The sequence below is a fragment of the Streptomyces sp. NPDC048258 genome (genome assembly GCF_043201995.1).
GTDB lineage: Bacteria > Actinomycetota > Actinomycetes > Streptomycetales > Streptomycetaceae > Streptomyces.
On record NZ_JBICZH010000034.1, the window covers coordinates 1 to 40,889 of the forward strand.

The window sequence follows — 40,889 nt, forward strand, 5'->3', positions numbered from 1 at the left end:
ATCCGCCGCTACATCATCTGGCGGAACAAGCACGCCGCCGACGAACGCCTCCAAGAGGTGGTGAACAGGGCGAACGTTGCCTGACGCGGCACTAGTGATCATGGCCCCGGACTCCTAATCTCTGAACGCAGCCGCAAACTGACCGCCAGGGTAGGTCCGGAGCGCCGCAGGCGTAACCCCGCCACCGAAGGCGCCGCCGCGTGCCTCGCTGTCCGCCGACCTCACCACCGAAACCGACTACCCGCGAGGTCCCAACACCTGATGTCCATATGGCCTTCGATCGTTGCCGTACTCGGTACCCTCGCCGGTGCCCTGACCGCCGGACTCCTCCAGCACCGTTCGGCACGCACCGCACGCGCCGAGGAGCGCGCCGACAGCTACCGTCAGGACCAGCTCGGCGCCGTCACCGACTTTGCGGCCGCCCTGGACGCACACCGCTCGGCGATGTTCCACCGGGAGCGTCTGGCCCTGACCGAGGCAGGCACCGAGCACCAGCTGGAGGCCCAGACGAGGTCCCACGACACCCGGGCGGCAATCACTGCGCCCCACATCCGCCTTCAGGTCCTGGTCCCCGAGCTGGCCGGCCCTGCCCAGCAGGCCGCAGATGCCACGTACGCGCTGCGCAAGGCCATCGACCGGACCGCGCTGGACGCCCAGCGGCATGCGGCCAAGGAAGCATCCGTCGCCTTCATCGCCGCGGCCGCCACGCTGCTGAGCCCCAACAACCGCTGACTGAGGGCGACCACTGCCGGCGTCCTGGCCGTCCGGTCGTGCTGGTCCCGTACGCCCTCTCTCGGGGCCCTGCGCCGGCTCCACTCCGGCGAGTCGGTCATACCGCCGGTGGAGCCGATGCTGGCGCAGGCCGTGGAGTCGGTGCCGGGACCCGGCGTGCTGGGCGAGTCGGCTTTCGATCAGAAATTCGACGGCTACCGGGCGCCCCTGTTCACACCCACCGGGCCGGACGGAGATGCCTGCGGTTGCGAGGCTGGTAGCGACACGAGGGGGATGAGATGGCGGGTCCTGGTGATGGCCATGAGGAGAGGGGATCCATTTCGAAGGGGGTGCGGATGAGGCGGGCGATCTGTCCTGTTCGGATGCGGTCGTCCGTGCTTCCATTGCGCCCCAGCTGCGGGTGTGGTCCGGGATCTCGTGGCTTGACAGGTGAGCTGTGCGCCGACACGTTCGCTGCCTGCAGGAACGCCTGGCCGGTACACCGCTGCTCCCGGCGGTCAGAGCCCGATTTGAGTACTTCGGAGGCGGCACACTCGCGACAGGCGCGGGGCTGGTGCACCTCGCCGCAGCCGGCTCGGAGCACCACTGGAGCGGGCGGCGGTTCGCCGCGGCATGCGGCAGCCGCGACATCGCGGACGTGACTCTGGTCCGCCCCGAGCTGATCGCGGAGATCAGCGCCGACATCTCCGTCGACCGCGGCGGCGTCCTCCGCCATCCGCCGCGCTGCAAACGGCTGCGCCTGGACGTCACGGTCGGCGACGTGCCGCTGTTCGGGGCGGGTCCGGCCCCTGCTTCTGGCTACGCGTGTCAGAAAGGAACGGGGCGGCGCCTTCGCCTGGCTGCATGAAGCTGTCGCAACCCTTGCAGGAAGTGCGCAGTCATCGCTGCGCGCCCTGACCGCGTAATTGCCCAGCGCCGCGGCTTCCGCCCACGCCGCAAGAGTGCGCCCGGCAACACCTTCGGCCTGTCAAGCCGCGAGATTCCGTGGCGTGACCCGCACGGCCGCCCGGGGCGCAATGGAGTCACACAACGTTGGCGTTGCGCCATCACAGCGTCCGCCGCACCCCGGATCAGGAGCCACTCGCATGACCACCAGGACCCGACGCTTCGCCTACCGGTGCATCCTGGTGGGGGGTGGCCAAGGCGTAGGCCGGCCGTGGGGCACCGTGACGAGGCGTGTGCGGTGGCTGTGGGCGGGCGCGGTAGTCGGCCTGGGGCTGGCGGCGCTGATCCTCGCTGTTTGCACGTTCACCGCGGGGCCCGGCTCGGCACCCCCCATGCGTTCGGCAGCTGAGAGTCAGCCGCCGTCGGCGACGGTGGCGCCTGAGCGGCACAGTACGGCGGATCCGGAAAGCCCAGACGTGTTTTTGCAGCCGGCAGCGGAGCCGGGGCCGGATCCGTTTACGGCTTCTACGTCCGCGGATTCTCAGGCGTCTGATGCGGGGGCTGAGTGGGCGAGTGTGTCCGTAGCGGCCGTATCTGCCCTGGGCGGGATGATGAGCGGAGTTGCCGCAGTGGTCACTACCCGCCGTAGTAGGTCGTCGGCCCCGCTCCCGGCGGAGTCGGCCGGGTCGGCCGGGCTTCCGCACCAGTCATCGCCTGCCTCGCCGGGCACGCCCGCGGCTTCGGGCCTGCCCTCGCGTGCGTCGTGTCAGCGCGAGCCGTACTCGCCACGACCGCGTCAGCCCGGGCGGCGGCATCGGTCCTTCCACCAGCCTGAGCGCCTGCACTGACGCGCCCCGGTCCCCGCCGGGAAAGGCTGGCCTGTGGGGGCGGCGACGGTGCGGGAGGTCCTGGAGTGGTGCTGTGGCCTCCGGCGGTCAGCCGTACATCCTGCGCGTGGCCCTGGACTGACCCCGGTCCGGATCCGGCGCGGGTTGTCCGTGGTGGCTGAGAGGCTGGCATCAGCCAGCAGGCTCCGCGCTCTCGCGGCGGCCGCTCAGCAGCGTGACGGACGTCCGGCGATGGCCATGGTGAGCGTCAAGGTGAGATGCTCCTCGACGGCCAGGAGAAGACTTCGACCGTGCACTACCTCCGGCCCTCGGCCGAGCAGCGGCAGCGGTCACTCGTGCAGTCCGGAGCCACGGCTGTAGAGATCTTCGAGACCACCCACGGCCGGCAGACGACCCGTGCTGATCACACCCCTGCGGGGAGCGGTCCGCTTTCACGTGTCGATGGGCTTGGCCCCGGGGGACCGAAGGCTGAGGGGACCTGGGAAGCCGAGGCGTCTGCGGTGAAGCGGTTCCGCGGCTTCATCGGGACGCACGGCTCGGACGACGTGACCATCACCTTGTGGGCCGAGACCGACGGCATCCGGCGACGCTTGCGCACCTGGACAAAGGACCACGGAGAGGTGCTCCACGCCGGGCAGTGACCCGCCCGACGGACCTGCTGCGACCCAGCCCGCAGGTCAAGCCGTCCCGGACGCAACACCCTCACACCGGCGACCGCGACCGCAGCGTCGCTGGCTCGTGGGCTGTCCGCCGCCCGGCCGGCCTTCAGCAGGGCGGCCGGAGGCCGTCGCGCCGCGAGATCGGGCGTCCGGAGGTGACGATCGCCGCCTCGGGGCGCGGCAGCGGAGTGCCGTCGGGGTGGAGCGGTGTCGCCGGTTCCACGATCGTGCCCGTCCGCCCGGGCACCAGGCCGTCATTCCGTACGCTCACCCGGTTCACGGGCAGCGGGGTGAGCGTCTGCCGCTCCCGTACGAAGGCGACGAAGCTCTCGAAGTCCCGCTGGTGGCGGTACGGTTCCCGGAAGTCCGCCAGCGCGGGATAGCCGTCATGGCCGAGGAAGGTGTACGAGAGGGTGGCGAGCCGGTAGCTGCGGGCCGGGTCGAGCGGCACGCCGTCCACGGTGACGTCTGCCACGGACACCCGGTACCCCACCGGCCCCAGTGCGTCGAAGCTGTAACGGACGTTGTGCGAGACCGCCAGCGGCGCGAACCGCAGCGAGCCGTCCGGATCCCGCGTCCACTGCTGTTCGAGAACATCGTGCAGCTGCTGCCCGGTCACCCAGGCGCTGACGATCGGATCGCCGAATCCGACGGCCCGCCAGGCCCGGCCGAAGGTCACCGCCCCGGCCGCCGCCGTGTCCAGCGGCAGGTCCCCCGCGACGACCGCCTGCCCGACCCGGGGCGCCGTCGCCACCACGGCCAGCTGGGCGGGCACGTTGGTATGTACGTTGGCGTCGTTCTCGGGATCGGTGGCCCGGCTGCCCGCCCACAAAGCCCAGTCGGCCGCCAGGTCGCCCATGGTGCTCTCCCCGGCGGCGTTCCGCGTCCGGGTGAAGGACGCGGTCTGCCGCCCGACCCGCGTGCGGTCCCGCGCGGCCGCCTGCCCGGCCCAGTAGTCGGCGACCTCCTTCAGCGCCGGGTCGGGCGCCACGTCCCGGGTGTTGGGGTGGTTCGTGGACACGGTCAGCTCCCGCACCACCGCGCCGGTGACCGGGTCGAGGCGCAGGCTGATCTCGTTGATGACCTGCCCGTAGCAGCCCGCCTCGACGAAGGGGCGGGGGCGGCCCTCTGGGTCGGGCACCATCATGTTGAACCGGGTGTGCCAGTGCCCTGTGAGGATGGCGTCGATGGCGGGCGACACGCGCAGCGCCAGGTCGAGCGCGGGCCCGGAGGGATCCGTGCCGCTGTTGAAGTCGGCGCCCGCGACAGCCCCGTCGTGCATGGACAGCACGATGGCGTTCACTCCCTGGGCCCGCAACTCGGCGGCGCACGCGTCGGCCGTCTCCAGCTCGTCGAGGGTGGCCAGGCCCGGCTGGTAGGAGCCGGGGAAGAGTTCGGCGCCCAGGGCGGTGAGGTGGATGAAGCCGACGGGCAGACGTCGGCCGCCGGGTGCCGCCACCCACTCGATGTGGTAGGGCGGCAGCACGGGCCGCCGGTCGGTGGTCCGCACCAGATTGGCGCTGTAGTAGCGGAAGTCGGCCCCGTGGAAGGGGCTGCCGCTGGAGTCGGTGAAGGCGGTGTCGCGGCCCGCGACGGGGAAGGGTACGCCCTGTTCCATGTGGCGCTGGAGCATGGCGGGGGACTTGTCGAACTCGTGGTTCCCCGCGGTCGCGAAGTCGAGGCCCATCCGGTTCAGCGCCTCGATCGTCGGCTCGTCCGCGAAGGCGGCCGCGTCGAACTCCCAGCCGGCGAAAGCGTCGCCCTGGGTGAAGAACAAAGAATTGGCGCGCCCGGCCCGTAGCCGCGCCAGATGTGCCGCCATGTACGCGATGCCCCCGACGGTGTAGCTCAGCCCGCCGTTGCCTCTGATCACGGCGTTGGAGCCGGGCGCGCTCTGTAGGTAACCGTGCAGGTCGGTGATGCTCAGCAGTTGTACGTCGACGTACTCGTCGGCGCTCGCCGCGTCGCGGGCAGCGGCGTCGGCGTGGGCGGGCACCCCGGTGGCGAACATCGCGGCCCAGGCCCCTGCGGCGGTGAGGAACTCCCGCCTTCCGACCCCGGTCTCTCGCGGACTCCGGCTCTGCGGCACGGACATGGAGCGCCTGATCACAGCCGCCTATGCTCCCGGCTGGAGACCGCTGCTGTCACGCGGACGTGCCGCACCGCATGAAGTAGTCCCGTGTTGAGCGCAAGTTACCTGCTGACGGCGTCATCACCTGAGGGAGATTCTTGAAGTTCAGCGAGCGGCCGCGCCGGGGCTCCGTTGAGATCGACGGGGAGGATCGACCCACCGCCCCCACGGTTGCCGTTGCCGCAGCCGGTGCCGGTGATGGTCGTCGGGTCGCTCGCCGAGATCAGGACCTGGTCTGAGAGCACCGGGAGAGGTTGATCAACATGTCTGATGGTGTCGACGAAGCCCGGAGCTCTTGCTTCGGAGTCTTGGGCGTGCGGAGTGGAGTAATTGTCAATAGTTGTGGATCGTTGATGGTCCGCGTGTCAGGGCAGGTGTGACAGCAGTAGCTTGGTGAGACGTTCGGGTGTACGGAGCGGCAGGTAGTGGTCGGCGTCCGGGATCGTCTCGCCGCAGGCGCCGGGGATGTCGGTGACAAGTCGTTCGGCGATCACCGCAATCTCTGGGTGGTCGTGGTCGCCGTGGATGACCAGCGTCGGCGCGGCGATGTCTCCGAGGTGTGGTTCGGCATCACGGCTCGCGGAGACAACGCAGTGCTGTTCGCTCACAACTCGCCGCTCGGCGTTCGAGGCGACCATCGTCTCGATGAGCTCTCCTCCGGGAGCCGTACGGCCCATGGCTGCCCAGATCGTCAGTTCCAGCTCGGCCAGGGTGGCCGTCTCACGCTCGCGCCGGGCCGTGGCATAGGCCGACAACTCGGGACTTTGCGGCCAGAGGTGACCGCTGACCGAGGCACCGACCAGGGCCAGTGCGGCGACGCGCTCCGGGTGGGCGAGGGCGAAGTCCAGCGCGGTCTCCCCGCCCATGCTCAACCCGACCAGCGCGGCTTGACGAAGGCCGAAGTGGTCAAGGACGGCACGCAGATCCTCGACGTCGCTGAACGGCTTGCCAGGAGGTGTGGAGCGTCCCAGCCCGCGGGCGTCGTAGCGGATCACGTCGTGGTGGCGAGCCAGCTCGGGAACGATGGCGTCCCACAGGCGGGAGTCCATGCCAGCGCCGTGCAGCAGCACGACCGGGCTTCCGGTGCCGTTGCGCTCAGCCCAAAGTCGACCGCCGTCGGGAGTAGGAATGCGGACTTCGCGTGGAGGCATGTCAGATCGTTCCTGGGAGTTCGTTGTCACGCTGCGATCATTTCAGAGCGTTCAACCAGGAGGCCACGTTCGAAGCGGACGCCAGCCCGGACGAGAGGGGCCAGATGTGAGCCGTTGACGGCTCTCCAGCGGGCCTGGGCGGACTCGACGAGCTGCGTGCGGAGGTCGACGACGTACTGCGCGTAACCACCAGTGATCCCGAAGCACCGCCGGTCGCGGCCCTCACCGATGTCCACGCCCGGGTCCTGCTCGCACACCTGGCGGACGAACTCGCCCGCCGGCCGCGACTGCGCCACCCGGGCATCGAGGCGATGCTCGAACACGACCGCACCCACCACACCCACTACGCGTCGTCCGTGGCCGCCTGGCTGGACGCCGTCGGCAACATCAGCGATACCGGCTACGCCGCAGCCGCGAACTGTTCGGCCTCGACCCGGACGACCCGGACACCCGCCTCTCCAGCTGGCTCCAGCTCCGCATCGGAGCCGCCAACGCAGGCCGCTCCCAGTCCTAGCCCGCCCACCAGATGCCCAGCGTGTGAGTCTGAGGGTGGAAACCGATACGAAGCCCGCAAGCTGCGGCAGCTGCCCAGCCTGGATGCAGGCCGTCTTTCTGGCGTAACCATCACGGAAGCGTGGTCAGAGCCAAATTCAGGAGCCCAACAGCCCGTCCACGGCTGCCGCGGCCGCAACGCCGCCGGCCGGGACATCGCCATCCGATCCGGGCCGACGCGACTACGTCGCCGACGCCCCGGAGCAGGCCGGCCGCTTCTGGTCGTGCATCACGTACTCCGTCGGCCTGCTGGCATCGGCCAGGGCCGGTTCGGGTGCGTCTCCTGCCGGACGCTGCTCGCAGCGTGGGGGAAGCGTGTGTGTAGACACCATGGAGGATGCGTGGGCGAGACCGAGAGGGGGACGTGGGGGGAAGGTGTAGTGCCGTCTATTCAGTATTTCCCCAGGTAACCGCCCTTCTGAGGCAGGTGACTTGCCAGACTTTGGGTCTGGGGGTGGGGGAGAGGCTGTGGGGTGTTGGTCGGAGGTTCTGTTCTGGGGCTGGCTTGGTCGGGCTTGGGGTTGAGCTGGTCGGGTGTTGATGAGGGTTGCTGTGGGGGCTGAGAGTCGGGTTGGTCGGGAGGGGGGTGGAGCAAGGGGGCGGAGGCAAGAGGAGTGCGGCAAGGGGGGCGTCGTGTGAGCGCTGCCCCGAACCCGAGCCAGCGCGGGGTCATCGTGCGAGGCGACTGGCCGGTACCTCGGGCGCCTCGCCGAAGCCGGACGGCCCGACCCGCTCGACGTCCGGTGCCTTCACCCGCCGTGCCGCGCCGCCGCCGGAAAGCCGTGCCAGCAGGGCACCAAGCACCGTACCGACCGTGCCACCCCACCCCTCTGGCGGCACTGTAGGGGAAAGTACTCAGCCTTTCATGCCTGATCGGCGTCCGCTTCGGTCGCCTCGACGGCTACGGCGGAGCCCTGTGCCAGGGCGCCGGCGCGGGCGGCGGCGAGCGTGATCCGCACGGCCTGCTCGGCGGTGCCCTCCTCGACCGGATCGGCACTGATCAGCAACCGGAAGTAGATCGGGGCGGCCAGCGTTTTGATCAGCTCGACCGGATCGGTGTCGGCCGGGAGTTCGCCCCGCTCGATGGCGCGGGCGACCACGGGTTCGGCCCGCCGGAACCGGTCGGCGAAGATCCGCCGCTTCGCCTCGGCGACCTCCGGCAGCCGGCCGGCGTCGGAGAACATCGCGGTCTGCACCGCTCTGCCCACCGGGCCGGTCATGCTCTGCACGAGCGCCCGCGCGAGGGCTTGCAGGTCGGTCTCGACGGCGCCGGTGTCCGGAATGGGGATGTCGGTGGCGAAGTGCTCGGCCAGCGCGTCAACGACCAGACTCGCGCGGTCCTTCCAGCGCCGGTAGAGCGTCGTCTTGTGCACCCCGGCCCGCTGGGCCACGCCCTCGATGGTCAGCTCGGCATAGCCCCGATCCAGCAACTCGGCGAGGGTAGCGGCGCGCACCGCCGCCTGTGCCTTGCGGCCGCGTCCGACCGGACGGGCGGGTTCGGAGGGACTCAACTCCATTGCAACCCCTAGTTGCGTTAGTGGCTATTCGCATGTCAGGATCCAGCCTATCGCAACTTCAAGTTGCATTGAGTGGGATCCTGCCCAGCCGGGTGCCGCACGCCCTCAATCTAGGAAAAGGAAGGCCATGCCCAACGCTTCCCGTACGTGGACCCCCGACTCAATACCCGACCAGTCCGGCCGCCTGGTGGTGGTGACCGGAGCCAACAGCGGCATCGGCCAGGTCACAGCCCAGGCCCTCGCTCGCCGGGGCGCCCATGTCGTGCTGGCCTGCCGCAGTCCCCAACGGGGGCAGGCCGCCCTGGACCGGCTGCTCGCCCAGGCACCCGGCGTCCATGCCGAGGTGCGCCTCCTCGACCTGGCCGATCTTGCCTCCGTACGCGCCTTCGCCGACGGCTGGGACCATGGCCGGCTCGATCTGCTGGTCAACAACGCCGGCGTGGCGATTGTGCCGTTCGCCCGGACCGCCGATGGCTTCGAGTCGCAGTTCGGGATCAACCACCTGGGCACCTTCGCCCTGACCGGGCTGATGATGCCCCATCTGCTCGCCTCGCCCGATCCGCGGGTGGTCACCGTCAGCAGCGAAGGCCAGCGATTCGCCCGCTTCGACCTGGACAACCTCAGCGCCGAACGCCGCTATCACGCGATGTTCACCTACCTGCAGTCCAAGCGCGCCAACCTCTACTTCGCCACCGAACTGCAACGCCGCGCCGACGCCGCCGGCCTGAGGCTGCGCAGCACGGCCGTCGCCCCCGGCCTCACACGCACCAACGTTCTCACCGGCGGCGCCAACGGCAACCGTGGTCGACTCTATGGAGCGTTGACCCGGCTGCTGCTCCGCGTCGCCTTCCGCCCCACCCCCGAAGGCGCCAAGACCTCCCTGTACGCCGCGACCGTCCCGGACATACCGGGCGGAGCGTATGTCGTGCCCGGCGGTCCGTTGCAGCTACGCGGCGAGCCGGTCCTGCGCAACCGGGAGCGCGCCATCCGTGACACCGCCACCGCCCGCCGGCTGTGGGAGCTGTCCGAGGAACTCACCGGCGTTTCCTTCCGGCTGTCCGGCGATGCCGCATGCCCCACCCAAGAGTCCTACTAGCTGGCCCCCGTTCAACTCGGAAGACATTCGTGTCAGGCGAGACCTTGTGACCGTCGTCGGCAACCTGGTCGACGACCCCGAACTCACGTTCACCCCGGGAGACTCCGCAGTCGCCGCGTTCCGCATCGCATCCACCCCGCGCACGTTCGACCGGCAGACCAACGAATGGAAGGACGGCGAAAGCCTGTTCCTGACCTGCTCGGTACGGCGCCAGGCCGCCGAGAACGTCGCCGCCACCCTCGCCCGCGGAACGCACGTACGAGGACCGCGAAGGCGTACAACGCACCGTCGCCGAGCTCGGCGTCGAGGAAGTCGGCCCCACCCTCAAGAACGCCACCGCCGCCCGCCACCAAGGCCCGCCGGCACCAACAGCGCCCCGCAGGCACGCCAGCAGCCCCAGAACACCGGATACGGCCAGCCCGCGCGCGACCCATGGGGCCCCACAGAACAGCTCACAGGGTTCTAGCCCCTCGCCGCGGCCGCTCCGCGCGACCGGTCGCGGCCCCTCCCACGCGCGTGAGCAGTGCCTCGACCCCGGACAGGAGTCCCCGCCCCGTGACCTGCACACCCGACGTCGTCACCCTCGCTTCCCTCGACACTCACCGCCTGATCGTCACCGTTCCGAACCAGGGCCCCGCCGACGTCCGCTCGAACCTCCCGCGCGCCACCGCCGCTGCCATGCTGCGCCGCCTCTCCGACGAGCTCGACGCCGAGCAGCTCCTCGCCGCCCTGCCCGGGGAAGCGTTCGCCACCCTCACCCAGCAGCTCACCCGCCGCCACCGCCCCGTCGAGGCCGCGCGGCACGCCGCCGCCCTCGCGCACCACACCCGCGAGCTCGCCAACATGCTCGCCGCCGCCCTCGACCGAGGCATCCCCGCCGAAGCCCCGTCGGTCGGCCGGCACCTGGTCTCGATGCTGCGCAGCCACGCCGTCAGTATCGACAGCCCGCCCCGGACCGCCATCGACGATGTGCTCGACCTCGCCGCCGCCCGCCTTACCCGCCGGACGCAGCGATGAGCAGCGACACCACCCTCGTCGTGGCCGCCGCCGTCGCCGCGCCCGCCCCTGGTTGTGTGGGCCGCGCGTCTTGCCCCCGGCCGCCGCGCACGGGCCGCGCCGGCAGCGCCTGTTCCGCCTCGCCCGCATCCGCATGACGGTCGCGGGCGAGGGGCGGCCTGCTTCGGGAGACCGATCGCTTCGATGAACTTGACGTCGATCTGGACCCGGTTGCCGGGCAGCTGCTTCTCGTAGCGGATGTAGCGCTTGTCGTGCCGTTTGTAGCGCTGGGAGGCGGGCAGCCGGGTTCATCCCGAGTTTCTTCAGGATGCGGTAGACGGCTGGGTCGGCGATGTCGATGTCGTGGTGCCGCCTGAAGTACATCTTGATCTTCATCGGGCCGAAGTGGTAGTTCCGCCGCAGGTAGACGATCTTGTTGACGACGTCGGCCTCGGTGGCGTGAGAGCTGGCTACGTCAGTGACAACCGACTCCAGTGGTAGGTCAGTTCTGACTCCGCTGGGGGGTGTCCAGAGCGAGATCTGAATGCGAGAAGTGACTCCACAGCCAGCGACTGCGTGATGGACATTTGGGGCATCCCGGGGCTGCTGCCTTCCTGGCCGCACCGGGAGACCGGGAATCCGTCGAGTCGCAGGGAAACGGGGCCGTCGGCCATGTCACCAACTGAGTAGCCGCCAGTGGTCGATCGCTTGGAGGGTCGGTTCGTGCGGCTTGGCGTGCTTGCCGGAAGCAAGATTTGGCTCGCCGTCAGAGCAGGCTCAGCACTGTGAGGAAGACGCCGACCACCCCGAGGCCCACCAGGAACAGGAGGGTCAGCACCGTGCGCACGGTGCCCCGGCCCGCTTCGACGAGGACTGCTCGTTCCGGGCTCGACGGGAGATAGCGGAGTCGCATCTGCGCGCCCAGGGGCCGTCGCCGGTCGGTGTCGATGTCGAGCCGGTACTCGCGCCCGTCGGTCGCGCGGAAGCCCACGATGGCGTGCTGCAGGCCCGCCCGGCCCTGGTCTCCCGGTAGCACGTAGGCATCCAGCACTCTGCCCTCGGTGGGTAGCCCTTCGTTGAACGTCTTGCGGACGAGCAGCCACCGACTGCAGGTCCGCACCGCGAGCGCGACGGAGACCGATATGGCGAGGAGCCCGACAGAACCCAGCAGCAGCCGGTGGCCGCCCTCGCGCAAGAATTCCATGGCGCCCTCCCACGTCGACCTACCGCCGGGCCACCGTCCGTGGCGCTGCCGGACGAAATCTACCGGCCCGACGGCCACCTGACCGCCATCGACGACGCCCTCGCGGGGCTGCGCACGTTCACCCTGGACAGGGTCGCCTGCGCCACCTCTGTAGATGCGGCCAACTGGTCCGAGCGCTACGCCTACGACGATGCCGGCAACCAGACCTCTGCCACCTGGCCGACCCGCCACCCCGGCGCCGAAGCCTGCGGCGAACGCTACGACGTTGGACCGCAGCAGGAACGGCTCATCGGGAAGGCAGGACCGGCGGCCCAGGTAGGGGGCCCAGTTGGGTGCTGGAGGGCTTCGGCAAGCTGTTCGATGTGGTCTTGGCGGCCGCTGACGGCGGCCATGAAGACGGCGTCGGAAGACGCAACCACCCTCCTCGTGCAGGCCGCCTCCCCGCTCGACGGGCAGGGGCTGCCCGCCGGATACGGGCACATGGAGGTGAAAGACCTCAGCCCGATGTTTGCCGCATTCCGGCCAGGCCTGGCGCGCGGGTGGTGATGGAGACTCCGGGACCCAGGTGGAGGCAGGACAGCGCCCCGGTCGGGATGTAGACCAGGCCGGTGCGGTTCTCGTCCACTCGGATCTGCGCGCGTACCCCGGTGTCGTCCTTCACGACGAGGCAGGCCTGCCTCTCAACTGCCCGCCCCACGTCGTGGAGCAGACCTTCGCTCTGCTCCAACAGTTCAAACGACTCGCGGTCACAGGGCAGTGGCCACGAGGTACGACAAGCTCTCCGTCCGCTACGAGGCGACTGTGCTGGTCGCAGCCGTGAACGAGTGGCTGTGACCAGCACAGTCGCAACGGCCCTCAGACGACGTCGAATTCGTTGCCCTCGGGGTCCTGCATGGCGGCGGCGTAGAGCCCCATGTCCGGCTCATCCTTGATCCGCAGCACGGTGGCACCAGCTTTGACCAGCCGTTCCACCGTAGCCTTGACCCGCTGTGTGCGGACGTCCAGTGGGACGTCACGGCCCCCACCGACCTTCAGGTCGAAGTGCCACCGGTTCTTGGCGACCTTCGGCTCCGGAACCTGCTGGAACCACACCCTCGGTCCACGTCCCGCGGGATCGATGATCGACTCCGGAATATCCCCGGCACCGGCCGGCAACTCTGCCTCGGGTACCCCCACCGCCGCCCAGTAAGCACGCCACGTGGCGTGCCCGCCCGGCGGAGGCTCAGGCGCGTAGCCCAGGGCCTCGGCCCAGAAAGTCACCATTCTCTGCGGATCGGAGCAGTCGATCGTCAGCTGCACTGTCATCTCCATGCCCGGAGCATCCCAGGCAGGTCTGACAGACGATCCACTTTCGCAACAGGCCCTAGCTTGCTCTTTAACGTCTGACGTCGAACGGTGCGTCGAACTCGATCACTCGGTTCGGTAACCGCCGTACACGGAAGCGGCCTTCGTCTGGATCATGTGCTCCGACCAGGGAACACACACGTCCAGCGCGAAGGCCGCTGGAAGCAGCCTGGCAGGCAGGGGTCCTCACCGCGGAGAACAGCGCCGACACCGGACGCACCTACCGCTTCACCCACGACCTGGTACGCGAGGAGGTAATCGGCCGAACCACCCCGGCCACGTCCCGCGCTCTGCACCGAGCCGCTGCGCGGGCACCGGAGCAGGCCGGAAACCCTGTCGAGGCGGCCCGTATCGCGGCACACTGGCGGCACTCCGGCACGGAGCCCGCGCACCGCGCCGCCGCCGCACACTGGTCGCGGACCGCCGCGGATCTGGCCCGCGAGCGGCACTCCTACGCGGACGCCGCCCGGCACTTGGCAGACGCCGCCGCCGTCCTCGATGCGGCGGACCCGCAGCGTGCGTCGGCGCTCATCGACCTAGCCCGCGCCGAGTACCTGATCGGGCGCTACGACGTCGGCCTGCGCCACTGCGACGAAGCCTCCGACGCGGCGAATGCGAACGGCCGACCCGCACTGCTCGCCGAGGCTGCCCTGGTAGTGCAGGGCGTCACGTACCCCCATGCCTCACAGTCCATCACCCGAATGTGCAAGGCGGCCCTGGCCGTCGAGGACCTGCAGGACGCGATACGCGCCCGGGTGCTCGCTCAGCTCGCCACCGTCTCGGCCGATCTGGGTTCGCTCGAAGAAGCCGCCGAGCACGCCCACGCCGCCCTCGAACTGGCCGAGGCCACCGGTGATGCCCGGGCCGAACTCGACGCCGCCCGGGCGGTGCAGATGATCCTGGCCCATCCCGACGACACCGCCGAACGCCTGAGGCTGGGCGAGCTGGCCGTCTCCCGCACCGAGCGGCTCGGTGACCCGCTGGCCGCCGTCCTGGGCCACCAGTGGCGCGTCCAGGCCGGTTGCCTGCTCGGCCAGCTCGACTTGGTGGACGACGCGATCCGCGGCATCGAGGCGATCGCGGACCGCTCGTCGCTGCCGCTGCCCCGCTGGCACCATCTGCGTGTCAGCGCGGCCCGGGCCGTGCAGGAAGGACGGTTCGCCGACGCCCGCCGCTGCAACGAGGACGCCGCCGAACTCGCCCGGGCTGGCGGAGACCAGTACGCGATCGCCCTGAGCTACGTACTGCAGCAGCAGCTGACCCTGGTACGCGGCGACGCCGCGGAAATGTGCAAGGAGATGTGGCGTGACCTCGACCGCGCCCCCCAGAACCCGCTGATCCAGTCCATGCGGGCACGGGTGCTGTTCGTCGTCGGGCGGCCGGACGAGGCACGGGACGCCTATGACCAGCTACGCCCGCTGCTTCCGATACCGACAGCGAACCCGACGTGGCCCGCGGTGTTGCTGAACCTGGTCGACCTGATCGACCTGATCGAGCTGGCCGATGACGTCGCCCCCGCACGGCTGGTGTATGACCAACTCGCGTTGTTCAGGCCGTACCCGGGTGCGCTCGGCACACCCACGGCGTACTTCTCCGGCACGGTCAGCCGCGAACTCGGCCGCCTCGCCCTCACCGCCGGCCGACCGGCACAGGCCGAGGAACTGCTTCGTGAGGCGTGGATCCGCAACCGGGCCCTCGGTGCGAGGCCATACGTGGCACTGACCTGTTTGAACCTCGCCACCCTCGAGCGTGACAAAGGCGCGCTCGCGGATGCGGCCGCCCTCGCCAGGGAAGCCCGGGCGATCGCCGACCGGCTCGACCTGCCCGGTCCCTCCGCCGCCGCAGCACGCCTCATCGGCGAGATCGCCGCCGGCGAGACGACACTGACCCGCTCACCCCGCGCAAACGACAGATCGCCGCACCCGTCGTCCGGGCGCGCACGAACCGTCAGATCGCCGACGACCTGATCATCTCCGAACGAACGGTGGAAAGCCACGTCCGCAGCATCCTCAGCAAACTCGGATACGCCAACCGAACCGAAATGACCGCGCGATGGGCTGGCCACTGCCCCCCATCAGGCTCCTCCCGCACCTTCGGTCGGCGCGGCCCGATGGCCTTCTGCGAGTCGTCGGGCACGCTCGGGGGGCCTTTACCGACTGGGCATCGCGGCCGTCATCCGCCAGACCGGCCTACCCGACCTGCTCAGGGGATCCACCAACGACCCACCGTCACCCTGACGAGCCGAAGTCAGTAAAGGGCTGGTCAGCCGACCGCCGCGGCCAGGAGCACGTCCACGAGCCTCTCCGCGGCGTCCGGCCGCCCATACGCACGAGCCCGGTCCGCCATCGACGCCCGCCGGGCGGGTTCGTCAGGAGCGGGCCCACCGCGTTCTTCAAGGTCTCGGGGGTGACTTCGCCGAGCAGGGCGAACGCCGCCCCGGCGTCGGCCAGGTGCTGGGCGTTGTGCGCCTGCTCATTCCCGGCCGAGGTGGCGAGCGGCACGAACACGGCGGGCTTGCCCAGCGCGGTCAGCTCGGCCAGCGTGCCTCCTCCGCTCCGGGACACCACGACATCGGCCAGCGCCAGGACGTCGGGCAGTTCCGCCCCGACGAACCCGTCCAGGTGGTACCTGCCGGTGAGGACCGGGTCCAGGCCTGAGGCGGCCGCCCGAAGCTCGTCCACGTTCGCCGGCCCGCACTGGTGGATCACGTTCGCGTGGCCCAAAAGCCACGGGAGCACATCCCTGACGACGCCGTTGATCTGCTGGGCGCCCTGCGCTCCGCCGGTGACGTAGACCGTCGGCAGCCGCCGGTCGAAGCCGTGCAGAGCCAGAGCCTCGACCGCCTTATCCGGGTGACCGGTCAGCACCTCCGGCCGCACCGGGTTCCCGGTGACGACCGCACGCTCTCGTACCTCGGCGGGCAGCAGGGGCAGCGAGGACTCCGAGGACACCGCGATCCGCGTGGCCGAGCTCGCGAGCTTCCGGTTGGCCAGGCCGAGCCGGACCGTCTGCTCGTGCAGGACCAGAGGGCGCCTGCACAGCCGCGCTGCCAATCCGGCTGGAACCGCGACGTACCCGCCGGTTGCGAGAACGACGTCCGGATGGAAGTCGGACACGATCGACCGTGCCTGGGCGACGCCGAGCGGCACCCCGGGTAACCCTACTGTTCGAGGGCGCACCAGGGCCTGTCCGACGGGTGGTGAGGCAGCAGCGCCGATCTCCGCCCGTGGTCTCTGCGACCGCTGCGGGCTGCGCGAGCCGCAGGGCATGGCGGCGTGACACCGCCATACTCGGAGCGGCCAGAGAGGGTGATACCAGATGAGCAGCACGGTAGTTCCGTTGTTGATCGCGTTCCTGGGGATCGTCGGCACGCTCGCATCGGGGCTCATGACGCAGCGACTCGCTGAGAAGGTCAAGTCCAAGGAATCGGACCGTGCCGAGCGGCAGCGCGCCGAGGAGCGGCAGTACGAGACGAAGCGTGCGACGGAAGAGGCCGTTCGAGCCTGTTACGTCATGCTGAATACCGCCTCATTGGACTATCACTCTGAGCTGAACAACTTCTGGTACGCGCTCAGGGCCGGTCGCGTCACGGATGACCTGAGGTCGCGTCTGGACGACGCGCGGCGTGAGCACCGTGCTCGGTTTTCCGAGGCGCAGATGCGGGTCCCGGATGAAGTGCTTGCCACCGCTGACGACGTCCATCGCAGGCTCAGCCGGATATATGGGGTCCTCAAGCGTCTCGACGGCGGGTTCCCGCCGCGCCGGGAGGGCGAGTCCCTGGAGGAGGCGCACAGTCAGATCGTGGAGCTTTGGGACGAGCTCAGCGAGATGCGCCGCATCATGCGCCAAAGCATTGGCGTTCCCCCGCACACGGCCTAGTGCCGGGACGGCATAGGTCCGCCGGCTTGATGGTCGAGGCACCGGTTGGTGGGTTTCGTGGCTGAAGGCTGTGGCAGGATGCCGCGATGATCTCTAGTTCACGCATACCGGCGGTCGTTCCAGCGGGCCAGATGGCCGAGATGGAGCAGCCGGTGCTCGGTCTTCCAAGCGGCCTGGAGCTGCGTCCCTGGCGTCTCTCGGACGCCGACGTCTTGGTAGCCGCCAGCCAGGATCCCGGAATTCGCCAGTGGAACCGGCTGCTGGTGGAGACACCCGAAGACGCGCGCCAGAGGATAGAACGCATGCACGAGCGTTGGCGGACCGAGATGAGCGCGATCTGGGCCATTGCGCGACCGGGTGACGCGGCGGTGGGCCTGATCGGATGGGGCGACATCGACCTCACCGGCGGCAGCGCCGAAATCGTCTACTGGATCCTTCCCGCGGCGCGCGGTGGTGGTGTGGTGGTCGAGGCCACGAAGCGCCTCAGCGAGTGGGCCCTGGATGACCTTGGCCTGCATCGCCTGCGCCTGTGCCACTCGGTGGCCAACCCAGCCTCCTGCCGTGTGGCCGACAAGGCCGGATACTCCCTCGAAGGCACCATGCGCAGCGCGCTGCTGCACGCGGACGGATGGCACGACGAGCACCTGCACGCTCTCGTCCAAGGCGACATCTGATCCTGCGGCAGACGATCAGGCCGCTGCAGGCTGCGCGTCGCACTCGACGCGGACTCGCGCCCGGCCCCGGTGGCGCGCGCCCACACCCTCGGCATCCTCGACACCAGGGTCTGGCCGCCGCGCGCGGCCGTCGCGCCCTATCAGGGCTGACCGGCGGCCAGACGTACCCCGTCCCGACGCAGCCGCCCCAGGACGACGCCCACGACGAGCAGCAGCAGACAGGTGCCCGCCGCCGCGTGCACGAGGAGCGCGTCGAGGCGGTCCGCCGCCAGGTAGGCACCGACGGCCAGCGCCACCAGCGCGCACACGCCGCGGTCGATGATGGACTCCACCGAAAGCAGGGTCGCCCGGTAGGGGGTCGGCGGGATGGCCGCGTTGATCAGGTTGCGTTGCACCGGGTACGCAAGGCCCGCCGCGGCGGCGAACACGCACAGCCACAGGATCGTGCCCAGGCCCCCCGACAGCGTGGTGGCCGCGAGCGTGAGTGCCATGACCACGCTGAGGACGGTCACCACGGTGGTGTCGGACAGTCTGCTGCGCAACCAGCCGGTTCTGGCCGAACCAACGGCCTCGGCGACCGTCATCGCCGACAGCACCGCACCGTGGTCGGCGACGGGGAGGTCCTTTTCGAGGAGCAGCGGTTGGAAGAGGTTGACCTGGCAGATGCGGGCGAGCGTGAACACGGCCACGCCCTGCACCATCAAAGGCCCGAGGGACCGAGACGTTCCGAGCACCTTCGCGGCCTGGCGGGCCGAATCGAGGAGCCCGACGCGCTCCGCGGGCGGGTGACCGCCCCCGCGGGGCGCCGCGATCGCCGGGAGGGCCGCGGCGCAGGCCAGCGAACCGAGCGAAGAGAGCGCGGTCAGCACGTAAGGGGCCTCGTGCCGGACGTGCATCAGGACGCCCACCAGCGGCCAGCAGGCGATCTTCGCCCAGAGGCCGAGCGCCCGGGCGGTGCCCTCGGCCTGTACGTAGTGCTCGTCCGCGTCGTGCTCGCGCAGGTACTCGTACAGGTAGGCGCTGGAGGCCCCGGACACCAGCGAGCGGGCAGCGGCGATGGCCAGGAAGTGCGCCATGAAGCCCGCGAAGGACGGCGAGGCGACCGGGAGGAGGTTCGCCGCGGTCATCGCGGCCGCCCCGAGCTGCATGCAGCGGCGCTGTCCGATGCGGTCGGCGATGAAGCCGGTGGGTATCTCCAGCAGGCAGAACGCCACGTAGTAGATGCTCTGGATGCCGAAGATCTGGCTGTCCGACAGGCCCGCCTGCTTCTGGTACTGGTAGAAGACCGGCATCCACCACAGCAAGTTGAACAACAGCTGGAACCCGTTGTTCAGTCGGATCACGCGGAGCACCGCGGCGGGCGGACGGACGCGGCGTTTCACTCGCGTACGCAGGGAGATGGGCATGGGCGACCTTCGGGTGGGACGGTACGCGGGGAAGTACGGACGGGTCAGGCGCTGTACGGGCGCAGCTGGAGGATGTGGAGCGCGCCTCCCGGCCCGAGCAGCCATTCGATGTCGAGCGGCCCCGCGAAGGTGTAGTCCGTGGCGAAATGGGACTGGAGCAGGCGGCCCGCCAGCGCCAGCCGACCCAGGTGGGCCCGTGTGTCCTGCGCCAGGTCCTCGGTGGCCGCGCCCAGCGAGATCGTGCGGCCGCCGCCCTCGACCGTGTTGTACAGGTACTGCAGGGGCATCGTCCGACCGTCGACGACATCGGCCGTGGACCCGTGCGCGCAGTTGAGGTACACATTGCGGAAGTCGGCCCGGTTGGTCGGATTGCAGGTGACCATGACGCCTCCGAGCGGGGACGGCTCGTAGCGCTGGACGATCACCCCCATGTAGGTGTCGTCCAGGGAGATGCCGGCCTGATGGCGCAGCCGCACGCTGCGCGGGGAGAGCAACGAGGCCCATACCTGGCGGATGGCGTCCAGCAGCCCCGGCAGATCGGTGACCTTGGTGTGGGACTCGTAGATCCCGGCCGCGGAGAAGCCCGGCAGGTCCTCGGCGTTCGAGGAGGACCGCACGGCGAAGCGGCCGGTGCCCGCCAGGTGCTCGACCAGCTGCGTGTCCAGGGCGCGCACCAGGTCCTCGGGCACAGGGAGGGTGCGCACCAAGTGCTGCAATTGGAGGCAGACCGTGTCCACGGCGTCCATGGAGTTCAGCTCCAGGGCCATCTTCAGCTTGCCGATGCTCTGTTGCACGGCCGGCGAGGAGTCCAGGAAGCGCTGTTGGACGGAGAAGGGGACGGCGATGCCGGCCGGCGCCTGGACGTGCCGGGTCAGGAACTCGCTCGCGTGCTGGGCGAGATCGCCGTCCTCGGGCATCCCCAGCCGGGCGGCCAGGTGACCGAGCAGGTCGGCCCGGGGCGGGCGGGGCACGGAGTAGTAGCCGGTCAGCCGGCCCGATCCGTGGCGCAGTACGTGGTGCAGTTCCCCGAGGTTGGCCGCTTTGGTGCCGTAGCGGTTCCGGTCGCCGGCGCGTAACGCGGACAGCGGCACGAGCGGTACGTTTGTCACGTGCGGCGCGTCGAGGCGGACCCGCTGCGTGTGCCACGTCGGTTCGGCGAGGTCCGACGGCTCCTCGGCGCGCTCGATGACGAACCCGTCGGCGGTGACCTCGTAACGGACCCAGGCACCGTCCAGCTTCTCGTCGGCGATCGTGTCGAGGACTCCGCGGACGATGGCGTTGGGGATGCCCCACCCGGCCGCCAGCATGTTGGTGTGCGACAGCGGAGTGGTGGGCTGGGCGTTGATCAAACCGGCGAGCCGCGGGATGTCGTCGGGGACAACCGGCATGGCGATGATTTCGTACCAGGTCAGGTCCGCGCGGGCGGCCAGGTATTCCTCGCCCGAGGCGAAGGCGCGGAGCCGCCCGGTGGCCGAGGCGAGCGTCAACGGCACAAAGGGCGCGGTCGCCAGGAGCGCGTGACCCCGTGCACGGGGCACCACGGTCTCCGGCACCGCCGCGAGGGCGTTCTCCTGCCCGTGGTTGGCCGGCTTCACCAGCAGCTCCAGCGCGGGATCGAGGTGAGTCCGTACGAAGGCGTGGAACTCGATCAACAGGTCCGCGCCCATGGTGTCGGCCTCGGTGGTCTCCAGGACCATGAACGGCTCGTCCCGCTCCGGGCCGCCCCGGGAGCGCAGCGACAGGACGCCGAGCAGGAAGCGCCGCGCGGGGTCCTGGTAGACGTCATGGTTGAAGCGGTCGAGTTCGGCGTCGAGCTGCTCGAGGGTCAGCCCCTGGATCTCGGTGGCTATGTAGTTGACGTGGTAGGAGTGCACGGCGCTGTCGAGGACGTGCCAGAGGCCCTGGTCGCGGTCCACGACGACCTTCACGTACGGGTGCCCGCCCAGCACCCCGGCCAGCTGCTCGAACAGGGGGAGTGTGAGCAGGGTGTCCACGGCGGCGCCCCGGGGGGACGGCGCGGCAGTGATGGTTCCGGCGTTCGTCATGCGGTGCTCCCGGGTGTCGAGCGGTCGGCGGACAGGGCGGAGGGCTCGGTGGGGGCGGCGGTGGGGGCGGCGTTGAGGGCGACGGACGGGGCGGTGAGGGCGTTCGGCATGGCCGCGAGGATGCGGCCGCAGTCGGCCAGCAGCTCCGGCCCGGACTCGGCGGTGAGGAAGCACAGCGCGGCCATGGAATTGGCCCCTCCCGCCTCCTCGTACGGCGGGACCGGGCTGCCCGGCGCGAGACTGCGTTCGCGCACCAGCTCCACGCGGGATCCTGGCGCGACCAGGGCGGGCCAGTCGACCGCCTCGAAGTCCCAGGCCGGGAGTTCGGTCCAGGGCCGGCCCTCGGGGTCGACGGCGAGGACGACGAGAGATCCGGCGGCGCCCTCGCCCTCGGTCAGCATCCGCTCCGGGTAGGCGACCTCCCGGCCGAGCAACTGGCGCACCAGCATCCCGATCATGTCGAGCCCGAAGACGGTCTCCACCTGCCGGGTGGTCATCACCCCACCGAAGCGGGCGGCGGTCTCGATCAGCCACATGGCCCCGTCCGCGCCGAGTTTGATCTCGGTGTGGGTGGCGCAGGTGTCGAGTCCGAGCGCGTCGACGGCGGCGCGCGACACCTCCTCGATCCGGTGCTGCAACGCGTTCGGGAGGGCGGCCGGAGCCAGGCTCGCCCGCTCGGTGAAGGGCGCGATGGTCGGCATCCGCCCGGTGATGCACAGCGGGTGGTAGCGGCCGTCGGCGACGATCCCCTCCACGCTGACGTAGTCGCCCCACCCGTCCCCGTCGAACCAGTCGGAGGCCTCTCCGGTCACGATCTCCTCCAGCAGGAAATCGCTGACACCCTCGTCCGCGGCGTGCAGTTCCGCGTAACCCTGCGCGGAGGAGGCTTCCATGACGGAACGTCCGGTCTTCCAGGCCGCCTCGGCCTGCTGCTCGTTCCACACGGTGAGGTGGGCCGTGGAACCCGCGCTCCAGGCGGCCTTCAGGAGGAGCGGCGGCCTCAGGGTTTCGAAGGCGGCCGTGATGTCCTCCGGAGCGTGGACCTCCGCGAACCCCGGTACGGGCATCCCGGCGTCACGCCAGATCCGGCGCATCAGACGCTTGTCCCGCGCCCCCGCGACCCGCTCGCCAGCACCGCGCAGACCGAGCCGCAGGCTCGCGTGGGCGACGGCCACCACCGCGTACTCCGACAGGGTCAGCACCGCCTCGGCGCCGACGCGGCGGGCGTGGGAACAGATCAGATCGACCAGTTCCACCCCCTCGCCCGGCGGGGCCGTGGTGACCGACGCGCACCCGGGCAGCCACACCGACTCGGTGGTTCGGGGCAACGGCGCGAGCGCCAGGACGTGCACCTCGGCGTGGGCGGCGATGCGCGGGACCGCGTACTCCAGAGGAGGGCCGCCCTTGGCATAGACGAAGAGGATCGGGGTCATGGTGCTCCTGGGGTCGAGGGGGACGCCGCGTGGCGCGACGGCGTCGTCGGCGGACGATCCGTACGCGGTGTCACCACGTACGGACCAGGGGTAACTGGACCACGACGGAAAACGGCGAACGCACAGATGTACGCCTACTCAGTTAGGCGTTCGCCAAACAACCGCGCTCGCCAAGTGGGGCCGGCATGACGGTGTTTCAGCCATCCGCGCGGGGCCCGTGGGGATTACGCGTCCGCGGGGCGATCCGGGAGGTCGTCACCAGCCGATCAAGAACCCGAGCGGCCACCTCGACGGCTGGCGGCCCCCTCCCGGCACTCGGCGACGACTCACGGCCACAGCATGCGCCGGTCAGGGACCCCCCAGGCCCGGGCCTATGGCTGATGCGGCCGGACGTGTCGTACGCCTGGTGGACGCGGGCCTTGAGGAATGGGGGGCGTCGTTGGTGCCCCTAGGTGTGCTGTCCGGACAGGTTGGCCTGGCCGCCGTCCTTGACCAGCGCAAGCTCCAGGCCGGGCGGATCGAGGAACTCCTGGAGGACCACCCTCTTTCGAAGGTCCTGACGTCCATGCCGGGAGTGGGCGTCAGGACCGGAGCCAGGATCCTGATCGAGGTCGGCGACAGCAGCACCTTCCCGACCGCCGGCCACCTCGCCGCCTACGCCGGCTTCGCCGCGGCCACCCGCAGTTCAGGGTCGTCGATCCGCGGCGAACAGCCGTCCCGAAGAGGAAACAAGCAGCTCAAACGGGCTTTCTTCCTCTCAGCGTTCACCGCCCCTGGGCGACCCGGCATCGCGGGCCTACTACGACAAGAAGATCGCACAGGGCAAGCATCACACCCAGGCCCTGCTCTGCCTCGCCAGACGGCGGGCAGATGTCCTCTTCGCGATGCTCCGGGACGGCACCTTCTACAAGAGCCGCAGCCTGTTAGGGCGGTCGCTCCGCAGACCTAGACCATGGTCAGGAGGTGATCCGTGGGGCCGTAGTCGATCTTCCAGTCGGCATAGACCCCCACTGCGCCGCCCTTCTGGCACCGCAGCCCAACCGTCACCCAGCGGACCGCCCCGTCGCCGGCGAGCGAGAACGCGACTGCCGTCTCGAACTCCTCGCTCCCGCACGGGCAGCCGGCCTCGCCAGGATCCGCGTCCTCCCAGAGCTCCTTGCTATCCGCGATGAACGCGCGGCCGCCGCAACCAGTGCACACCCGCTCGGCTCCGCCCTCGACACCGTCAACGAGCACGAAGAACACGCTGCCGCCACACCCGCCGCAGACGGAAGGAACATCTTCACCGGACGGCCGTCGGCAGCGTTCCGGAGAAACGCCGCGAGGTCCGCAGAGACACCCTCACCAATCTGATCATCGGCATGCACAGGCGCATCGTTCCAGACGTCCGAACCAGCACCCATCCACCTTGACCAAAGACATAGACACCTCACGTGTCTCACGCGTCAAGCTGTTGGGGCGGGCTCTTCGAACGCGGCGCGGTCGTAGAGCCGGTGGTGCCACTCGTTGGCGTCTGGGCCCGGCTTGGTCTTGAGGACCGGGTTGGGGCCGGTCTCGATGAGGTGGAGGAGTGTCCAGGCGACTCCGTAGCAGTCGTCGGGGCCGAAGCACGTGACGAGCAAGGCCGCTTCCTCTCCCGTCACCGGCTTGCTGATGGCTTCGAGCTGGGTGACGCGCCGGTCGATCTCTTCCTCCTCCGCATCCCAGTCGGGCAGCGGGCCGTCGGCGACGAAGGTCTGGACTTCTGGTCTCATGTCCGAATGATCGGCGCTCCTGCCTGGCCCGGACAAGTCTTCCTGGCAGGTCAGGCCACGTTCTCCTGGAGGATGGGCCCGGAAGGGAAGGCCTCTCGCTCGTCGAACAGTTTGTGGTGCTGGAGGCAGTGGTGTAGCTGGCCGATCATGCGGTTGAAGAGGTTGCGAAGGGCGGGGGCATGCCAGTCTCCGTGGTCGTCACGGCGCCTGCGGTAGTGCGCTTTGGCGCCGGGCGAGGAAGTGAGGGCGGCGAACGCCCACAGGTATCCGGCGTGGTTGAGGCGGTCGTTCTTGACCCATCGGCGGGTGATGGCGGACTTCTTTCCGGAGGCCCTGGTGATGGGTGAGGAACCAGCGTAGGCCTTCAGCCCGCGGGCGTCGGCGAACCGACTCCTGTTTCAGGGCGTGGGAGAGAGCGCGCACTACCGGCCGCACCCCGGTGTGGTCACGGACGACGCGGTTGGTCCACTCGATGAGTTGCTCCTCGCCGAACTGTTCCCCGCCGGCTTCGTGCTCCTCGATCAGGCCGGCGGTGAAACACAGCAACCGGTCTCCGGGTTGCAGCAGCTCGCTGACTTCCGGCTGCTCACCGCCGAAGCCGACCGGCAATGTGGTCGGGCTCTCCAGCCGGTTCGTAGAAACCCACGCTTGGTCGACAAGCACCACCCCCGAGCCTCAGGCTCTCGGCGCATGTGCCGGCGGCCCCGAGGGCAGGTGGCGTGCTTGGCCGACGGCTACGCGGGCCACCCGGCTCCTGGGACTCATAGCATGCCTTTCGAGACAGCGGGGAAGAAGCCTTCGCCGGGCACGGGCGCTCCGCGACCCCTGTGGCTCCTGCCCCGCCAACGAGCTTCACCCGCTGGCGTCACGGCCGGCAGTGTGCTGCCTGAGGCCGCGCTGCGCAAGGCAGCACACCGCCGGTGCAGCGCGCCCACACCAGTAAGGCGGCTGAGCGGCGCCAGAATGGAGCTCCAGAAGGGTCAAATGACCGTGGATAATCGGACGCATGAGACTTGTGTGCTGACTTCGGTGAGCTGGCGGAACGTCCAGCAGGGGACACCTGAGGAAAGCGTGACGGCTGCCAAGCTCTACCCAGACGGGCGGGTTCGAGCACCTGCGCGATCTGACCCGGAGTAATCGTCAAGACGTGTGGACCTGGTTTTTCAGGATTGTTGTCGGAGTGTTCTGTCGCGAGACTTGCGGGTCCTATAGTGATCGTCATGTCCGATGCTGACCTCGAACGGAACAAGGCCACGGCCACGGCGTTCTACGACCTGATGTTCAATCAGTGCCGTCCTGCGGATGCCGTGGAGATGTACGTGGGCGACACGTATATCCAGCACAACCCGGAGGTAGCCGACGGCAGGCAGGCTTTCATTGACTACTTCGAGCGGATGGCCGCCGGGTATCCGGGCAAGCGGGTGGAGTTCAAGCGCGCCTTCGCCGAGGGCGACCACGTCGTCCTGCACTGCCATCAGGTGTGGCCGGAGGAGGAATACGCCGGAGTCGACATCTTCCGCTTCGACACCGATGGAAAGATCGTCGAGCACTGGGATGTTCTTCAGGTCATTCCCCCCGACTCCAAGAACGACAACACGATGTTCTGACGGCCGGTAGTCCGGGGTGGTCCTGGGCGACTGCCGGCCGGCCGTTGGAGCGTTCGACGAGATGACCGTTTCTGAAGCGGGCGCCGCCTCGGACGAGGGCGACGAGGTGGATGACGACGGACCCGGCGAAGGCGGGGGAGTGGCTGGAGTCCTGGACCGACGTGTCCGGCGTCGAGGGCATCGTGGTCAAGGGCATGAACCAGACCTACCGCCCCTCGGCGAGAGGCTGGTACAAGATCCGCCGCCGGGACACCATCGAGGCGGTCATCGGCGCCGTCACCGGCACCCTCGCCCGACCGCAGCTCCTCGTCCTGGGCCGCCGGGATCAGGTCGGCCGCCTGCACGTGGTCGGCCGCGCGGTACCACTACGCCCGGAAGCGGCCCGCTCGGTCGGTGAGCACCTGATCCCCGCCGGTGACGGTCATCCGTGGGCGGGTGTGCGGTTCGCCTAGACGTGGGGGAGTCGTGACGTCCTGGACGTGCTCCTGGTCCGCCCGGAGCTGGTGGCGGAGGTCAGCGCCGATACCGCCGTGGACCGGGACGGGGTGTTCCGGCACCCAATGCCTTTCCAGCGGCTGCGCCTGGACGTCACGGCGGAGGATGTTCCCGGATTCGGGGCCGGACGGGCTGCGGCCGCCGGGTGAGCGCGGCGGGGCAGACCCTGTGTGGTGCGCTGCCTGGCCGCGCGGCCCTCGGCTGCGGTGAAGGCGCAGGCGTGGGCGGCCGTGGTGGAGTCCGACGCGCTGGTTGAGGCCGCCATCGCCGGGTTCGCGCAGCCGGCACAGCGCGAACAGCCGGCGCCGTACGCCTCGAAGTAACCGGCCCCAACTTCGCTACCAGGTCAGTGATCACGGATGCCGAAAGACCCGTGGTGCGACGCTGCGACACGATCGACCCACGAGCTCCACCCCCCACCACGAACAGCCCAACGATGCTCTCCGGCCGCCGTCACGCTAACCATGCACGAGGTCGTAAGGCTGACACCTACACCGTCGTCCAATGGGGCACTTCATCCGTACCTCACTGAGGACTGTCATGAGTACGCCTACACTGCCTGGCATTACGACTCCTCGAACGGGTGAGGCTGCCGGTTTTCGACACGATCCATGGCGTTTGCACTCGACACTTGGCCTGTCGGGCGGCTTGGTACGCACATGGGTGGAGAGTGTCATGGCAAACGGTAGTGTCCTGCTGGCCTTGCGCGAGGACCCTTTGGGCCGGGGCGTCGGCGGTGACCAGCTGCGGCGGATCGGCAAGGAGTTGGAGAACCGCGGGCTGGAGGTGCGGTGGGCGCGGACGGTCGAGGGGGCCTGTGCCGCCCTGCGTACTGAGGCAGGCTTGGCGGCCGCGGTCGTCGCCTGGGACCTGCCGTCCGAGACCGGCGAAGACGCCGACGGCGGGGGAGGGGCAGTCCTGCGGCAGATCATCCGCCGGTTCACGGCTCTGCCCGTCTTCGTCGTCATGAGCGAGGAGTCGGACCACGGCCTGGACCGTCTGCCCCTGTGGGTGGCCGAGACCGCCGTCGGTTACATCTGGCCCCTGGAGGACACGCCGTCCTTCATCGCCGGCCGTGTCTTCAATGCGGCACGCGCCTATGGCGACTCCATCCTGCCGCCGTTCTTCAAAGCGCTGCGACGGTTCGACGACGCCCACGAATACTCATGGCACACCCCGGCGCACTCCGGCGGGGTGGCGTTCTTGAAGTCGCCCGTCGGCCGAGCGTTCTTCGACTACTACGGTGAGCGGCTCTTCCGCACCGACCTGTCGATCTCAGTGGAGGAGCTGGGTTCCCTCTTCGAGCACAGCGGTCCCATCGGGGAAGCCGAGCGCAACGCCGCACGCGTCTTCGGCGCGGACCGGACGTACTTCGTGCTGCATGGTGACTCCACGGCCGACCGCATGGTTGGTCACTACTGCGTCACCGCCGACGAGATCGCCCTGGTGGACCGCAACTGCCACAAGTCGGTGCTGCACGGCCTGGTGATCTCCGGTGCCCGACCGGTCTACCTCGTCCCGACCCGCAACGGATACGGCCTGGCGGGCCCCCTCCCCGCCAGTGAAACCCTGCCCGCGGCGGTGGCCGCCAGGATCGCCGCCCACCCGCTGACGCCAGGGGCGGTCTCCCCCCAGGCTGAGTACGCGGTGATCACCAACTCGACCTATGACGGTCTGTGCTACGACACCGTGCAGACCGCGCGTGCCCTGGCCCCCAGTACTCCCCGCCTGCACTTCGACGAAGCCTGGTTCGCCTACGCCCGCTTCCACCCCCTCTACGCCGGCCGCTACGGCATGGCCGTGGGCCCGGACACCTTCGCGAGCGAGGAACGTCCCACCGTTTTCGCTACCCAGTCCACGCACAAGCTGCTGGCCGCCTTGTCGCAGAGCGCCATGGTGCACGTGAAGTCCTCACCCCGGGCGCCGGTCGAACACCACCGCTTCAACGAGGCGTTCATGATGCACGGCACTACCTCGGCCCTGTATCCGGTGATCGCCTCGCTGGATGTGGCCGCGGCGATGATGGACGGGCCACAGGGCGAGTGGCTGGTCAACGAGGCGGTCACCGAAGCGATCCGGTTCCGGCAGGCCGTCGTGCGAACAGGACGCCGGATCGCGGACGCCGGCGACCGGCTGCCGTGGTTCTTCGGCGTTTGGCAGCCCGACACCATCACCGACCCGGCCGACGGGACCGCTGTCCCCTTCGCAGACGCCTCCCCGGCGCTGCTGGCCGCCGACCCCCGCTGCTGGGAGCTCGACCCCGACGCGGACTGGCACGGCTTCCCGGGACTGAGCCGCGGACAGTGCCTGCTGGACCCCATCAAAGTGACGCTGACCTGCCCCGGCGTCAACGCGCGCGGCGAGACGGACACCTGGGGCATCCCCGCCCGCATCCTCACCGCCTACCTCGCAGGCCGTGGCATCGTCGTGGAGAAGACCGACACCTACACCACACTCATCTTGTTCTCCATGGGCATCACCAAGGGCAAATGGGGCACCCTGATGGACGCTCTCATGGACTTCAAAGCCCTCCACGACGCCGACACCCCACTGCGGCAGGTACTGCCCCACCTGGTCGAGCGCCACCCGCAGCGCTACAGCCGCACGACCCTGCGCGGCCTGTGCCAGGAGATGCACGAACACCTCACCCGAGCCGAACTGATCGACGCCCTGGACACCGCCTTCCAGCAACTGCCCGAACCCGTCGTCCCGCCCCAGACCTGCTACCAGCAGCTGATCCGGGGCGGCACCGAACGCCTCCCCCTCGCCCAAGCCTCGGGCAGGGTGGCCGCAGCCATGGTCACCGTAACTCCGCCCGGGATCCCCGTCCTGATGCCTGGAGAAGCACTCGGCCCCCCCGACGGCCCGGTCCTGCGCTACCTCGGAGCACTGGAGGCATTCGACCGCGCCTTCCCCGGCTTCCACAGCGAAGCACACGGCGTCACCATCGACCCCGACACCGGCGACTACCTCATCGAATGCGTACGCCAGGACACCCAAGCCCCGTAAGCCTCCGCGCCCCGGCGTACGGGAGACCGTGCAGGGCCTCCTCGACATGGCCCGCGGAGAAGTCCGCGGGCCAGGGTGTCCGTGCCGCTGGCAGAACTCGCCCGCGCCTACACCCTGGTCATGGGCAGCAGCTCCGTCGCTAGGACTTGTCCGGACGATCTTTCGGATGGCGTTGTCACTACTGTCTCCTCCGCGCGTGGATGACGCCGATGAGCACCTGGCAGGCGAGGACGAGCTGCTGGTGCGGTGGCTCAGTGGGGGGCGGCCAGGCACCCGAGAAGGCACCGAGGTGTATTTCCGCCACTGCATCGAGCAGTGGGCCTCCCGTGGACCGTTGCGTGCGTTCGGGATCCGTGTGGCTGCCGAGTCAACGCTGGCGGGTTATATAGACCTGCGATTCGAGATGGCGGGCTTGGTGCCTGGACAAGTCAACATCTCCTACGGTCTCTACCGCGCCTGGCGGGGGCAGGGACTGGTGACCCGCGCTGTCCGCCTGATCTGCCAGTACGCCGCAGCTGAAGGGGCGACCCAAGGAGTGATCCGGGTGGACCCGGAGAACTCCCGGTCGGCAGCGGTCGCGAGACGGTCAGGTTTCAGCTACGACAAGCGGGTTCCGGAAGCGGATGGCAACCAATGCGACTGGTACGTCCGCAGCCTGGCTTATGGAGTTGATTTGGCGATCATGTGAATACTCCGTGCCCGGGTCGTTGATGTGGGCATGGGGCGGGGTGATCTGACTGATGCCGAGTGGGATCGGCTGCGGCCGTTCCTTCCGGTCTGCGATGGGCGTTGTGGTCGGTGGCGGGATCACCGGCAGGTGATCGACGGGATTCTCCACCGGGTTTGGACCGGCGTGCAGTGGCGTGACCTGCCCGAACGATTCGGGCCGTGAAAGACCGTCTACGAACGCCACTGACTGTGGTCGGGTGACGGGACCTGGGAGCGTCTGCTCCAGCAAGTCCAGGCCGCTGCCGATGCGGCGGGTGAGATCGACTGGGACATCTCGGTCGACTCCACCACCGTGCGGGTGCATCAGCACGCGGCCGGCGCCCGTACCGACCCGCCTCCAGCACCAAAGGGGGCCGAAACGTCAGAACACCAGGGCGAAACGCCGTGGCAGATTCTCGTCGTCCGGCTGGTGGAGGTGGTGCTGGAGGTGAGGGCCCGGGCGGCTCGCGCGGCGGGTTTACCACCAAGCCCCACCTGAGCACGGACGGCCGCTGCCGCCCGCTGTCCCTGATCGTCACACCAGGTGGAAAAGGACCGTGTCGAGATGTTCAGGGCTATCCGGCAGCCTATGGGCAATCTGACGGGCGAGGTCCCGCTCCCCCTCGTACCGGAGGGCCGGGCGACGGGTGACACCGAAGCCGTGAGAATCAGGCGGCGGCCCTGCACCGGCCCGTAGCCGCCAAGAGCCCGTTCACTCGCAGGGTTGCTGCTGGATATGGGTCTGTCAGACGAACGGACCTCCCAGCGCTGGGAGAAGTCCCTGCGGATCGTCGTGAACTCGGTCGTTCCGCTCCTCCGGCCAAAACCTCACCACAACCGGCACCTACACCGAGATGGCGTCCCGTCTGACCGAACCCGCGCTGCTGGCCCTTGCGGTGCTTGCCGTTCGCGGACGAGTCAAGCGGTAGCAAGTGTTGGCGGAGGGGCATTCAAAGGCGGAAGAAGGGATGGCTGCCACCGGTGATGCGGATCTCGAATTTTGGCTCTGACCGGAGTTCAGGGGTTCGCAGTCGAGGGCCGCGTGCAGATAGACCTCGTAGTAGGTCCCTTGGACCGGCTGTATCGCGACCCAGTGGATCCCCAGCCTCTCGGCCGGCTTCCAGACGATCCGAGGAACTGTTCGAGGTCTCCCGGCGCGCCGCGCTGAGCGAAGACGAGCGCCTCGACGCCCTCGGCCGACTGCCGACCGACACGGAGATGCCGATGCGTCTGCGTGTCGCGGGAGTCATCGTGCTCCTGGCGGCACAGCCCGTGAGCCGCATCGTCCGGCTCACCGTCGACGACGTGATCCGCGACGGCACCACGGTGCTGCTACGGCTCGGGGAACCAGCCTCACCTGTTCCCGCACTGGTCGCCGCCCTGCTTCTGGAGCACATCGCGAACCGCGACAACATGAACACTGCTACCAACCCCGCCTCCCGCTGGCTCTTCCCCGGCCGCCGGGCAGGACAGCCAGCCGGCCCTGGCCACTTGCCCGCGCTCCTCAACGAAATCGGGGTCCCGTCCGCAGCCGCCCGCGCCGCCGCCATCCGGCAGCAACTCCTCGAACTGCCCGCGCCCGTCGTCGCGGACGCTCTTGGCTATCACGGCAAGACCACCACCCGGCTCCGCAACGAGGCTGGCGGGGCATGGAGCCGATACGCCCCTGGGGATCACGCAAGATCGCCAGGGGGCTGGGTCCCTCGGGGAACCGGAGACCGTTGAACACACAAAGGCCCACCAGCAAAAGCGTGCTGGTGGGTGGACAGAGTGGCTCTCAGTGGGCCTGCGGATAACCGATTTCGGAGATGTCTTGGGCCAGGTCCGCCAGGGTGACCTCTACGTTCAACGACGACACGAGTTCCTGGTCCAGCGGCCGCAAGGCATACAGGTCACTCACCGCTTCCAGATCCACAGAGACCTCGTAGTAGTCCTCGGCGAAGCGCTGGAACGCTTCGGGCGAGCGGTCGACCAGCAGTTGGAACAGACCCGTTGCCCCATCAGGGTCGGCATGGTTCGAAGGGAAGTCGATCGTGCCGTGGCGCCACTGATCATCCGTCCCCTCCCGCCACAAGCAGGCCGTCACAACGGGCACGCCGTCCTCGTCGGTGAACGCCGGCTCCTCGACGAAGGGCTTGAAGACCTCGGGAACGTCGTCGATCACTCCCGGCCAGGGCTCGTCATCGTGGCCATATGGGCTCATCCGCGATGCGTGGTCGAAGCCACGGACATAGACCCCAGCCGCCGAGAACACGATGGAGTACTCGTCTCCTGACCCGTTGCGCATCGAGGCCATCTCCTCGCCTGCGGCCCACGTGGCGTTGAAGGAGTAGTACCGGCTCTCCCAGTCTGGGCTCAGGATCGCGTCGAGCATTGCAAGCGAGCGGCACAGGTCCCGCAGGTCAGCGATGGTGGGAAGTTGGCGGGCCACGTCATAGACAGTCACGGGCTCATCCAACCGGATCCCTCTGACATCCATCCCGCCCCTGCCGGCCGTCACGGTCAGTATCAATTCCAGAGCGGGACGTGCCAACACGCGACAGTTGAATACGCGAGCCCACCAGTATCACGGCCGGGATCCAGAACGGCGCCGGCCCCCTGCCCCGCGCTGTGGCGGGACGGGGGGCCGGTGTCACGCGAGAGCCGTGGCTCAGCGTGCCTGGACGAACGTACGGCTGGTACGGGACCCGTCGGAGCAGGAACGCTTCTCCGCCGCGGTCATCTTGCGGCTCTTGACCACCACCGCATTGGTCTTGCCGTCGGTGCCGTTCTTGGCCGGACCCGTGATGGTGTCCTGGAAGAACCAGTAGTAGTGCCCCCACCTGGGGCTGTCGTAGTGGGTCTGCCAGGTGCCGGAGACCCTCTGCATCACCTGGGCGCGCGAGATCCAACCCACCTCGCCGGGCTTCACCGTCATGTTGAGCGAGCTGCTCTCCGAATGGGTGCTCGACCAACTGTGGCTGTAACTCGCCGTTATGCTCAGGTCGACGATGCCCGCGATCTTGCCGCCCGCAGTGACGGAGACGCCCAACGAGTCGGTGGAACCCACCGTGTCGTCCCAGGTCATCGTCTGGGTGGAGTCGGACGAACTGCAGTTGTACAGCGAATCCGACACCTGCCGGAGCTCACCGAGGTACGCCTCTTCGAGCTTGGGCGAGTTGAACGTGCACTTGCCTTCGCCCGAACCGCAGTCCGCCATGAGCTGCTGTCGTGTCGGCTGGTCGGCGGCGGACGCCGGAAGGGCCGTCGCCGCAGCGACGGCGCAGGCCGCCGCCGTCATGGTCAGCGCGCGGGCTACGGAGCGCCTGACGCGGGTTGTTGTCATCGTGGTACCTCTCACCGTGCTGGGGGGTCGGGGAACGGCCGTACGACGGAGGCGATTTCGAGCGCCACCAGCAGCACGAACGATCACCGCCTGTTGCTACTGAGATCTTCTCGGCCGGTCCGAGGGGTACGGCGCGAATGAGTCAACCCGCGGCATGAGTTCAGTGCTGTCCGACGCGGCTCGGAGTCGGGCGGAGCACCGCGACCTCCGGGCCGAAGGCCACCACGAGCCGCCCACCGGGCGCCGTGTCCATCGCCACGGCGGATGCGGATCCGGTGTGCCCCGTGTGCGGGCCGCCGCTCGTACGGGCGTCGGTGAGGTCCCAGGTCCGGAGCGTGTGGTCGGCGCCTGCGGTGACGGCCAACGGCCGGCCGTCGACGACCGTGGTGGCCACGTCCCACACCCTGCCCGTGTGACCGGTCAGCGGAGGGCCCCACGGCAGCCCGGTGGCCGGGTCTCGTGCCACCACCGTGCCGTCCTCCTCCACGGTGAGGACAGCCGGGGCGCCGTCCGCCCCGGCCCGGACCGTGCTGCCGCTGCCGCTGCCGCTGCCGCTGCCGCTGCCGCCGCTGCCGGAACGTTCGTTCGTTCGGCCGGAGACCCGGTGCCACAGGTCTGCGCCCTTCGCCGCGCCGGGGGAGGGGGCGGGCACCTGTCCGTTCGGGCCGATGCTCCGGATCACGCGCATGCCGTCCACGTGCAGATGATCGGCCGTCAGGTCCCAGGCCGGTGGCCTGGACGACCGTGTCGCCGGCTTCTGGCAGCGTGTCGGTTCTTGACGTCAGACGGGCCAGGTTCCGAGGGCGCGGGCGAGCCGTTCGTTCTGCTCCTGGGTGATGCCTTGGGCGAGCCTCACGTCGAATCGCGGGCTGCGGGGGTCATCACTGCGGAGGATGCCGCCGAAGCGCTGGTCGTCGGGCAACCACCAGCCGATCGGGTCCCACATGGGATGGTCCACGAGGAGCTCCGCCACGCGCGGAGCCCTGCTGGCCGGAGCACCGACCTGGACCAGTGCCTCGGCGATCACGTCAGCCCCGTCCTCCAGCGCCTCCTCGTCACTCATCGCCGGCAGCAGGAGCAGTAGGCGGGCGTGCGGGTCGTGGATGCCCGGGGCCTCAAGGTCCGGAGTGCGGGCGATGTGGGTCAGTTCCCGCCAGGAGAGGCCGGGGCCTTCGTATGCGCCGATCCTGGCGAGATAGCCGTGCCGTCCCCAGTCAGGGTGGGTGACGAGGTACTGCGTCCCCCCTCTTCTTTCGTGGGGTCGGTTTATCACCACTGCGGCGTGCCCGTCGCCAAATGGGATTCGGATCACGGGGCAGTTGTCCTCGTCCACCAGCGCTTTGGACACAACATCGGCGTCGGCCGCGTCCGCTCCGAACCACTCCGGGGTCGGTGGACCCTCGTACTCCTCCGGGTCGCACATCCACATCAGATGGGCGGCCCAGAACCCCGGGTGGCAGACCAGTTCCTCCCCGGCCACCAGCGGGGCATCGTCAAATCCATTGATCAGCACCTGGCAAGACTGCCAGTACCCACTGACACACCGCACACCCCTGAGCGGGGACACCAGCCTCCCGCCGGACCGCTGCCATCTCTCAGCGACACATCGCAGTGGCTGCGTAGGTGACCGTGGAGAACGTTTGTCGTCGGCTGCGGAGAACAGTTGCCTGGTCGGCCCGGCCTGACGGCCGGACAGCCGTGGCAGGGAAGCGGCGGCGTGGGGGAGCCGTGACGTCCTGGACGCGGTGCTGGTCCGCCCGGATGTGGTGGCGGAGGTCAGTGCTGACCGGGCGGTGGAACCGGGGCGGGGTTTGTTCAAGAGAACGGGTCCGTCGGAGTGCTGTGCCTCAGCTTCCGTTGGGCCGCAGTCGGCCGTGTCTGACCAGGTCCACGGCTTCTTCGACGTCGGGGGTCATCCAGCGGTCCTGGCCCAGGGCCGGGATGTGGCCTCGGAATCGCTGGTGCAGTTCGGTGGTCCGCTTTGCCAGCGTCATCTCGCCCATTTTGGGCTTGGCCAGGTCGACGCCCTGGGCTGCAAGGAGGAACTGGACGGCCAGGACGGTCTCGGCCCGGTCGAGATTGTCGTCCAGGTTGCGGACCGAGGCCATGGCCATGGTGTTGTGGTCTTCCTGGCCGAACTTCTCCGGCCGCGACAGCACCCCGGCCGGCATCGCTCGCGCCTGCATCTCCGGGATCAGAGCCGCACCGACCGTCTGGACCTGCACCATGCCCGAGTTCAGCCCTACCGGCTCGGCGGCCAGGTTGTCGGGCAGCCCGTAGCTCCACTTCGAGGAGATCAACCGTCCCGACAACTCGTGGCTGAGCACCGCCACATCCGTGATCTGCGCGTTCAGAGTGTCCAGGGCATGACCGATCTGCGCGCCGTCCCAGTTCCCACCCATCACGAACTCATACGATGAACCGGTCTTGAACAGCAGCGGGTTGGACGTCGAGGCGTTCGCCTCCCGGCCGATGATCGTCCTGGCCTCTTCCAAAGTCTGGCGGACCGTGCCGACGATGTGCGGGGCCGCGCGCACCGAAACCGCGTCCTGCACCCGAGGTGACTTTTCCCCAAAGCGCCGGCGTCCCTTCTCCGTCATCCACTCGCTGTCCTCGGTCAGCTCCCGCAGGGAAGCTGCCTCCTCTTCTTCGGCCGGCACACCGCGCTCGGCATGCGTACGCGCGTCGAGCGAACTGGCCTCGGCTCGGGTTGCCTCGAGGAACAGGCCGAACGCACCGTCGAACTGGTCCAGGAACCTCTCCGCCCGGGCCACCGAAGCCGCGTAGCGTGCTGTCAGCACTCCGCTCCCACTGATCAGCGGCAGCGCCTCACCCGCCTCCAGGGCGAACGTGCTTGGCAGGCCTGCCTGCTCCAGCACCTGCCCGGCCGGGCGCGCGGGACCCCCGCGCAGCCGGGCCATCGCGCCATCCCCGGTCAGGACCATCCCGGCGGCCGCCATGGGCTGCAGATCACCGGTTCCCAGCGATCCGACCGAGGGCATCACCGGGGTCACCCCGGCGTTCACCAGGGCCAGCATCCGCCGCACCATCGCCGGCCGCACACCCATGTGACCGCGAGCCATGGCGTTCGCCCGCAACACCAAAGCCAACCGGGCTACCCCGGCTGAAGCCTCCTCACCCACCCCTGCCGCGTGCGAGCGCAGAATCCTGCGCTGGAAATCCCGCTGCTGCGCCGTTGTCAGCGGATGGTCTTTCAGCGGGCCCAGGGCCTGATTCCACCCATACACGCGCTGCCCGCTCTTCAGTGCGGCCAGCGCCCCGGCACGTGCCTGGTCCATCCTTGCGGCAGCCGACGAAGCGAGCCGCAGGGGCCCAGCCGAACCGGCCAGCACCGCGTTCATCTGACCCGGCGTCAGGTGCCCGCCATCGAGAACAACACCGGCTCCCTTGCCGGGTGCGGTGATCCCGGCCGGCGCCTGGGCCCGGGCGGGCACCGGCCCGGCCGAACCCGTCAGCACCACGGCCGCAGCAGTGACAACAGAGCCGCACAGCACCCCCCAACGCCACCTGGAGCGCTTGCCTGCTGCGGGAACCCCACCGGGTCCGGACTGCTCAGCGACAACTTCGGGTCTGCGGCCGCGGCCAGGGAGAAAGAAGGTCACAGCCCTACCCATCGGCACAACACCCGTGCCCCTCCAGAAAGTCTTACCGGCAGCCGACCGCGCACGGCTCAGCACCAGTCGACCGAGCGGGTGAGTTGGCATTCCGTGCCATGTCCAGGGTGGGGTTGGGCGCGCTACACCCGCCCACGACGCGGACGCGATCAGAACCGAACACTCCGTGTCCACGGTGTGTGGGGCCGCCGCCACCACTGAACCGCGGTCGGCGGCCGGCCCCTTGAGCCGGTAGCCGTTCCGTCTCGTGGAAACCGTGTGCCGGGCAGCCCCTCAGGATGCCCGGCACACCTTTCATGTCCGCCCCTCTGTTCCCGGGGCGGGCGGTAGCTCTTGGGTATGACGTGGCGGGATGGCTCTGTGGAGTGATGACGGCTACTTACATGGGGTGGGAGGTTGGGGATGTCAGCCCAACGAGGATGAGGAGTCTGCTGATGTCCGTGATCCGCCGCACCGCCGGTACCACCTGCCGCGCCTTTCTGGCCTTGCCGGTCGGGCTGGCAGCGGTCGTGCTGACCCTGTCAGGGCAGTCGCGGAGGGCTGCCCGGTGGCAGAGCCGGATCGCCGGTGGCCAGGGGTGGACGGGCGGGCGGGTGCTGGGCCGGGCGGTGCTCGGGCTGCCGCTGGACGTGGCGGCCTTCGCTCTGGTCGGGTACGCGCTGTTCAACTCGGTCCGGAACTTCGGCTACCCGCTCTGGTACTTCGGCGCTGACTACCACCAGGCCTGGGGTGGCCCCACCATGGCGGGTGTCTGGGCTGTCCATGCTGGCGGCTGGTTCGTTTGCCTCGCGGTGCTGCTGCACTGGCCGGTGCGGTGGCTGGCGAGGGGGCAGCGGGGGGTCGGCCGTCGGGTGACGGGCATGCGGCCGGCGGCTGAAGGGTAGCCGCGGTCAGACTCGTCGATCGCGGCTGGCTGCGGAAACTGCCCGACGGCCGGTTCACCACCCGCCTGTGACCTCGGCCGCCACTCGAAGCGGCTCGGCACGGACGTAACCAGGGTGCCCCCGGCGGCCGTTGGAATTGTGTGACGAATACCAGAGAGCATGCCGAGGACACCTGCCCGCTTGTCTACCAGTGCCGTCTGCCGCTGGCCACGCGCACCGTCAACCACCTCGCCGACTGCTCAGGCGCCATCTGAAGGCGATTCGGTCCCGATGGCGCATCCTGCCGCCGGGGAAGATCGCGGTAATCGTCCTGGCCGTACTGCGCCACGACCAACGCCTGGCCGACATGGCCGGCGGCAACAACGTGTCCGAGTCCACCGTCCGCCGGTGGCGGGACGAGCTGACCGGACTGCTCGCCGCCCAGGCGCCGCGCCTGGACCCGTGCCCTGAGGAAGGTCTCCAAGCAAGGCGGAGAGGTGGTCCTGATCGACGGCACCCTCATCCGCACCAGGCGCCGCACCGGGAGAGCCTACCGGCGGAACTATTCCGGCAAGCACCGCAGCCATGGCCTGCACTTCCTCGCCCTGACCGACGAGAAGGGCCGCCTGATCTGGATATCCGCCGCCCGGCCCGGCCGCACTCACGACAATACTGCCGCCCGCCATGACCACATCCTGGCCCACCTGCGCGCCGCCGGCCTCGGGGCGCTGGCCGACCTGGGCTTCCGCGGCTTGGACAGCGATATCCGCGACCCCGTGATCTTCACCGGCTACACCGCCAGCCGCACCCACAAGCTCACCCCGGGCCAGAAGGAAGCCAACCGAGTCCTCGACGTCGGACGTGCACCGGTCGAGCACGGCTTCGCCCACCTCAAGAACTGGCGGACCCTCACCAAGCTCCGCGCTGATCCCGCCCGCGCCACCAGCTCCTGCGCGCTCTGCTCGTCCTGACGAACCTCGAAGTCAACCGCTGACGGATGATCTTCTCCGCGGTCTCCCGCCCACGACCTGCGTGAGCACTCCGAGAACCGGTCACACCAGCCCTTTGACCTGCGACTTCAAGTTGGCGGAAGCTCATTGACGCTTCGAGGGGTCCCAATGCGTACGTCCTGGAAGGCCGAGCGGCCGCGCCGGGAACAGCCGTCCGGTCGGCGCGGTTGCATCGACCGAGGGATCGGAGCCACGGGCGGGGAGCACGGAGACCACAAGGTCGTCCGCCCCACCAGGATCCGGGCTCCCGGATCGCGGTACGCCCGCCGCGCATTCGGACGAAGACGTATTTCTGCAGGAGGATTGTTTCATGACTGACCGGCCCTTGACGCTCATGGCAGTGCACGCCCACCCCGACGACGAGGCCACCGGAACCGGAGGGGTCCTCGCGCGGTACGCGGCGGAAGGCATCCGCACGGTTCTCGTGACGTGTACCGACGGCCGCTGCGGTGACGGACCGGGGGGTGTCAAGCCGGGCGATCCCGGGCACGATCCGGCGACCGTCGCCTTGATGCGCCGTGAAGAACTCGAGGCGAGCTGTGACGTCCTGAAGGTCAGCGATCTGGAGATGCTGGACTATGCCGACTCCGGGATGATGGGCTGGCCGAGCAACGACGCCCCCGGATCCTTCTGGCAGACCCCCGTGGAGGAAGGCGCCGCCCGACTTGCGGAACTCATGCGGCACTACCGACCCGATGTGGTCGTCACCTACGACGAGAACGGCTTCTACGGCCACCCCGACCACATCCAGGCCCACCGCATCACGATGGCGGCGCTGGAGATGACCGCGCTGACACCGAAGGTGTACTGGACGACGATGCCCCGCTCGATGATGCAGCGGTTCGGGGAGACCATGCGCGAGTTTCATGAGGACATGCCGGAGCAGGATCCCGCCGAGGCCGCCGCGATGGCCGAGATCGGCCTCCCCGACGATGAGATCACCACGTGGGTGGACACCACCCCGTTCAGCGGTCAGAAGTTCGACGCGCTGGCCGCGCACGCCAGTCAGGGCGAGAACATCTTCTTCCTCAAGATGGGCAAGGAGAGGTTCGGCGAGTTGATGGGCATGGAGACCTTCGTACGTGTCCAGGACGCCACCGGCGCGGCCGTACCCGAGAACGATCTCTTCGCCGGACTGCGCTGATCCGCCCGGCCGGCCGGGGTCCGGGAAAGCTCATGGGCGGCACGGCGCGATCGAGCGAGCCTGGGAGCTCCCGGCCGCCGGCGGCTCCCTGCGGGAGCGGTGGGCGGCTATCGCTCCCGACCTCGCCGGGCACGTGGCAGCCGTCGGCTTCGCCCCGGAGCCCGGCCGACCGAGTGCCCCGACTCGTCGGCTTGGGCGACGATGGCACGCCTGGAGCAGGCCCGCGTCTCGCAGTGCGCCCGCGTCGCTGCCGCGTACATCAACCCAGGCCAGGCCCGCCCCGTCACCGCGTTCGGCACTCCCGCCGACGACCGGGCCGCTGGGGGGCGGCTCGCCTCGGCGTCTGCCTGGCGGCACCAATGGATCCGAACTGGCTTCGGGGCGATCGCCATCCAGCGGGCGGAGTCCCGGGCCTCCACCCGCGTGGCCCGGTTCCACTCCACTCCCCAGCCGTCCAGGAACCGCCACCAGCGCAGCAGGTCCATCCCGTACGAGCGGATCGTCGAAGCGGGACGCGAACACGCCTGAAGCTCGGCGAAGAACGCCGCCACCGGCTTCACCTCCGCGCCCGCGGCATCCAGCAGCACATATGGCTGGGCCGGGTTGGCGACCTCGACCAACGCACCCGTCCCGGGCAGCACGAGGCCCACAAGATCCCGAGTGGGATTACCCGTCTCAAGCATGACCGGAAGCTAGTGCCGCGTCAGGCAACGTTCGCCCTGTTCACCACCTCTTGGAGGCGTTCGTCGGCGGCGTGCTTGTTCCGCCAGATGATGTAGCGGCGGAT

General features: G+C 69.3%; 37 protein-coding genes and 8 pseudogenes. 25 read left to right on the forward strand and 20 right to left on the reverse strand.

Translation table 11 applies throughout. From position 1 onward, the window contains the following. From ACGFYQ_RS38875 to ACGFYQ_RS38890, 4 genes and pseudogenes are all read left to right on the forward strand, one after another. A pseudogene (locus ACGFYQ_RS38875) lies at positions 1-84 on the forward strand (transposase); the annotation flags it as partial. A 177-nt stretch (positions 85-261) separates the two neighbouring features. Next, on the forward strand, positions 262-732 hold the full coding sequence (locus ACGFYQ_RS38880; protein WP_393751595.1) for a hypothetical protein: 471 nt from the start codon (positions 262-264) through the stop codon (positions 730-732). A 553-nt stretch (positions 733-1,285) separates the two neighbouring features. After that, positions 1,286-1,579 (forward strand): hypothetical protein, encoded by a 294-nt coding sequence (locus ACGFYQ_RS38885; protein WP_393751597.1) that lies wholly within the window; start codon positions 1,286-1,288, stop codon positions 1,577-1,579. Between the two features lie 1,143 nt (positions 1,580-2,722). Next, on the forward strand, positions 2,723-3,106 hold the full coding sequence (locus ACGFYQ_RS38890; protein WP_393751599.1) for a hypothetical protein: 384 nt from the start codon (positions 2,723-2,725) through the stop codon (positions 3,104-3,106). A 124-nt stretch (positions 3,107-3,230) separates the two neighbouring features. Here ACGFYQ_RS38890 and ACGFYQ_RS38895 read toward each other — a convergent pair whose 3' ends face one another. The 3 genes from ACGFYQ_RS38895 to ACGFYQ_RS38905 all read right to left on the reverse strand — a co-directional run bounded on the left by ACGFYQ_RS38895 (position 3,231) and on the right by ACGFYQ_RS38905 (position 6,729). Continuing rightward, positions 3,231-5,219 (reverse strand): bifunctional metallophosphatase/5'-nucleotidase, encoded by a 1,989-nt coding sequence (locus ACGFYQ_RS38895; RefSeq protein ID WP_393751601.1) that lies wholly within the window; start codon positions 5,217-5,219, stop codon positions 3,231-3,233. Positions 5,220-5,620: 401 nt separating this feature from the next. Next, positions 5,621-6,406: an alpha/beta fold hydrolase gene (locus ACGFYQ_RS38900; protein ID WP_393751604.1), complete on the reverse strand. Its 786-nt coding sequence runs from the start codon at positions 6,404-6,406 to the stop codon at positions 5,621-5,623. 26 nt (positions 6,407-6,432) lie between these two features. After that, positions 6,433-6,729, reverse strand: coding sequence for a hypothetical protein (locus tag ACGFYQ_RS38905; protein ID WP_393751606.1), 297 nt, complete (start codon positions 6,727-6,729; stop codon positions 6,433-6,435). A gap of 41 nt (positions 6,730-6,770) precedes the next feature. Between ACGFYQ_RS38905 and ACGFYQ_RS38910 the strand changes: the two genes are divergently transcribed. After that, positions 6,771-6,920: a helix-turn-helix domain-containing protein gene (locus tag ACGFYQ_RS38910; RefSeq protein ID WP_393751665.1), complete on the forward strand. Its 150-nt coding sequence runs from the start codon at positions 6,771-6,773 to the stop codon at positions 6,918-6,920. 901 nt (positions 6,921-7,821) lie between these two features. Here the strand turns inward: ACGFYQ_RS38910 and ACGFYQ_RS38915 are convergent. Beyond that, complete coding sequence (locus ACGFYQ_RS38915) at positions 7,822-8,475, reverse strand: TetR/AcrR family transcriptional regulator (protein WP_393751608.1); 654 nt, start codon at positions 8,473-8,475, stop codon at positions 7,822-7,824. Positions 8,476-8,602: 127 nt separating this feature from the next. Between ACGFYQ_RS38915 and ACGFYQ_RS38920 the strand changes: the two genes are divergently transcribed. From ACGFYQ_RS38920 to ACGFYQ_RS38930, 3 genes and pseudogenes are all read left to right on the forward strand, one after another. Then, positions 8,603-9,571: an oxidoreductase gene (locus ACGFYQ_RS38920; protein ID WP_393751610.1), complete on the forward strand. Its 969-nt coding sequence runs from the start codon at positions 8,603-8,605 to the stop codon at positions 9,569-9,571. 25 nt (positions 9,572-9,596) lie between these two features. Continuing rightward, positions 9,597-9,912: pseudogene (locus ACGFYQ_RS38925) on the forward strand (single-stranded DNA-binding protein); the annotation flags it as partial. Positions 9,913-10,126: 214 nt separating this feature from the next. Next, positions 10,127-10,588, forward strand: coding sequence for a hypothetical protein (locus tag ACGFYQ_RS38930; protein WP_393751612.1), 462 nt, complete (start codon positions 10,127-10,129; stop codon positions 10,586-10,588). A 745-nt stretch (positions 10,589-11,333) separates the two neighbouring features. On the opposite strand, the gene ACGFYQ_RS38935 is transcribed toward ACGFYQ_RS38930, so the two are convergent. Then, positions 11,334-11,771, reverse strand: coding sequence for a DUF3592 domain-containing protein (locus ACGFYQ_RS38935; RefSeq protein WP_393751614.1), 438 nt, complete (start codon positions 11,769-11,771; stop codon positions 11,334-11,336). A gap of 39 nt (positions 11,772-11,810) precedes the next feature. On the opposite strand from ACGFYQ_RS38935, the gene ACGFYQ_RS38940 reads away from it, so the two are divergent. Beyond that, the gene (locus tag ACGFYQ_RS38940; protein WP_393751616.1) at positions 11,811-12,317 is read left to right on the forward strand and encodes a hypothetical protein; all 507 of its coding nucleotides are present in this window, start codon (positions 11,811-11,813) and stop codon (positions 12,315-12,317) included. A gap of 309 nt (positions 12,318-12,626) precedes the next feature. On the opposite strand, the gene ACGFYQ_RS38945 is transcribed toward ACGFYQ_RS38940, so the two are convergent. Continuing rightward, positions 12,627-13,082, reverse strand: a complete 456-nt coding sequence (locus ACGFYQ_RS38945; RefSeq protein ID WP_393751618.1) for a VOC family protein — start codon at positions 13,080-13,082, stop codon at positions 12,627-12,629. Positions 13,083-13,588: 506 nt separating this feature from the next. Between ACGFYQ_RS38945 and ACGFYQ_RS38950 the strand changes: the two genes are divergently transcribed. Both ACGFYQ_RS38950 and ACGFYQ_RS38955 read left to right on the forward strand, forming a co-directional pair. Continuing rightward, entirely contained in the window at positions 13,589-15,082 is a 1,494-nt protein-coding gene (locus ACGFYQ_RS38950; RefSeq protein WP_393751620.1) for a hypothetical protein, read from the forward strand. Continuing rightward, entirely contained in the window at positions 15,028-15,369 is a 342-nt protein-coding gene (locus tag ACGFYQ_RS38955; protein WP_393751667.1) for a response regulator transcription factor, read from the forward strand. The genes ACGFYQ_RS38950 and ACGFYQ_RS38955 overlap by 55 nt, the downstream gene beginning before the upstream one ends. Positions 15,370-15,377: 8 nt before the next feature. Here the strand turns inward: ACGFYQ_RS38955 and ACGFYQ_RS38960 are convergent. Continuing rightward, positions 15,378-16,264 (reverse strand): annotated as a pseudogene (locus tag ACGFYQ_RS38960) (glycosyltransferase); the annotation flags it as partial. A gap of 169 nt (positions 16,265-16,433) precedes the next feature. Between ACGFYQ_RS38960 and ACGFYQ_RS38965 the strand changes: the two are divergent. Both ACGFYQ_RS38965 and ACGFYQ_RS38970 read left to right on the forward strand, forming a co-directional pair. Beyond that, positions 16,434-16,994 (forward strand): hypothetical protein, encoded by a 561-nt coding sequence (locus tag ACGFYQ_RS38965; protein ID WP_393751622.1) that lies wholly within the window; start codon positions 16,434-16,436, stop codon positions 16,992-16,994. Positions 16,995-17,080: 86 nt separating this feature from the next. Further along, positions 17,081-17,668 carry a GNAT family N-acetyltransferase gene (locus tag ACGFYQ_RS38970; RefSeq protein ID WP_393751624.1) on the forward strand — a complete coding sequence of 196 codons (588 nt, stop codon included), beginning with the start codon at positions 17,081-17,083 and terminating at the stop codon, positions 17,666-17,668. A 140-nt stretch (positions 17,669-17,808) separates the two neighbouring features. On the opposite strand, the gene ACGFYQ_RS38975 is transcribed toward ACGFYQ_RS38970, so the two are convergent. The 3 genes from ACGFYQ_RS38975 to ACGFYQ_RS38985 all read right to left on the reverse strand — a co-directional run bounded on the left by ACGFYQ_RS38975 (position 17,809) and on the right by ACGFYQ_RS38985 (position 22,552). Next, positions 17,809-19,011, reverse strand: a complete 1,203-nt coding sequence (locus tag ACGFYQ_RS38975; RefSeq protein WP_393751626.1) for an MFS transporter — start codon at positions 19,009-19,011, stop codon at positions 17,809-17,811. A gap of 107 nt (positions 19,012-19,118) precedes the next feature. After that, a complete protein-coding gene (locus ACGFYQ_RS38980; RefSeq protein WP_393751628.1) occupies positions 19,119-21,119 on the reverse strand; it encodes a PEP/pyruvate-binding domain-containing protein in 2,001 nt (666 codons plus the stop codon). Next, on the reverse strand, positions 21,116-22,552 hold the full coding sequence (locus tag ACGFYQ_RS38985; RefSeq protein WP_393751630.1) for an acetyl-CoA carboxylase biotin carboxylase subunit family protein: 1,437 nt from the start codon (positions 22,550-22,552) through the stop codon (positions 21,116-21,118). The genes ACGFYQ_RS38980 and ACGFYQ_RS38985 overlap by 4 nt, the downstream gene beginning before the upstream one ends. Before the next feature lie 475 nt (positions 22,553-23,027). Between ACGFYQ_RS38985 and ACGFYQ_RS38990 the strand changes: the two are divergent. Next, positions 23,028-23,472, forward strand: a pseudogene (locus ACGFYQ_RS38990) (transposase); the annotation flags it as partial. Between the two features lie 25 nt (positions 23,473-23,497). On the opposite strand, the gene ACGFYQ_RS38995 reads toward ACGFYQ_RS38990, so the two are convergent. The 4 genes and pseudogenes from ACGFYQ_RS38995 to ACGFYQ_RS39010 form a co-directional block, all read right to left on the reverse strand. Further along, positions 23,498-23,788 (reverse strand): hypothetical protein, encoded by a 291-nt coding sequence (locus tag ACGFYQ_RS38995; RefSeq protein WP_393751669.1) that lies wholly within the window; start codon positions 23,786-23,788, stop codon positions 23,498-23,500. 209 nt (positions 23,789-23,997) lie between these two features. Continuing rightward, complete coding sequence (locus ACGFYQ_RS39000; RefSeq protein WP_393751632.1) at positions 23,998-24,306, reverse strand: hypothetical protein; 309 nt, start codon at positions 24,304-24,306, stop codon at positions 23,998-24,000. A gap of 50 nt (positions 24,307-24,356) precedes the next feature. Further along, a pseudogene (locus tag ACGFYQ_RS39005) lies at positions 24,357-24,704 on the reverse strand (transposase); the annotation flags it as partial. Next, positions 24,700-24,936: pseudogene (locus ACGFYQ_RS39010) on the reverse strand (SpoIIE family protein phosphatase); the annotation flags it as partial. The pseudogenes ACGFYQ_RS39010 and ACGFYQ_RS39005, both read right to left, overlap by 5 nt. A gap of 590 nt (positions 24,937-25,526) precedes the next feature. Between ACGFYQ_RS39010 and ACGFYQ_RS39015 the strand changes: the two are divergent. From ACGFYQ_RS39015 to ACGFYQ_RS39045, 7 genes and pseudogenes are all read left to right on the forward strand, one after another. Further along, positions 25,527-25,913 (forward strand): nuclear transport factor 2 family protein, encoded by a 387-nt coding sequence (locus tag ACGFYQ_RS39015; RefSeq protein ID WP_393751633.1) that lies wholly within the window; start codon positions 25,527-25,529, stop codon positions 25,911-25,913. A 110-nt stretch (positions 25,914-26,023) separates the two neighbouring features. After that, a complete protein-coding gene (locus ACGFYQ_RS39020; RefSeq protein ID WP_393751635.1) occupies positions 26,024-26,365 on the forward strand; it encodes a hypothetical protein in 342 nt (113 codons plus the stop codon). A gap of 27 nt (positions 26,366-26,392) precedes the next feature. Further along, positions 26,393-26,557, forward strand: a complete 165-nt coding sequence (locus ACGFYQ_RS39025; RefSeq protein WP_393751638.1) for a hypothetical protein — start codon at positions 26,393-26,395, stop codon at positions 26,555-26,557. A gap of 526 nt (positions 26,558-27,083) precedes the next feature. Continuing rightward, positions 27,084-29,417 carry an Orn/Lys/Arg decarboxylase N-terminal domain-containing protein gene (locus tag ACGFYQ_RS39030; RefSeq protein WP_393751640.1) on the forward strand — a complete coding sequence of 778 codons (2,334 nt, stop codon included), beginning with the start codon at positions 27,084-27,086 and terminating at the stop codon, positions 29,415-29,417. A 196-nt stretch (positions 29,418-29,613) separates the two neighbouring features. After that, on the forward strand, positions 29,614-30,105 hold the full coding sequence (locus tag ACGFYQ_RS39035; RefSeq protein WP_393751642.1) for a GNAT family N-acetyltransferase: 492 nt from the start codon (positions 29,614-29,616) through the stop codon (positions 30,103-30,105). Positions 30,106-30,135: 30 nt separating this feature from the next. Beyond that, positions 30,136-30,477, forward strand: a pseudogene (locus ACGFYQ_RS39040) (IS5 family transposase); the annotation flags it as partial. Between the two features lie 872 nt (positions 30,478-31,349). Next, complete coding sequence (locus ACGFYQ_RS39045) at positions 31,350-31,850, forward strand: hypothetical protein (protein WP_393751645.1); 501 nt, start codon at positions 31,350-31,352, stop codon at positions 31,848-31,850. 52 nt (positions 31,851-31,902) lie between these two features. Here the strand turns inward: ACGFYQ_RS39045 and ACGFYQ_RS39050 are convergent, their stop codons facing one another. The 5 genes from ACGFYQ_RS39050 to hutH form a co-directional block, all read right to left on the reverse strand. Then, a complete protein-coding gene (locus tag ACGFYQ_RS39050) occupies positions 31,903-32,571 on the reverse strand; it encodes a hypothetical protein (RefSeq protein WP_393751647.1) in 669 nt (222 codons plus the stop codon). Between the two features lie 204 nt (positions 32,572-32,775). Next, entirely contained in the window at positions 32,776-33,450 is a 675-nt protein-coding gene (locus ACGFYQ_RS39055; RefSeq protein ID WP_393751649.1) for a hypothetical protein, read from the reverse strand. A gap of 160 nt (positions 33,451-33,610) precedes the next feature. Then, positions 33,611-34,147, reverse strand: coding sequence for a hypothetical protein (locus tag ACGFYQ_RS39060; protein WP_393751651.1), 537 nt, complete (start codon positions 34,145-34,147; stop codon positions 33,611-33,613). An 84-nt stretch (positions 34,148-34,231) separates the two neighbouring features. Next, positions 34,232-34,963 carry a hypothetical protein gene (locus ACGFYQ_RS39065; protein ID WP_393751653.1) on the reverse strand — a complete coding sequence of 244 codons (732 nt, stop codon included), beginning with the start codon at positions 34,961-34,963 and terminating at the stop codon, positions 34,232-34,234. A 334-nt stretch (positions 34,964-35,297) separates the two neighbouring features. Next, positions 35,298-36,932 carry a histidine ammonia-lyase gene (gene hutH, locus ACGFYQ_RS39070; protein ID WP_393751655.1) on the reverse strand — a complete coding sequence of 545 codons (1,635 nt, stop codon included), beginning with the start codon at positions 36,930-36,932 and terminating at the stop codon, positions 35,298-35,300. 587 nt (positions 36,933-37,519) lie between these two features. Here hutH and ACGFYQ_RS39075 point away from each other — a divergent pair. The 4 genes from ACGFYQ_RS39075 (at position 37,520) to ACGFYQ_RS39090 (ending at position 40,630) form a co-directional block, all read left to right on the forward strand. Continuing rightward, the gene (locus ACGFYQ_RS39075) at positions 37,520-37,969 is read left to right on the forward strand and encodes a hypothetical protein (RefSeq protein WP_393751657.1); all 450 of its coding nucleotides are present in this window, start codon (positions 37,520-37,522) and stop codon (positions 37,967-37,969) included. Positions 37,970-38,445: 476 nt separating this feature from the next. Further along, positions 38,446-38,919, forward strand: coding sequence for a transposase family protein (locus tag ACGFYQ_RS39080; protein WP_393751659.1), 474 nt, complete (start codon positions 38,446-38,448; stop codon positions 38,917-38,919). Positions 38,920-39,268: 349 nt separating this feature from the next. After that, positions 39,269-40,102 carry a PIG-L family deacetylase gene (locus ACGFYQ_RS39085; RefSeq protein WP_393751661.1) on the forward strand — a complete coding sequence of 278 codons (834 nt, stop codon included), beginning with the start codon at positions 39,269-39,271 and terminating at the stop codon, positions 40,100-40,102. A 201-nt stretch (positions 40,103-40,303) separates the two neighbouring features. Then, the gene (locus tag ACGFYQ_RS39090; RefSeq protein ID WP_393751663.1) at positions 40,304-40,630 is read left to right on the forward strand and encodes a hypothetical protein; all 327 of its coding nucleotides are present in this window, start codon (positions 40,304-40,306) and stop codon (positions 40,628-40,630) included. A 175-nt stretch (positions 40,631-40,805) separates the two neighbouring features. Here the strand turns inward: ACGFYQ_RS39090 and ACGFYQ_RS39095 are convergent. Then, positions 40,806-40,889, reverse strand: a pseudogene (locus ACGFYQ_RS39095) (transposase); the annotation flags it as partial.

Coding starts and splice junctions, on each gene's coding strand:
- ACGFYQ_RS38980 (WP_393751628.1), bottom strand. CDS start 21,119: ATGACGAACGCCGGAACCATCACTGCCGCGCCGTCCCCCCGGGGCGCC.
- ACGFYQ_RS38895 (WP_393751601.1), bottom strand. CDS start 5,219: ATGTCCGTGCCGCAGAGCCGGAGTCCGCGAGAGACCGGGGTCGGAAGG.
- ACGFYQ_RS39045 (WP_393751645.1), top strand. CDS start 31,350: ATGCGTCTGCGTGTCGCGGGAGTCATCGTGCTCCTGGCGGCACAGCCC.
- ACGFYQ_RS39020 (WP_393751635.1), top strand. CDS start 26,024: ATGACGACGGACCCGGCGAAGGCGGGGGAGTGGCTGGAGTCCTGGACC.
- ACGFYQ_RS38920 (WP_393751610.1), top strand. CDS start 8,603: ATGCCCAACGCTTCCCGTACGTGGACCCCCGACTCAATACCCGACCAG.
- ACGFYQ_RS39030 (WP_393751640.1), top strand. CDS start 27,084: ATGGCAAACGGTAGTGTCCTGCTGGCCTTGCGCGAGGACCCTTTGGGC.
- ACGFYQ_RS39000 (WP_393751632.1), bottom strand. CDS start 24,306: ATGAGACCAGAAGTCCAGACCTTCGTCGCCGACGGCCCGCTGCCCGAC.
- ACGFYQ_RS38880 (WP_393751595.1), top strand. CDS start 262: ATGTCCATATGGCCTTCGATCGTTGCCGTACTCGGTACCCTCGCCGGT.
- ACGFYQ_RS38985 (WP_393751630.1), bottom strand. CDS start 22,552: ATGACCCCGATCCTCTTCGTCTATGCCAAGGGCGGCCCTCCTCTGGAG.
- ACGFYQ_RS38945 (WP_393751618.1), bottom strand. CDS start 13,082: ATGGAGATGACAGTGCAGCTGACGATCGACTGCTCCGATCCGCAGAGA.
- ACGFYQ_RS38900 (WP_393751604.1), bottom strand. CDS start 6,406: ATGCCTCCACGCGAAGTCCGCATTCCTACTCCCGACGGCGGTCGACTT.
- ACGFYQ_RS38935 (WP_393751614.1), bottom strand. CDS start 11,771: ATGGAATTCTTGCGCGAGGGCGGCCACCGGCTGCTGCTGGGTTCTGTC.
- ACGFYQ_RS39090 (WP_393751663.1), top strand. CDS start 40,304: ATGGCACGCCTGGAGCAGGCCCGCGTCTCGCAGTGCGCCCGCGTCGCT.
- ACGFYQ_RS38890 (WP_393751599.1), top strand. CDS start 2,723: ATGCTCCTCGACGGCCAGGAGAAGACTTCGACCGTGCACTACCTCCGG.
- ACGFYQ_RS39015 (WP_393751633.1), top strand. CDS start 25,527: ATGTCCGATGCTGACCTCGAACGGAACAAGGCCACGGCCACGGCGTTC.
- ACGFYQ_RS38965 (WP_393751622.1), top strand. CDS start 16,434: ATGAGCAGCACGGTAGTTCCGTTGTTGATCGCGTTCCTGGGGATCGTC.
- ACGFYQ_RS38915 (WP_393751608.1), bottom strand. CDS start 8,475: ATGGAGTTGAGTCCCTCCGAACCCGCCCGTCCGGTCGGACGCGGCCGC.
- ACGFYQ_RS38970 (WP_393751624.1), top strand. CDS start 17,081: ATGATCTCTAGTTCACGCATACCGGCGGTCGTTCCAGCGGGCCAGATG.
- ACGFYQ_RS39075 (WP_393751657.1), top strand. CDS start 37,520: ATGTCCGTGATCCGCCGCACCGCCGGTACCACCTGCCGCGCCTTTCTG.
- ACGFYQ_RS39055 (WP_393751649.1), bottom strand. CDS start 33,450: ATGACAACAACCCGCGTCAGGCGCTCCGTAGCCCGCGCGCTGACCATG.
- ACGFYQ_RS39085 (WP_393751661.1), top strand. CDS start 39,269: ATGACTGACCGGCCCTTGACGCTCATGGCAGTGCACGCCCACCCCGAC.